The following is a 57,671-nucleotide window of genomic DNA, read 5'->3' as shown; positions in this document are numbered from 1 at the left end:
GAATCTGCCATTGAAAAAATTTGGGAGGCATTTTGCAAGGAATCGGGGTGTCAATTAGAACTGGATGCAGTAGCTATGGACCTGCACCCTCTTTACGATACCATTCTAAAAAACAATGGTCTTAAGAACGGTGATTGGGATATAGCCTTTATTAACACGGACTGGATTACAGAAGCGGTTGAAAACAATCACCTGGAAAACCTCTCGCCTTTTATAAAACGATACTCTCCTGAAAAATTCCCTGCGGGCTGGGCCCCTTCCCTACTTGGCATGCAAGAGTTTGATGGAAGTACTTATGCACTTCCCTTTCATGACGGTCCGGAGTGTTTGATCTATCGTAAAGATCTGTTCGAATCAGAAGAAGAGCAATCTACCTTTCTGGAAAAATACGGGAAGGAACTTTCTGTTCCCGGGACCTGGGATGAGCTTAAAGAAGTGGCCACTTTTTTTCATCGGCCTAAGCAAAATCTCTTTGGAACCGTTTTCGCAGCCTACCCTGACGGCCATAACACTGTCTTTGATTTTTGCCTGCAACTCTGGACACGTGGAGGCGAATTGTTAACAAAAGATGGTCACATCGTAATCAACTCTCCACAGGCTTTGGAAGGTATGCAATACTACCGTGATATGTTACAAAACACGGAGGTTATTCATCCTGACTCCCGGGAATTTGACTCTGTAAAATCCGGTATGGCATTCGCAGAAGGTCAGCTGGCCATGATGGTGAACTGGTTCGGCTTTGCCTCAATGTGTGAGGTGCATCCGGATTCCAAGGTGAAAGGTAAAGTAGAAATAACTAATGTACCCGCCGGGCCAACGGGAAAAGGAGTATCGCTCAATGCCTACTGGATGTACGCACTTGGTGTGGGATGCAAAAAGAAAGAGGTCGCTTATGATTTTATGCGATTTGCCGTCAATCCGGCAAACGATAAACTGATGACCATGGAAGGAGGTATAGGATGCCGCAAATCCACCTGGCATGACCCTGATGTAAACACCGAGGTACCTTATTATCACAAATTAGAGGAGTTACATCAGAATGCCCGTGAACTACCACGCATGAGCAACTGGTCAGACATCGCCACCATCATTGATCAATTGGTACTTGACGTGATCAATACCGATAAAAATATACAAAAGCTGTTAGACAACGCTCAGCAGCAAATTGACCCAATATGGAAACTCAATAAAACCTATTGACATGAAATTAAAATATGAGCAAACACTACCTAACACTAACATGCCCATCGTTATCATCGGTGCCGGGGGGATCGTAAATGATGCCCATTTACCTGCTTATCGTCAGGCAGGCTTTGAAGTATACGGCATTACCAACAGAACAAAAGAAAGAGCCAGAAAACTAGCTAAGAAATTTGACATCCCACGCGTCTTCGACACCGTGGAAGACGCTGTAGCGCAAGCTCCGGAAAACGCCATATATGACCTGACCCTGATGCCCAGTCAATTCGTAGATACACTAAAAAAGCTGCCGGATGGAGCACCTGTGCTGATACAAAAACCCTTAGGCGACTACTACGAGCAGACGATGGAGATCATAGAAGTCTGCAAGCAAAAGAAATTAGTGGCAGCAGTAAACTGTCAGCTACGTTTTGCTCCGTTCATTAATGCCGCCCGCGGCATTATAGACTCAGGGGCCGTTGGCGAATTATATGATATGGAAGTACGTGTAACTGTATACACTCCCTGGGAGATCTTTCCAAATGTAATGTATCATCCGCGGCTGGAAATCCAGCAACACAGCATCCATCATATCGATTTGGTACGATCGTTTCTAGGTAATCCCACTTCTATAATGGCTAAAACCGTTCGGCATCCGGCAAAAAAGATGTCTTCTACCCGGACCAATGTGATTTTTGAATATGGTGATGCCATGCGTGCACTGGTGAGCACAAACCATGATCATAATTTCGGGCGGCAACACCAGGAAAGTTATGTAAAATGGGAAGGTACCAAAGGCTCTATTTATGCACGTATGGGCCTTTTGATGGACTACCCGGAGGGTCAGCCAGACCTGTTTGAATACTGCATTTTAGAAGAGGATAAAGCGCCTGAATGGAAAACTGTTGAAATTCCAGGCTCCTGGTTTCCTGATGCATTTATAGGTACCATGTCATCACTCATGCGTTTTGTAGAGGGCTCATCCGACCTGCTTGAAACCTCCATAGACGATCTTTTAAACACTATGCTCGTAGTGGAAGCGGCATATGCTTCGAGCGATGCAGGCGGCGTAAAACCTGATTACCCTAATGTAGGATAAGAAATATACCTTAAAACAGATAAATAATTATTCAACTTAGCTATACCTCTAGATATGAAGGCAACATTATATGAAGGCAATAAAACCTTCTCAGTAGTGGACAGGGAAATTGAACCTCCACAAGCCGGTGAAGTACGAATAAAAGTAGCTTACTGTGGCGTTTGCGGCACCGACGTACACATTTACCATGGTGCAATGGACAAGCGAGTGCAAATACCTCAAAGCATAGGTCACGAAATGTCCGGTGAAATTGATGCCATAGGTGAAGGTGTTAATGATTTTTCCGTAGGAGAAAAAGTAGTGGTACGTCCTTTGGATAATCGCGCGGAAAAACCCAGCGACAAGGGATACAGCCACATTTGCAAAGAGCTGAAATTCATCGGCATCGATAGCCCGGGTGCGATGCAAGCCTTTTGGAATGTTCCGGCATTCACTTTACACAAATTACCGGATACCATAGATATGAAGCTGGCCGCACTGATCGAACCACTTTCGGTAGCCTGCCATGATGTGCGTATGGCCGGGGTAGCTGCCGGTGAGACAGCAGTGGTACTGGGAGGTGGTCCAATTGGCTTACTGGTAGCTATGGTGGCGAAAGAAAAGGTCGCTCGTGTAATCATTTCCGAAGTCAATGAGACACGTATTGCATTGGCGGAAAGCCTGGGATTTACAGTAATCAACCCAACTAAAACCGACCTGGTAACCTTTGTGGAAGGTGAAACCGGCGGTTCATTAGCAGATGTGGTGTTTGAAGTAGCCGGTGTACAGCCTGCATTGGACGTGATGACAAAAGTTGCTGGCATTCGGGGGCGCATCGTTATGGTGGCGATCCATGGAGAGCCGAAAAATGTTGACCTTTTCCAGTTTTTCTGGAAAGAACTGAAACTGATTGGTGCGCGTGTCTATGAGCCGGAAGATTATGAAGAATCAATTCAAATGATCTCTCAACATACCATACCTTTTGAAAAGTTGATCACCCAGGTAGAGCCTTTAGGAAATGTCCAACAGGTTTTTGAGACCATAGCAGGTAATCCTGCCGGTATGAAATACCTTCTCGACTGTCAGTCTTAACAATACAACAGAGATTTAACCTATAAATAAAGATGAGCATTCTCAATAAATTTCAATTAGATGGGAAAACAGCCCTGGTAACAGGTTGCAAACGCGGAATTGGTAAAGCAATGGCTATCGCCCTGGCAGAAGCCGGGGCAGACATTATAGGTGTGAGCGCCAGTCTGGAAAAAGAAGATAGTGAAGTAGAAAAAGCTGTAAAGGGTGTAGGAAAAAACTTCAGGGCTTATACCTGTGACTTCAGTGATCGGGACGCTTTATACAAATTCATCGCAGAAGCTAAAGCCGATTTCCCTGTCATCGATATTCTGGTGAATAATGCCGGTACCATTCTTCGTAAGCCCGCCGCCGAACATCCTGATGACATGTGGGACAAAGTAATAGAAGTCAATCAAAACGCACAATTTATTCTTACGCGTGAGATTGGAAAAGAAATGGTGGCTCGTGGGTCAGGTAAAGTCGTTTTCACAGCCTCATTGCTTACCTTCCAGGGAGGTATTACTGTACCCGGATATGCTGCCAGTAAAGGCGCTATAGGCCAGTTAACCATGGCTTTTGCCAATGAATGGGCAGGAAAAGGTGTCAATGTCAATGCCATAGCCCCAGGATACATCAGCACAGACAATACGGAAGCCTTAAGAAATGATCCTGTACGGGCAGAATCTATTCTTGGACGTATCCCGGCAGGACGCTGGGGGCAGCCGGAAGATTTCGCCGGACCAACAGTATTCCTCTGCTCTGAAGCAGCCTCTTACATGCACGGAGCTGTTATGCTGGTAGATGGAGGGTGGATGGGAAGATAATTTCCGCTATTATTGAAACCAATGGAGCTATGCATGTAATAGCTCCATATTAAATGATTCCACAATCAAACATAAGGACTAATTATGCATATAAAATCACAGTTTTTTGAAGACTATGAAATGGGATTTGTCCGAAAAACATTAGGGCGCACCATTACCGAAACAGATTTTGTTATACATGCCGGCCAGACGGGAGATTTTTTTCCGCATCACATGGACGCAGAATGGTGTAAAACGCAACCTTTCGAACAACGCATCGCGCACGGCACCCTAACCTTCAGCGTAGCCATAGGCATGACGGCCACAGAAATCAACCCCGAAGCTTTTTCAAAAGGATACGACAGACTACGCTTCATCAAACCCGTACATATCGGTGATACGATAAGGGTAGAGGTAACCATATCAGAAAAATCAGACTCCAAAAAACCTGAACTGGGTACCGTAGTTGAGCATGTGGAGGTTTTCAATCAGCGGAATGAAGTAGTATTGGTGTGTGATCACATTTTACTCGCAACGAGGAAAGAAGTTGGTAATTAGCTAAAACGTTACATCCTCACAATAAAATACTGTCAGTACATCTTTGAAGATATTATTTAATTAAAGAAACTCAAGGCGGGTCCCATGTTGTACTCCTCTCATACGTACACTGAAATTATTCAGGACTATCTTCTAACCCCCACTTATCCAGACTCCTTAAAATATTCTCAAGCGATTCCCCTCTATCACTTAACTGATATTCCACTTTGGGAGGAACAACGGGAAAAACCCTTCTGGAAATAAGACCATCCCTCTCTAGTTCCCTGACTGTTTGGGTAAACATCTTATTTGAAATTCCGGGTACTTTCTTCTGTAATATTCCAGAGCGCAAAGGCCCATCCAATAAATGAAATAAGACCAAAGGCTTCCACTTTGTGCCTATTAGACTCATTGTATGGTTAAGCGGGCAATAATTATCTTTATTCATTTGAATTTTAATTCATTGAAATACAGTATTTTACACTTTTTAGTTACTATATAACTTCTTAGTAGGTTATTGCTGTTCAGGTAAATATATTCCTATTTTGAACTTCAAAACAGAAGATATGACGCTAAATAAAAATTATCCAAAATCATTTTCACACATCGGCATTACTGTTCCAAATATTACAGAAGCCGTAAAATTCTATTCAGAAGTAATGGGATGGTATATCATTATGGGGCCTTCCAAAGTGAAAAAAGAAAGGGATACCGCTATTGGACAAATGTGCATTGATGTTTTTGGCGAAGATTGGGAAGAATTTGAAATTGCACACCTGGCAACATCAGATGGAATTGGAATTGAATTATTTTCCTTTCCTGGTAAAGCTAAAAAAGCACCTGAATTCAACCCTTTTCATACCGGACTTTTTCATTTTTGCGTACAAGATCCAAACATAGAAGAGTTAGTAGAAAAGATTGTGTCCAACGGTGGTAAGCAAAGAATGCCCATTAGAGCATACTTCCCAGAGGACAAACCCTATAAAATGTGCTATGTAGAGGACCCCTTCGGAGTTGTTTTCGAAATATATACGCATAGTTATGAGCTAACGTATTCTTCAGGAGCATATTCAAAGGTCAATTAAATTCAAATATCCCTGTAAACTGAGTCAAAATGAAAAAAAACCTTTATATGCTATACGTTCTGATATTGGTCGTTTCCTGTAAAGAAGCAACCGACAAGAACACGGCTATTGCAACCTCCGGACAAACTGATAGAGCTGGAAAACAAGTTATCCAAGTTGCTGAATTCAAAGGTCAGCAGGTTACCGGAGTCACCGTTACCGACCAGGGGCGCATTTTTGTAAACTTTCCGAGATGGAGAAAAGGTGTTGACAATTCCGTGGTTGAAATCACATCAGATAACCACAAAAGCTATCCGGATGCGACCTGGAACTCATGGGAGGTCGACCAGCCGGTAGAAGACAACAAATTTGTTGGGGTGCAATCCGTAGTCGCGTTTGAAAACAGTTTATACGTTTTGGACACCAGAAATCCATTATTCAAAAATGTGGTGGATGCTCCTCGCATTTTTGTTTTTGACTTAACAACTAACCAATTAATACGAACCTATATCCTGGATAAAAATAGTTATTACCCTAATTCATACATAAACGATCTTCGCATAGATAAAAAGAACAACAAAATATACTTTACTGATTCAGGAAGGGCAGGCATTTTGATATTGGATATAGCTTCCGGCATTTTCAGAAGAGTTCTTGACGATCATGAGTCAACAAAAGCCGAACAAGACCATTTAACCTTTGACGGAAAAAAATGGGAGAATACGGTTCACTCTGATGGTATCGCACTAGATACTACTCATGACAGACTTTACTTTCATGCTCTGACAGGTTATAGCTTGTACTCCATAAGCACTAAAATGCTTGAAGTTGAGGACAAAAGGCAAATGGAAAAAAATGTTAAGCTTGAAGCTAAAACCGCTGCCCCTGACGGAATGGTGTTTGACAAAATGGGTAATTTGTATTTTGCTGATTTGGAAAACAACAAAATCATGTATCGAAAGGAAGATGGAAGCATTCACACACTGGCAGAAGGCGATAAAATTAAATGGGCAGATACATTTAGTATCTACAACAACTACTTATATTTTACAAACTCCAGAATAAATGAAGTTACAGGAGATATCTCAAACATGGTTTTTACATTAAATAAAATTGAATTATTTCATTAAAAATAAAAGGCAAAAACTGTATGCCATCGAGTAAACGGATGGATGCTTTAAAACTCATAATATACGTCTCTCACCTGTACTAGGTCTGGCATAGGATGGTGGTTCATCGAATCTGAGGATGGAAACAATGAAGGTAACATCCTGGCCAGCTTTTACTATATGAATATTGTTTCCTGACAAACTGAATGAAAAATACCCTACTACCAAAAAAATGACCTCCCGGTTCTGAAGCATTTTCTAAAAACAGTACATGAAAAGAATATTCGTTAAACTTAGAAACAGCCAGCTCAGAAGGTTCACCAGGAGGCATGAAAAATATGCACCTATTCTTTTTTTTATTGGTGGGTTTATTTTTGATTCATTCACTCTTGGACGCATTGACCGGTTATATGACCTGGTCGTCTTATGCCTGCACATGACCTCTCTCACCGTTACAATTTACCTTTATAATTTAGCGGGTGATGATAAATGGAAAAATTCAATTGTTGAGCGATATGAAGAATATTTCCCCCTGGCTATTCAGTTTTTCTTTGGAGGACTATCCAGTGCCTATGTAATTTATTTCTCAAGAAGTGTGTCTCTGTCTAAAACAGCATCCTTCTTTATTATCCTGGTCGCATTATTTTTAGCCAATGAATTCCTGAAAAAACGAATATCCAATAAGTACCTGCAGTTCGGGGTATATTTTTTCGTGAGCTTCACTTTTTTCACTTTCATGATACCCGTGTTCACCAAAGAAATGAATACAGGTGTTTTTATTTTCTCCGGTTTGACCAGTTTAGTTTTTACCCTGATCTTAATTGCTATAATATATCGCCTAAGCCCAGGCGCACGAGCGGAAATACGTATCGTTAAACTAACCGGGATCATATTTTCCATTTATGCATTGATCAACGTATTTTATTTCCTTAAGCTTATTCCACCCGTACCTCTTGCCCTTGATAAAGGTATTGTAGCACATACCATCAAATTGGAAAACGATCATTATGTCGTGTCTTACGAAAGAGACCATTGGTATGTATTTTGGAGAAAACACAGGCTAAAGTTCATTCATACCCCCAATGAAAAAGTTTATATTTTCTCATCCATATTTGCTCCAACCGATATAAAAAAAATGATATTTCATCGATGGAAATGGTATAATGATGACACCGATAACTGGGAAACCATAGAGGATATAGGTTATGAGATTACCGGAGGCAGAGATAATGGTTATCGCGGTTATACCTACAAGAATAATGTGAAAGAAGGGATATGGAAAGTTGAAGTACTTACAAAAGAAGAGCTGGTACTGGGTGTAATTGATTTTGAAATAATCATCAGCTCATCATTATCTCCAAAAGGATTAGTGAGTGAAAAATTCTGATACTCCCAATACTAACTTATTCCGGCAGGAGCTTAATCCAATAAAAAAGCATCGAATTAAAAGAAGTGAAATTAGACAAATGATAAGGCCGGTTGGTAGTATTAAATAAAAGTAATAGCAAAGATCATGGCAAATCCACAGTGGATAAACTACTTCAAATTCCTTGTAACTTAAAGGAAATAAAACCTGTGAACGACTACCATCCTCATATAGACCAATGTCCTCTATTTTAACATAACACAATCCGGAAAAACGGTTAATGAGTGTCCCCTTTTCCAGAGGTCAATCGTCCATAGAGCGAACATTAAAAGTTATCAAAATGAAAGAATTTGCATTAATTTTCAGATTAACAGACATTTCAGATTCCCAACCTTCTCCTGAACAAATACAGGAAAGGATGAATTGGCTGGGAAGCATCGCCGCACAAAACAAATTGGTGGATAAAGGCAACACACTTTTGCCCGCTCCGGAAAGCGCCAAAACGGTGAAGCCTGACAATGTGGTTACGGACGGACCTTATACCGAAATCAAGGAATTTATTAGCGGTTACATCATTGTAAGAGCAGAAACCATTGACGAGGCTGTAGAAATGGCAAAAGGGAATCCAATCTTTAAAATTGGGGGAAACATTGAAGTACGGGAGGTTTTAAAACGTGATTAATAGTGGAAGGCCCATCGTCATATCATGAACTTTTACCTCAATTGTTCCGGCTGGAATATGCAAAAATGACGGCTGTGTTATGCCGTCATTTTGGTTTAAAACATATTGAGATTGCCGAAGATATTGCCAGTGAAACGTTTCTGAAAGCATCTGAAAACTGGGCAATTAATGGCACTCCAAAAAACCCATCAGCATGGCTCTATACCGTTGCAAAAAACAAAGCTAATGACTACTTCAGACATCTTTCGGTTTTTGAAACAAAAGTCAAAAAAGCCATACCATCTGATAAAATTGAAGTCGAACAGGATTTTGAGCTCAGTGACCAGTATATTATTGACAGTCAATTAGCTATGATCTTTGCAGTTTGCAATCCAACGAATTCAACCGAAAGTCAGATCTGTATGGCGCTTCAAACCCTTTGCGGTTTCAGCGTAGAGGAAATTTCCAACGCTTTCCTGACAAAAACCGAAACTATTAAAAAACGTTTGCACAGGGCCAGAACCAATTTTCGGAACGATAATTTTCAAATCAAAACATTAAGTGCCACAGAAATCAAATTGCGATTGGACACCGTTTTAAAAACGTTGTACCTGTTGTTCAACGAAGGGTATTTTTCACAAACCAACCGTCAGTTTATCAGGAAAGAACTCTGCTCAGAAGCAACACGACTATCCCTGATACTGACAGAAAACCCATTAACTGATACGCCGCAAGCCAACGCATTGCTTGCTTTAATGTGCTTTCAAAGTTCACGTCTTGAAGCAAGAACCAACAGTGAGGGTGAAGCCATTCTTTTTGACGAACAAGACCAAGACCTATGGGATAAAGCATTGATTGAAAAAGGTAATTATTACCTGGTAAATGCCTGTAAGGGCAACGAGGTTTCAAAATACCATTTGGAGGCAGGCATCGCATATTGGCACACAAAACCTACAGACCCGGACAAGTGGCGACACATTTTACAGCTTTATAATCAACTTATTGTAATTGAATATTCGCCTGTAACTGCATTGAACAGGTCATTTGCTTTTGCCAAAGTTTACGGATGCGAAAAAGCCATTGAAGAAACCAAAAAACTAGACTTGAAAGAGAGTAATTATTATCACGAATTATTGGGTTATCTGTATGCCAACATAAACATCGAAAAAGCCATAAACCATTACGAAAAAGCCATCCAATTGATAAAATCCAAAACCCAGATAGAAACACATACAAAGCAAATTGAGCAACTGAAAAATGGTCGGCCATCAGGTAAATAGTGGTGAACTATAAGCCAAGCCATTGCACGACCATTAAAAAAGCTTGATATCATTCTCCCTCTTTATAAACAATGACTTTATACAGTCCTGTTTTTAGACCAAACCGGACCAATTCCTGTAGTGACGCATTGAGTTGTTCCATTCCTTTTAATCTGTCTTTTTTTCGGGAAGAAGGCAGCATGAGCAAGCCCTTTTCTTTAATTCAGAGCGTTGCGGTCTTCTAAGATTGCGATAAGGGCTAAGCGTTTTTCAGTAACAGACCACGAAAATTCATAGGCAAATGGTAATGACCATCCTAAAGCCTATTAATTTTTCATTTTATTATTTATATTGAAGCAGTACCCTGCTCTACAATAAATTCCACCCGAAAAGAGTCCGCAATGCACACCCACGAAGACAAAAACCAGGAAAGTCAAAGTCGCACTACAATGCATCAGGCCAGGGAAACGCAGGATAAAATGGGCTCTTTCCAGTCTAAAAGCAGTCATTCTGAAGCTGCTCAAAAGCAATCAGAACCCGCAGATAGTGGTCCGGGGAAACCAGAGTTTCAGGCCCTGAAATTGGCGTCCCGGCAGAACACCATTCAACGTAAAGAAAATGACACCGGCGCGTCGGACAAACCCGCCGAACTTAATGCTCGTGCGTTTGCATGGGCAACAGCTAGTCACGTTGCTCCTGACCAGGCAGAACACTGGCCTGATGAAGCTGGTAATGTGGTGCAAAGGAAGCAGAATCACACAAAACCTACTGAAAAAACAGAGGAAAATGTCCGGATCAATGCTGGTGCAGAGTTAGTGGAAAGGGCAAACAGGCAGGAAACCACTGTGCAAAAAAAACCGTTGACCGGAATTGAAAGCGATTTACCCCAATCACCCACTCCAAAAAAAGAAAATAAAACAGGTTTACCGGATCATTTGAAATCCGGAATTGAAAACCTCTCCGGCCATTCGATGGACGACGTAAAGGTGCATTACAACTCTGATAAGCCCGCTCAATTACAAGCCCGTGCTTACGCCCAGGGGACAGATATTCACTTGGCTAAAGGTCAGGAAAAACACTTACCTCATGAAGCCTGGCACGTGGTGCAGCAAAAACAAGGTAGAGTAGAACCTACCCTACAGATGAAAGGCAAAGTGAATATTAATGATGATGTTGCTTTAGAGAATGAAGCGGATATAATGGGGACAAAAGCTATTGCCTCAAAGCAGGGGTCGATTGATCAGGGATCACGGCAAAAAGAAGAATTATCGAGTGTAAAGGACACAAGCCAAAAGAAGGTAATCCAGCGAAACGGAGAATCGACCAAAGAGCTGCGAGGAATGGTTGCACCAAAAGTAGGTCAACAGGATATAGAATTAGCTAAGGGAATACAGAGCAGACTCGAGGATATATATACAAAGACAATGAAAATAGATGAAATGTCTTTGATGAATAACATAAATTATAATTCAGCGGTATGTCTGGGCGGCATCATATTACCTCCATTACGCAGCTTTGGCAGCTTTGAAGAATTAATAGATGCATGCAAGTTCATTAACCTGGGAAAGGGATCCGTCAAGCGCGGGATCTATGAGTTATTAGGTGGCCCTCTGAAGGAAATGATCGTGATCAACACATTGTCCACCATGGAAAAAGCAGGACAACTGGACTATTTGCAAAAAAGTGATTTTGGCGGTATCGCCGAATCTGGGTGGAAAGTGGTGATAGAGGTCCATTACTACAGGAACAGACCAAGTATCAATAATGTATTTCATAAGGACACATTGGGGAATACATTATTCGTAAACCTTAATTATTTGAATACGGAGAAGATAGTGGGACCGGAATATGTTGTTAACCCCATGGAAAATGAGGAGCATATGGCCCATATTTCCAAGAGTTTGCCGGGAGAGTTCCTTGATGACAGAGCATCGGTAATGGAAGGTATAGACGAACCAAGGATAATAGAGTATGCAGAAGTACCAGAATATGGTTACGTATCCTTCGTCGATGAGACCATCAACCACTCATCTCCCACTACGGAACACAGGACAGTAAAAGGAAGTGATATACACACTTATCTAAGGAAACAGGATGAAAGCAAATACGATACGTATAAAGAAGGACATAACAAATGGAAAAAGCGATGGACAAATCTTTGGGGCTACGAAAGCTATTTACCTCATGACGAAAGGTTTGACGCACAGGGTTGGCTAGGGGTGTTTGAAAATATTGAGGATGGGGATACGAGGTACGATAGAAACCAGATACGTGCCATAGAACGTGAGAGAACAGTACTGAGCAATAATGACATTGACAATTTAGTACATATTGGTGATCATAGTAGTTTTGGAGAAGTTTCGATACCAAAGGTTAAGAATAATGGTAAAATGACCGCCGATGATCGGCCGCTGAAGCGAAGGATGAGCATGAACCTGGACAGGGAGGGTGGCATACCGGAGAAAAAAGAAAGTGGAGGAAAGCGGTCTTTCTTCCGGACATGGGTACGGGCAGAAAAGGTAGAGACAGATGTCACTAAACCTGACTGGAAATGGGACCAAATAAAAGAAGAAGATAAGTAAATGAAATGCTTAAAGAAACCTGAGGTGAATAAAGCTTCTTGACAAAAGTCCATCATTAGAAGTGACATTTTTATGCAGCAGAAAATTACTTAGAAAAAGGGCAGTAGGATCTATACCAATGGTAAGGGTGAAAGAATATAAATTGGGATGAGGACTCCATGGTAGTACTTATATAAACTTGTGTATAACATTAATGAATAGAAATTAGTGACATGAACATATAAAGCTTGTCCTTAAAAGGCCAAACCATTAATTTAGGTTCATAGGCTATCAGCCGTCATACACACAAAAAATTGGAACAAATCCGAAAAAATTTTGAAGCAATTTTTGAATTAACGGAAAGTGATTGGCAAGTTTTTTCTTCCAAACTGACAAAACAAAAATTCGCTAAAAAATGTAAACTCCTCGATACAGGAGAAATTGAAAGACATCTCTCTTTCATTGAAGAAGGGATCATCCGATTTTATATACCTAAAGAAGAAAACGACCTCACCTTCGCATTTATATTTAAAAACTCATTTGTAAGTGCATACGACTCTTTTTTGGTCCAACAACCTTCAACATATATCGTTGAGACCATTACGAATACCACTCTATGGCGATTAACATACAGTGACCTTCAAATCATATATAATGAAACTCACGTCGGCAATTTGATCGGAAGAAAAGCAAGTGAAGATCTATTCCTTAAAAAATCACAAAGAGAACTTTCCTTTTTAAATGAATCTGCAGAGGAACGTTACTTAAAACTTTTCAAAGAACGACCCGAGCTCATTGAACAAATTCCTTTGAAGTATATCTCTTCCTACATTGGCATTACTCCACAAGCATTGAGCCGTATTCGCAGGCGAATTTCTTAACCTGAGTTCATTGTAATAATCTTGCGGAGTCCTCACTTTTGAGAAAAAAAGTTGACCAATGAAACCACTATTTGTTTTGATCGGGACATTTATTCTATCCATTGTAATTATCAAATTGGCAACCCATCGGATTGACTACCAACTCTCAGGTAGAATTGCCATGTCCTCGATGCTTTTGTTTACCGCAATAGGCCATTTTACTTTTACCAAAGGGATGGCTGCAATGGTCCCGGACTTTTTACCGCTAAAATCAGAAATTGTACTAATCACAGGTGTCATCGAAATATTATTTGCGGTCGGATTATTAGTTCCTAGTTATAAACTACTTACAGGTTGGGTTTTAATTGCGTTTTTCATTTTGATATTACCTGCAAATATTAAAGCTTCCATAGAACATATAAACTATCAAACCGGTGAATTAAACGGAAATGGTCTTTCTTATTTATGGTTCAGAATTCCGTTGCAAGTAATATTTATTATTTGGGTATACGTATCCGTAGTAAGGCAATGAAATCAGAACATCCCGGGGAGAATATTATCACCTGAGATAATTCAAATGCTTAAAAACTCAGGAAGGGAGTTGTCCTTCTATCCGTCTATGGATCCAATACAATTGATAATTGCTGAAAAGAAAATGGCGAATAATCATGTCAATACTCAGAGCATTCAACAATTATTTTTCTCGAAAATTTCACCTCTGAAAAATAGCTGAATGATCAGGCTTCATAATAATATAATAAAAGATAAAGTCCGGGAAATAATCTATATTTTACATATCATAGTCTGAAATTACCTTTCACCACCTGAATTATGAGAAGTATTTTTTTGGTGTTACTGCTAATAATTTCACTTGCCTCCTATGGACAACCCTCCATTAGTTTCACTTTCGATGATGGGAGCACGTCCGATCGTCCCGGATACACTTTCGAAGAGTGGAATGAAATGCTGCTTGACAAACTGGATAAAGCAGATATCCGGGCAGTATTTTTCATTAAAGCAGGTGGGTTGGTGAATGAAAAAGGAAAGTATCTATTGAACAGCTGGAATGAAAGAGGACATAAAATCGGCAATCATACTTACACTCACCCCAATTTTAATCGTGAGGACGTAAGCGTCTCGGATTTCAAGAGAGAGTTACTAAAAACGGATTCATTGATTAGAAATTATAGCAATTACGTTAAGCTATTCAGGTTTCCTTATTTGAAAGAAGGAAGCTCTACACCCAAAGTGGATAGCATTCGTCAGATCTTAAAGCACTACCATTACAGCAACGGGCATGTCACAATAGATGCATCAGATTGGTACATAGATAGCAGGCTAAGAAAAAGGCTTAAAGAAAACCCTGATGCAAATATTGATGAATTCAAAAGCTATTACCTGCAGCACCTGTATGATCGGGCAATATATTATGAAGATTTATCCTTCTCATTAACAGGTAGGCATATAGATCATACTTTATTGCTACATCACAATCTTTCCGCAGCGTTGTTTCTGGATGACCTTATTAAAATGTTCAGGTCCAAAGGGTGGAAAATCATGTCAGCCCATGAAGCATTTGATGATCCCATATTTGACCAGGCCACTAAACATGCCGGTGAAAGCCTGATTTGGGCTTTGGCAAAAGATTCCGGGAGATTTGAAAAGCAGCTCAGGTATCCGGCGGAAGACAGCAGGTATGAAAAGGATAGAATGGACAAACTTGGGTTGTAAAACTGCTTATAATAGAATAGCACACCATATCATTAAAATATTATTTAAGCATATTAAGAGCTGTTTCATAACGCTTCCCACCTATCCGTGCCTGCGATAAAAGCAGATAATACAGTCACTTATCCGTGATAGGATCAGTGAATGGAAAACCATCATAAATCAACGTTCATATGCCATAAGAAGGGGCCAATTCATTCATTCTGTTCAAGGTGAGCAAACCATTGAATTGAGTATCCAGGAAAAATTGAGCTAATTGTACAGGAGGTTTAAAAGTATAAAATGTATCCCATCAAAAGTCAAATGACAAAACTGGAATACAAATGTTCCCAGGGGGAGAGACCGGAGAGGCATATTAAACGTACTTTGATTTTGAAATGGGCAACATGAACGGGTTGTGATTATCCATAAAATCAAACGTATTTTGGGTCGTAACTCGGTGATCTTCCGGTTAGATTGGGTATGTCGTTATACTCCTTGAGAATTTTACAATTAACCCCCTGATGATATGTATGCACGTATGAAACTTATATTTATGAGAAAAGTCGGTGTTTTAGCCGGTATTGCTGTAGTATTCCTGATTTTTTCAGGTAATAGCACAAGTGCCCAACAGCAAATCAAGGTGAATGTTTCTCCCTCTGTCAGCGCATCTATCAACGGTCAGCTTGAATTGGATCGAAAGAAATACTTTAATCTGGCTGCGAGCTCTTCCGAGATCAATTGGAATATACAAGACCAAACGCGTTTTGACTATTATTTCAAAGACCTTGAAATGACTGTAGGCAGACAGCTTGGCCTGGTATATGGAGAAACCAGGTGGGGGAACGGGCTACGCGAAGATGCTGCAAGGCCAGGCTATATGGACATAGCGTTCTTCAAATCTAAGATGAATCCAAATGACAATGGGTTGGACGCTTTAAAAGGCATATTCGGAAATCGGCAAGGGTTAGTAACACATGACCGCCGTTCCGCCTATCCTGACTTCATGGAAACATATACCAAAAGTGGTGGGGAAGAAGAAAAATATCCTACCAACAATGAGGCGGCGGCTGAGATTGTTGCTCATTTATTAAAATATAAGTATACGGACTTTCAAAGGCCTTCTTACTTTGAATTAGTGAACGAGCCCGGCTGGCGATTTTGGGGTGATCAGCGTTTTGCAGAATTCCATACTGCGGCTAAACAAAAAGTGGATGAAATGGGTATTTCCACCGAAATAGGCGGTCCATGCTATTCTGTCTCCTATTTCTACAGGAAAGAATATGATCAGTTGAGTAACATCACCAACTTCATTGATGCAACTAATTTTGAGCTGGATTTCTACTCCTTTCACTCGTATGACTATATGAAATGGGATGAGAGCGCCAAGGATTTTACGGGTAGTGTTTCCTCCGGCCTGCCATTGGATGGTGTTTTTGATGCGCTGGCTTCCTATACCTACAATAAATTTGGTAAAGAATTAAGCTTTATAGGAAGTGAACACGGAGGTTATATTACCGATCCGCAGAACAGGGAAGATGCGTTGAATGCATTGGCAGACCAACACTTTCCCGGTTCCGGTTTTGAGCACGAAATGGAAAAAAGAAGTATCGACAATTTCATAATGGTAAACAGCGCTATTGCCAACACGCTCACATTTATGAACCATCCTCACATTGTCAAGAAAACGGTGCCGTTCATTCTCCTGGAATCTTCACGATGGGACCCGTACTATTATTCAAGCCTGTTGGTGAAAGAAAACTTTGATAAGAACAGTGATAAGTGGGCAGAATCCAAATTGATTGATTTCTTCAGGTATTTCGATGGAGTAAAGGGAAGAAGGGTTGAATCTTTTACCACCGATACAGACATTCAGCATATGTCCTTTGTAGATGGTAATACATTGACCATGCTCTTTCATAACCAGAGTAACGAAGAAGGTACGATAGATATTGACATTGATGATATAGGAAATTCGATAGAAGAACTAAAGATCAGGAGACTTGGCAGAGGAAATGACTTCAGGCCCGTATTTGAAGAAACTACCCTTTCATCGGTAAATGACATTCAAATAGGTGCACAGGAGTCTATCGTTCTTTTTGCTACGTACCAAAACACAATACAAGAAGATGATATTGTAGATGAGATAGCGCATTACGCTGCGGAAACTGCCACGAAATTCAGTGGTTCCAAAACGTTTACGGTACAAATACCTGACCATAAAAGGGCGAAGTATGCGATCGTAAGGGTAGGATTAAACAGGCCTTCAGGTGCTTCAAAAGATGTCAATATTACTTTAAATGGTGTCAGTCTTAGCGTGCCGGTGGAAAACGCTGCTGACCGTATTACACAATCTGACAACGGCTACTCCACCACCAAAATCATAAAAGTTGCAGGCCGTTTTCTCAAGGAGAGCAATGACATTGAAGTAAGTTTTCCGGATGGAAAATCCGGCGGTGTAGGCGCTGTTGTCCTTCGGGCGGCCATTATGGGACAGGAAAGAGTGGACGTAGTAACCGGAATAGAAAGCCATTTAGGTCAAAACTTTATCATGTACCCTAATCCGGCAGATCGAAGACTGACAGTAAAAACGAGCAAGCCAGGCGAAATACAAATTATTAATTTAACCGGAAAGGTAATGCTTACTTCTGAATTAAGTCAGGGCAGTACCTCACTAGACCTGGGTGATCTGGCTAAAGGCAGTTATATCATCCAATTCATGCATATGGATGGAGTTTCTTCCAAGAAACTTATTCTTAAATAATGGACGATGTTGAGTCATGGCTACAGGGTCGTAAATTCGTATGGGTCCGGATAAGTTAATCGAAACCTATGCTATTTATTCTTTTTTAATGCCTGTAAACCAGTAAAACTGACGCTATGTGAAAAGTTATACAATCTGATATTTATACTCGAAATAATACCTCTGAAAAATCATCTTAACCGGCTAATACCACCTTTATGACAAGCAAAATCAACCTAACGGTAAGTACAATTATTTCCTGTTGCGCTTTTATCTGTACCACTTTTGCTCAAAACCCGATCATCACCGACCGCTTCACTGCAGACCCTACGGCGCGCGTTTTTAATGGACGGCTTTATGTTTACCCATCAAGTGACACTACTTGTACACAAATTGAAGGTAATAATGGCTTTTGCATGCCCAACTACCATGTCTACTCGACTAAAGATCTTACCGAATGGACCGATCATGGCGAGATCATAAGTCATAACAACGTACCCTGGGTCAAACCCAATAGCTATGGAATGTGGGCCCCGGACTGTAATTATAAAAACGGGAAATATTACTTCTACTTCCCGGCGATGCCAAAAGATGGAAGTGCATTTCGCAATATTGGTGTGGCCATTTCAGATTCACCTGCCGGGCCCTTTGTTCCTGAAAAGGACTACATGAAAGGGGTTACAGGCATTGATCCAAATGTTTTTGTTGACGATGACGGTAAAGCTTATCTCTATTATGGCGGAGGTGAGACCTTATATGGAGTAGAACTCAATGAAGACATGATATCGGTAAAAGGTAAACCTGTGGCGATAAAAGAACTCCCTAAGAAATACAAAGAAGGTCCATTTGTTTTCAAGCGTAAAGGCATCTATTATTTCACTTTCCCACATGCCCCCGGCGGTTCAGAAGAAATTGCTTATGCTACGGGAAAAAGCCCGTTAGGCCCCTTTGAATACCAAGGAAAAGTGTTAGAAAGATGGAAAGACGGATGTTGGACCAACCACCACTCTTTCGTCGAATACAATGGCCAATGGTATCTGTTCTATCATAGCATGGACATTTCCAGCGATCAGCACCTGCGTTCTGTTTGTGTGGATAAAATCTCTTTTGACAAGGACGGCAAAATCCCCGAGATCAAAGCCACTAAGCGTGGTATAGGAAAGGTATATGCCAAAGATAAAATTCAAATAGACCGATACAGTACCCTGGAAAATGGTAGTGTTGCCAGAAGCGGCCATAAGTTTGTGAACTGGATCGTAAAAGGCATTTCTGCCAAAACGGTGCTCACTTTTAAGGAGATCGAATATGACAAAACACCCTACACATCAGTCCTTGCTTACGTAAGCTCTGTTTCATCGGGAGGCCAAATGATGATCTATGACGGGAATGAAAAATTAATGGCCACCTTCGATCTACCCCGGATGCGTTCAGGGGAATGGCGTGCGGTGCAAGCTGACTTAGCATTCAGTCCCAAAGGAATGCAGGACCTTAAAGTAAAATTTAAAGGTACAGTAAACGACCTGAAACTGGATTGGATAAAATTCATTCCTAAGAATTCATCGGCTATAGTGGCCTCATACGATGTACAGCTCAACTATGACGGAAAAAGAGCAATGACCAATGGTGATAACTGTATGGTCTATACCCTGAAAGAATTTGCAGCAAAAAAGTTAAGCGTCACTAATATATCAGACCTGGAAAGTCTTAAGATGTACAGGAATGGCAAGCCTGTTACTACGCTAAATACGGCGTCAAAAGGAGGCTTGATCAATGTGGTTTCCCTTCAGAAAGAAGTCTTCTACAACCCTTTTGAACGTATGTTAGCAAGTAACTGCTCTGATCAAAATGGTGTATTGTTTGAAAAGTGTTCACTCGGAGGCCAGAATGCTGCGTATATCGAAAATGGAGATAATTTGATTTTCGATAATCTTCGCTTCACTAAAAAACCGACCTCCATAGAACTATCAGTAGCTTGCCAATCCAATGGAGGGACTATTGAAGTAAGAAAAAATGGAGTCAATGGCACATTGCTGGCCACACTGAAAGTGGTACCCACCGGAGGGTTCCAAAACTGGAAAACCATTTCAGCCTCACTATCGGGTACTTTCACAGAAAAGGACAAGCTCTACCTCGTGTTTAACGGTGGGAATGGGTTTCTTTTCAACGTGCATAGCTTTCGCTTGAAATGATCGATTTGATCAAATACAGATCAAAACCTGGTTGTTGGTCTCTAAAGTCGCAATTGCATTTCGTAAGAAGTGGCAGAACAAATGGTATAAACTCAAATCAAAAAATAAAGAAGCACCTGTCAAATGCGTAACACTGAACGAATTGTATGCATCATTCTCGTCCTTTTTGGCTTCCTGAATGCCAAAGCTCAGTTACCTGAAGGCTATCCGGACACACACCGAAAAAAACAGAACATAAACCTGAACTGGAAATTTGCCAAGGACAACGGAAACATAAAGCCTGTTGCCGTTGACTTTGATGATAGCCAGTGGGAAACTGTCGCTATCCCTCATAACCCTGACCCCATTTCGCTACTGATAGATGGAGTTACTGAAAATTGGATCCAACCGACCTATATGCGTGACGTGAGTTGGTATCGAAAACAGATCACCATCGACCTGGCCGAAGATGAAAAAACGTTCATTGAATTTGAAGGTGTTCACAATAAAACTGAGCTGTGGATCAATGGTCAGCTTGCAGGCAAACAGGATATAGGTGGTTATATTCCGTTTCATTTTGATATTACAGATTTTGTAAGGCCGGGAGAAACACATACGCTGGTAATAAAAGCGGATAATACACAAGACCCAACTATTCCTCCTGATCCGCACAGAACAGACTATTTAAAGTTTGGTGGTGTTTACCGGGATGTTTATCTGGTCACGACCCATAAACTTCATGTAAACTTCAACTGGGAAGATTTCGACGCCGGTGTCCACATAACCACGCCCTCGGTAAAAAAAAGAAACGGTACCGTTTCAGTAAAGACCACTGTCGTAAACGAGTTTGACCAAGCGCAAGAATGCCAGGTAACTACCAAAATAATAGATGCAGATGGGTTCGTACTTAAGACGATGAAAAGTACGTATACGATACCTGCTAATCAAAAGTACACCTACCGCCAAACCACTGGGATAACAGAAAATTTCAACTTATGGTCACCTGATGACCCTTATCTATATCGCGCTGTCTCTTTCATATACAAAGGTGATAAGCTCGTTGATTTTGTTGACAACAGGTTCGGATTCCGGTGGTTTGAACTGATTGATGGTAAAGGGTTCATGTTAAATGGTGAACCCTTTTTTATGATTGGTTTAAATCGTCACCAAAATTTTCCTCATATCGGTGATGCTGTCCCTAACTCTCTTCACTATGAAGAAGCATTACGTTACAAAGAAGCCGGGATAAACACCATTCGACTATCCCATTATCCACAAGATGACGCATTTATTGAGGCCTGCGATGAGTTAGGCATTATGCTGTACGAAGAGCCGGCCACATGGATAGAATGGGAAGAAGGAGAATGGATGAATAAACTGACCCAGGCTTTAAGAGTCACTATCAGACATCATCGCAACCACCCTTCTATCATCATCTGGGGAGCAGGTATAAATCACAGAGGCCCTGTACCACAATTACAATATGCTGCAAAAGAAGAAGACCCTTTCCGTCTTACGGCAAGTGCCTCAAGTCCCTGGAATGGAATTTTGAACGCAGGACTGACTGACATATACGCCACTATGGATTATCGCTCTACCGACTGGCCGGAAGGAGACTTTTGTATGGTAATGGAACATGGGTGTTCTCCAAATTCAGAAACCAATCAATACCATATTTCAAGGTACAAAAAAAGAAAGAACAACATAGGTGCTCTCGCATGGGTAGGTGCCGACTATAATCACTTACAACCGGAATGGAAACCCAGGGCTAAACTTACGGACTACGGTATTCTAACTGCCTATCGCCACAAAAGGCCTTCATACTATTGGTACCATTCGGAATTGACTTCTGGCCCTACTGTTCATATAGCGAACGAAACAGCTTCAAAAGATGGAAAAATACGTGTATTCAGCAATGCTCCTAAAGTAGCACTTTACGCTAATGAACAATTGATAGCCATTCAATCACCAGATAATCTACAGGAAAAACGACATGTGGATCATCCATCTTTTACATTTTACTACCCCTGGACCAGCGAGAAACTTAAGGCAGTAGCACTTAATAGGGGAACTGTTGTTGCCACACATACGCGTACAAAGCAAAGTGCACCGTATGCACTGAAAATGGAAGTGGATTATCCTGAAACAGCACTGGTAAGTGGTGGTTCTGACATTAAAATGATCAGGGCATACATAGTAGATAAAGCCGGAGAAGTAGTAACCGATGCCACCAATAAAGTTCATTTTGAGGTCAGCGGAGAAGGTCAGTTGGTTTATGGGCATAAGGACTACATCAAACAAATGGAACCCCTTGAGGGAGTTGCCACAGTCTATCTTCGGGGAACAGTCAATCCCGGGACTATTACAATAAAGGCAACCTCACCGAAATTAAAAGCCGGCTCACTTAAACTATCATCTGTTACTCATAAGAGTAATGAAATTGAGAAAGCGGCTAAGGCCATCTATGATCATCCCATACATCGGATAGATATAGGAAGTGAAAAGCAGTTCGTGGAGTTTGACTGGAAAGCCTGGACATTAAAGGATGCCGACAATATTACGTATACCACGAGTGACAATATTACGTTCTCTCTTTCTGCCGATAGCACCATTGCCTGGGCAGAAGGGGAACCCGTTATGATGGGAAATTTGTCTTTCATGGGAGCCGACGGCGCTTACGTATTTAACAACCCATTACAACTTTCCATCACCGGGCTTAAACCAGGAACGTATGTTCTGGAAACCTTTCACCATACCAGGGAGCATGAAAAACAATTTCCATATGCTATAGCAACGGAAATAAAGAGCACATTACAAAGTACTTCTTTCGTATCGGACCATCATATTGTGGATCACTATGATGCCAAAAACACCCGGGAGCGTGCCCCACTCTCTGTAGTAAATATTCTCCAAAGTAATGGTAAAGATACTATTAAGGTCACCTTTAACACAAACAAAGACGATTCTTACACCTGGCTCAACGGCATTATATTGAAACGGACAAAATAAGACCATCCACTGCTATGAATAGATATCTCAAACTGAACAGAATTTCATGAATACGCTGGCTCTTGCATACAAAGGCCTATTTACTAACACTTTAGCACTGTCTACTCAGGACCAACTATCAGTAGTCTTAACATAAAAAAGTGTGAAGCAACCTACAAAAGCACGATACGGATGGAATAACCAGACAAATGCTTCTCGCTTCAATAAAGATGGACTGTCAGCGTCTGTGCCACGACAGGTAAGGATAATGATCAGTACTTCCGGCATAACCACTGTCGTGCTTCGTCATCGTTGTGATGATGAGGCTCGAGTAAGAGGCAATTTCCTGATCTTGAGATTTAAAAAATTAATCCCACTGAAATCAAGAGTATAGAACCCATGACAAGAAAAATTCTAATCGGATTGACCATTCTGCTCTGTCAACATAACTGGAGCGATGCAAACGGCCAGACTACCCAACCCAATATCATTTTCATCATGTCTGATGATCACACATCGCAGGCCATTGGCGCTTACGGAGGGCGGTTAAAAAGGTTGAATCCAACTCCTAACATTGATAAATTGGCCGCCAATGGCATACGATTTGAAAATGCTTTCTGTACAAATGCCATATGCACCCCCAGCAGGGCAAATATCATCAGTGGGCAATACTCTCAGACTAATGGGGTATTGGACCTGGACAGTCATCTGGATACAGACAAGCAGTATTTACCACAAGAGCTGAAAAAATTAGGATATTCAACAGCTATGGTCGGCAAATGGCATTTGGCCAACGAGCCCATTCATTTCGATTATTACAAAGTGCTTCCCGGTCAGGGGAAATATTTCAACCCTACTTTCAGGGAAAAAGGTCAGGGCAAATGGCCGACAAACGTAGTGACATCAAAAGGTCACTCCTCCGATGTGATTACAGATGTATCCATTGATTACCTGAAAAAGTTGGATAAAACAAAACCGTTTTTCCTGATGCACCATTATAAAGCGCCTCATGATATGTTCGAGTATGCACCACGCTATGAAGATTATTTAAAAGATGTTGAGATCCCTGAGCCTGCAAGCATGTACAACCAACCGTATTTCGGATCAGAAGGCACACGTGGGAAAAATGACAGCCTTTTAAGCTACATCGGCACCTCCGTATCCCCCAGGAACAAACAAGCTAACAGCAAAAGTAATTATGCCAATTTATTCTTTGGAGAAATTAATGATCCAAAACTTCAAACTCATCTCGCCTATCAAAAGTATTTAAAAGATTACCTGCGCTGTGTAAAAGGTGTGGACGATAATCTGGGCCGGTTATTTGATTATCTGAAAGAAGCCGGGCTTTGGGAAAATACCGTGATCATATACACCGGAGACCAGGGGATGATGCTTGGAGAACATGATTACATTGATAAACGATGGATGTATGATGAGTCCATGCGTATGCCTTTCGTTATGCATTGCCCTAACATCATCAATAAAAACATGGTAAGTGATCTATTGATCAATAATACAGATTATGCTCCTACCATGATCGAATTAGCCGGTGGAAACACGCCTGACTATATGCAAGGCAAGAGCTTTATCAATACATTGAAGGGCAAGCCTGAGGAAAACTGGCGCGAAGCCACGTATTATCGGTACTGGATGCACGTTATACATCATTACGTTCCTGCTCATTTTGGTATACGCACGAAAGATCACAAACTGATCTTCTACTATGGAAAACACTACTTACCACAAGAGCAGTTCAAAGAGCACTATTGGGCTACTGAGTATAAAGGGATCGAAAATGAAACCCCACATACATGGGAGTTCTATGACCTGAAGAATGACCCGGAAGAGCTTCACAACAGGTATAATGATCCTGATTTCAAAGAAGTCATCCGCCAGCTTCAGGCAGAATTGAAAAAACAACGTATGGAGCTGAATGAAACGGACAGAGATTATCCGTTCATTCAGGCTATCGTAGACAAGCATTGGGAAGATTAATGGGGCAAAAATGGAATTGAACGCACGTAGTCAAAAAGTAGAAGCTGAAGATAACTGCACCGTAGAAATTGAAAAACAGGCTACAGGTATGACATTTAACTTACTTTCAGGCGCCCTCCCCCTTCCGACCAAGCCGGACCTGCGTAAGAAAACAGATCTTATCCCTTTTCAACAAGAGTTAAACCAGGAACAGCTCACTATTAAAAAGCTTGCTAAAGGAAGCTATAAACTATTTATAGACGACAGGGAAGTCGGATCGTTTACTCATCGGGCATTAAAAGCCGGTATCAACTTATCTGCCTATTCCACTACTCCTCAATATCAACAGGCGGAGCATATCTCAGAATTATGCTTTGAATATAAGAAAGTGCAAAATGAGATCCGCACGATCTATTTCATTGAGTACAGAATGCTGCAGAACTATGACGGGCCAAATACCATAGCTGGTAAGAGGGCATATTTAGACTGGCAGCTTGAAAAACAGAAAGGCAAAAGTTACTACAACTGGAATGTTAAAAACTGCAACCGGTATTTTGAAGTGCTTCCAAATGAACAGAAACTCTGGAAAGAGTTAGAGGTTATCAGAGAAAAAATATATACCTCTAATACTCCTCAATGGCATACTTTCAAATTGAAGAAAATATCATAAAAGACCCATTTGCTATGATTACGCATAATAATATAGACTTCGGAAAGCTGGTGCTTTCCGCAATGATAGGCTTAATAGCATGGGGCTGTAACACAAAAGCACAGCCCGACCTAAGAGTAACAGAGGATTTTAATTTCGGGTGGAAATTTCATCACGGCCCAGTGGAAAATGCATACCAAACAGATTTTTCGGATAAGGATTGGCAAGAAATAAGGCTACCTCACGATTGGAGCGTAACCTCTGCCTTTACGCAGGAAAATACAGCGGGTGCTACAGCATTTTTACCCGGAGGCATCGGCTGGTACCGTAAGACCTTTTCCATGCCCTCAAATGCTGCAAACAAGATCACCTGGATCGAATTTGATGGTGTCTATTCAAATGCTGAAGTATGGATCAATGGAACGTATTTAGGAAAACGGCCTTATGGATATATCCCCTTCAAATATGATCTGACCCCATACCTTAAATACGGTAGCTCCAATCAAATTGCAGTAAAAGCAGACCGTTCTGCCTACATTGACTGTCGTTGGTACCCCGGTTCAGGGATCTATCGAAATGTGAAACTGGTCACAACGAATAAAATCCATATTCCTCAATGGGGAGTATTTGTGACCACACCGAAAGTAACCGACGATAACGCCACTATTGCTATACAAACAGACCTTAAAAATCAACTTAAAAACAAAAAAACAGTGACAGTAAGTACCTTCATCTATTACGATAATGTGAAGGTAGGTCATGTGCAAAACGAAATAAACCTGCCCCCTGGCAGCCTGGAAAAATTAAGGCAAGAAGTAACCATTAGTAACCCAAGACATTGGGACACTGAAAACCCCAATATGTATGAAGTAGTTTCGGAAATTTTGTTTAACAAGGAATTGGTGGATAGAAAGGAAACCCCATTCGGTATACGGCATTTCCACTTTGATAAGGAGGAAGGTTTTTTCTTAAACGGAAAAAACACACTTATCCAAGGAGTATGCCTGCATCATGACGGAGGTTTGGTTGGTAGTGCAGTACCTATCGGTGTATGGGAACGCAGGCTGCAAACTTTAAAAGACGGCGGATGCAACGCCATTCGCACCGCTCATAATCCGCCTTCTGAAGAGTTTCTGGACCTCTGTGATCGTATGGGATTTTTAGTACAGGATGAAGCTTTTGACGAGTGGAACAATCCAAAAGATAAACATCATAACTATAATCAACAAAAAGCAGACCCGCTGACCAACGGCTATACAGAGCATTTTTCGGAATGGTCGGAACGAGATGTGAAAAATATGGTATTGCGTGACCGTAACCATCCGTCCATTATTATGTGGAGCATTGGCAACGAAATTGAATGGACATACCCCAGATATGGAAGTTCGACAGGCTATTGGGGTAGTAATAAAGTAGGTAATGTAGACTACTATTGGGATGAACCTCCATTAAGCATAGCAAAGATCAAAAAGAACTTCAGCGATGCTGAACCAGGCCAATACAATCTGGCGGAAACAGCTAAAAGCCTTGTCAATTGGGTCAAACAAGTGGATGATACCCGTCCGGTTACCGCCAACCTTGTAATCCCCTCAGTAGGTAATTTCTCTGGCTATTCAAATGTACTGGACATAGTTGGCCTGAGTTATCGGCAGGCGGTGTATGATTACGTGCATCAAAACTACCCTGAAATGACCTTTATTGGAACGGAAAACTGGACCCGCTATCATGAATGGAAACCCGTAATCGAAAAGAAGTTCATTTCAGGAATATTTCTGTGGACAGGCATCAACTATATGGGCGAATCAAAAAGTTGGCCGAAGAAAGGTAGCGGAAGCGGTTTATTGGACTTCGCAGGATTCAAGAAACCCTCTTACCATATGTTTAAGGCGCTATGGTCAGATGAACCTCATGTATATGTTACCACACAATTGTTAGAGAAATCACCTTACCAATGGGACCCAAAAGCAGAACGGCTCATGGAAAAAGAAGAAAATTGGGCTGCACGTCAAAAATGGGGATGGCAAGAGGTCAATGAACATTGGAATTATGAGCAAGGAGAAAATATAGCAGTAGAAGTATATACCAATCAACCTGAGGTGGAACTGTTTTTGAATGGAAAATCGCTTGGAATTCAAAAGCTTGAAGACCAGAACGATCATATTCTGAAATGGTTGGTACCTTATACGGATGGTCAGCTGACCGCAAGAGCAATGGAACAGGCCCAGGTGGAAGCATCGATCCAAACAGCCGGTGCGTTTAACCAACTCTTAATTAAATCGGATAAAACGTCACTTTCGGCAAATGCACGTGATGTAGCGCACTTTACGGTACAATTAGCAGACAAACAAGGTAATCCGATACAGCATACCGATCGAGAAGTGATATTTCATATAAAGGGTGATGTAAAATTACTGGGAGTAGACAATGGAGCCCCTGCCAATGTACAAAAGTATCAAAACGATAGGTTAACCACTTCCAGCGGCAGAGCGTTGATGATACTACAGGCTAACTTAAACCCATCTAAGGTTGAAGTGATGGCAACCAGCGGAAATGTAGAGAGTGAAACCATTAAGCTAACAGTGCAATAACCGATCAATATTACCGGATGTTTGTTCTAAGGACTTTGCTTTTATAAAATAAAAAAGACTACCTCAAAAATTGAAGCAGCCTTTTTTTCAAAACCTGTGTGGTTTACTTTTTAATAAATTTCTGGATTTCAAAACTTTCATCAGCAAATTTAATTTCTATCAGGTATACTCCCGGTTTTAATGAAGAAGTATTAAAGGAATAATCATTGTCTATCAGCGCTAAACTCTGTTTTCCCTGAAGGTCCAGTATCCGGATAAGATCGATTTTCTTATTGGTGGTAATATTCAATTGATTATCTACAGGGTTGGGATAAACATTACTGTATTTAGTAACTGCCCCTGAAATAGATGCCACAACAGGACAACCAAATTCATCCACTGTTTCACCTTGAGGTGTATCCGGGCATTGATCATTTTCATTAGTAACACCATCCTCATCCAGGTCATTCAAGTCTTTAACACAATCCTCACCGGGTAAACCATAGCACCCCTGAGCCGTTGGACCGAGTCTTGGGTTCCAATCTATTCCCGCCTGCCAAAATTCACCCTCAAATTCATACGCACCAATGTCCGGGGCATTGCCCTTGAAACCATCTGTTATACCAGGTATCTCCCTTCCCTGATCAATGATCGATGTGCTTCCTGCTTTAAGGCGAAAATCACCTTCACTACTATTCACGAATGGATCTGACTCAAACACATGGTTATTCTGTTTGTCAGACTGAGGCTCCCAATTGTCCTGATCTCCCAGGTTATTCCATACATTAACTTCGGAAAAGGCAGTACCTGCTTTATGCCATGCCCCCATAACCTCAGAGTTATTTAAAAGTGTATTGTTATAAATATCAAGGCCCTTGGCATCCCAGTTAATCTGTATTCCTGCCCATTCCGTATTCCAAATCACATTGTGATGCACACTAAAGTCTTCCGGGTCAACATCTAAATAAATCCCGGTAGCTTTAAATTTGTCGCCCCTTGATGCTATATCATGAAACCAGTTGTGATGTATTTCCGAACCTTGCGGACCTCCAACCGTGTAAAAAGTACCGCAGTCATCAGCAATCAAATTACTTTTATATACATCGTTATAAGCTACTTCAGCGCGTTTTGCATTGAAGTTGATACCATCACGTCCACCATTAAAAATAGTGTTCCCTATTACTTTACTATCATCCGCAAATCGCACGACTAAGGGCGCATCATAAGAACCTAAATAATTAAAGTCATGAATATAACAGTTCCTCAACTCATTAAAACTGCCCGCCATCCTGACTCCGGTCGCTGCACTGAATGCTATTTCACATTTTTCGATCACATTCCTTTCCCCATTAACCTCTACACTGGGTTTGTTGGCATTAAATCCTGTAAAGATCCCTTGTGTATGATTACCATAAAAAGAGGATAAACCAAACAGAACATTATCGGTAGAACCCGGTGTTTTTACCTCAATAGCTCCTCCGAATACCGCAAGGTTCCTTACTTCGATAAAACTGCGATCGTTTAAGTCAATGGCCACTCTTCTTCTTCGCATTCTTACCATGCCATCCTCCGGTGCGTTACCTTCCGGCAATTGCACAAACAATTCCTTTGTACGCGGGTCGTACCACCATTCGTTCTGATAGTCCAACGCTCCTTTTACACCTTCAAGATAAAAGTCACCTATGTCTTGCGGAGCATGCACTGTCCGTATCCAGGTAGGATTCTTGTTTAATGTAAATTCTACTCTACCAGCGGAACTACCTGTTATAAAAGCCTTCCAGGCTATCCATCCGGCGCCCGGTTTATCACCGTAAAAAAAGACCGATCCACCGGACCAATCTATGCTGCCGGGAATTTCGGAAGAGGTTAAAAAAGCACCTGAAACGACATCAGGAGCACTTCCTCCTGTATTTCTTATGGAGTTCAATGTAAAAGGCTTACCATCTACATTATTGGGCCATCGGGCCAGGTCTAAGGCAACGTCGCCATTCATTACAAAATTCTCTTGGCCCAGTGATGGAAAATCTATAGTTGTCTTGTAAACAGCCCCTGCATCCTGCGTCCAGCCGCTAAGGGACTGCATAGCAGAAATTATAACTTTCTCGCCGTCCTTGGCTTGAAATACAATAGGATTACCTGTAGTACCTGAATTCGCCGGTTTCAACGTTTCCTCATAGGTACCTGCTCCTATAGAAACTATATCCCCTGCTACAGCAACACTCGCCGCTTTACTAATAGTCAAATAAGGACTGGATTCTGACCCATCATTTGCATCACTCCCATCTTTACTTACAAAAATAGTCTGGGCCAATACTGAATTGCCCACTAACAAAAAAATCCAAATCAAACTCCGCATAGTATACCCTTTATTCATATAAATTTATTTAAGTTGTCAGAGCCACTGCTTTAGAAGTCAATCACTCTTGTTCAATATTCAAAACAAATATAGCGCTAGACCAAATGTCAGCAGGGTGGTAAATATTGACGAATCCCGGGGGTAAATGTATTAGTGTAGGGTAGAAATACCCTGCAGATCATTGAAGAATGATATAATTATCCCCTATTCTTTCGGGTATAGCTTTGATTGGCAACACATTGAGATAGTCTTATCCGGGATTGGAGCCGGATCAACAGCAAGTTGTGGGAATTCCATTGTTCTAATGGAAATAATTGGAACCTCGTATAGCATCAAACGGAGGCAGTATTGATTTTTTCCCGAATCAATTGCAATTTTTCTTCATTCAGGGGTTTCGACAAAAAATGAAGTACATCAGAGTTCAGCTCTACCTTATCCTTGTCATTGGGGTTATTGGAACTTGTGAGTATGACCACTGAAACACTATTGATGATATTATTCGAAAGATCTGAGAATTCATTCAAAAAATCGAACCCATCTCGTACAGGCATGTTAAGATCCAGAAATATAAGTTGAGGCAGAGTTTCTTTTTCAGCCTTCTTTAAGTATTCCAATGCTTCTTTTACAGAAGTAACACCGATCGTCTCTTTGGAAAAATTATTAAACTCGATAACCTTTTTGTTAATAAAAAGGTCGATATCATTATCATCTACTAATAACACAATATCAGCACATGTATCTACCATTCAAACCAGCTAATAAGCGTTTTATAAAGTGCAACTATCACAGACATCTAGCGATTATAACCATTTCCAAAAAAATAGTTATAATGCTTTAGCAAGAAATTTCAACATTACAGGAATAATGCAAATCTATACTACTAAGTGACAAACAAATTTCAGGGTTAAAGTGTTTAATAAATCTTTAGACTACAGTATGTAGTGAATTCAAAAATAATTTTCTATTATTTTTATCGCCGAGAAAAATATATTAAAATTGAAAAAATTTAATCTAATAAGAAAAACTATGCATTACAGGTCTCTGAGATTAGTATCTCTCTTTTTGCTATTGGCTGTTTTTTATTCATGCGGCACCAAGTCAACGGAAGAACAGACTGACGCATCTGAGGAGTTTACAGAGGCGGAAGAGAAGATTAAAGAGCAAATTCAGGAAGTTGTTTATGATATTCCGTCGCCATCGGAAATTCCCTTTTTATTAGAGGCTACCGGTGCGGAGTTCAACGAGTCCCTGGTCAATGATATCAATAAAGTGGATAATTATTCTTCCCGAAATGACAATGCTGCTTTAAATCTGGGGGTATATGCTACTGACATTGGTTATTTAGTATCCTATGATAAAGTCCAGGAAGCTTTAACTTTTATGACTTCCTCTAAAAAGTTAGCTGACAACTTAGGTGTCACAGGATCTTTCGATACCGAACTGATCAAAAGGTTTGAAGCTAATCTATCCAGAAAGGATTCGTTAGCCTACCTCTTGAATGAAGCCGTCAATACTACAGAAAACTATCTTAAGGATGATAACCGCAATAAGTTAGCCGCCCTGATCATATCCGGAAGTTTTGTAGAAGGTCTGTATATTTCTACCTCCCTGATCGCTTCTTATCCGGACAATATCCTGCCGAAAGATAGTCGTAACCTGGTATTGACACCGCTGATACGTGTTGTGTTGGAACAAGAAAAATCCGTTAAGGACCTGATTATTTTATTAGAAAATATTGAACAGACAGATCCTGTTACAGGTCTTATAAGTGACTTGAAAGGGTTAAGCGCTAAGTACGAATCACTTAATATTGAAGAGCAGATCCAGAACAACAGAGCTGATCTTGTATTATCAGATGCAACCCTGTCAGAAATCACAGAAGAAGTAGCTGAAATAAGGGCACGAATCACGAAGTAACAAAAAAAGATTTTAATGAAAAGGAGCGAATTAAATATCGCTCCTTTTTTTATTTGTTCAATAGGCTATATTTATAGGCTAATGCCGCGAAACTTATGAATGTATGAGCGAACCTTTACTTAGAGCCATTATTGAACTTTTTGCGATTGTGGCTAAAGAAGATGAAGTAACAACGCAAGAGAAAGAGCAAATTGAAAGCTTCTTACTTGACCACTTAAATAAAAACTCCGTACAAGATTATTTAAATCAATTTGACGAGTATAGTGAAACAATTATACCTTCAAATAGTGCAGACACGATAGAAGAGCAGCAGCAGATTGAGAAAATCTGTAATAGAATTAATTTAGAGCTTACTCAAAAACAAAAGGTTGTCATCATCATCGAACTTGTAAGTATTATACTTGCAGACGGTCACATTTCCAAACGTGAGAAAGAGCTGGTCAAGTCCATTGGTGAAGCTTTTAACATTTCAGAAAATAAAGTACAACTCATAGAGTACTTTATTAAGGCCAAAACGCCTGAAGACCTGAACTTTCCTGAATTTTTGATCATTGATGGACATGAGTATGATACACCAACTTTTAAACATCTAAAACGTGACGAGCTGCATGGTCACATTTTTATCCTGCACTTTTCAAAAGTCGATGCCTATTTCATCAAATATATGGGCCCAGCAGATGTATACCTTAATGGGGTCCCTTTAAAGTCGGGGAAAAAGGCAGTATTCGCCATAGGCTCCACCATACGTTCCGATAAGGTCCAACCTATTTACTACGGTGATGTTATTGCACAATTTATTAAAAATAATGATGCAAAACCCATCACTTTTGAAGCCAAAAACCTGTCTTTTCGTTTTAAAAACGGAAAGTTGGGGTTGAGAGACATCTGCATTTCAGAAAAATCCGGCAATCTCATCGGTTTAATGGGCGCTTCCGGGGCTGGAAAATCGACATTACTTCATGTGTTGAATGGAAGTGACAACCCCTCAGAAGGGCAAGTCTTGATCAATGGAATTGATATACACCATGAAACACAAAAAGTGGAAGGTGTCATTGGCTTCGTGCCGCAGGATGATCTGCTCATTGAAGAACTTACCGTTTACCAAAACCTGTATTACGCGGCGAAACTATGTTTTGATCACCTTTCCAACGGGGAAATAGAAACACTAGTACTCAAAACACTAGATAACCTTGGGCTGTCGGAGACGAAAGACCTAAGGGTAGGGTCACCATTAGATAAAACCATTAGTGGCGGTCAGCGCAAGCGCCTTAACATTGGTTTGGAACTTCTGAGAGAGCCAAGTGTATTGTTCGTGGATGAACCTACTTCCGGTCTGTCTTCCAGGGATTCTGAGAATATTATGGACCTATTAAAGGAACTGTCTTTAAAGGGGAAACTAATATTCGTGGTTATTCATCAACCTTCTTCAGACATCTTTAAAATGTTTGACAAGCTTGTCATATTGGATACCGGTGGATACCAGATCTATTATGGGAACCCTGTCGAAGCCGTGGTATACTTCAAAGAAACTATTAACCTTATCAATAGTGAGGAAGGTGAGTGCCTTGAGTGTGGCAATGTAAACCCGGAACAAATATTTAACATCATCGAAACCCGGGTGATCAACGAATACGGTAATTTCACCAATGAAAGAAAAATATCACCTGAACAGTGGAATCAGCGGTTTGTATCCAATAACAGGATCAAAAAAATTAAACCTGTTTCTGAAGCGCCACATTCTACGCTTAACATCCCCAGCAGATTAAAACAATTACAGTTATTTTCTGCAAGAGATATTTTTTCCAAACTCAGCAATAAACAATACCTCTTTATTAACTTATTGGAGGCACCTGTGCTGGCCTTTATCCTGTCTTACATCGTAAGGTACTATAATACACACAACACAGTAGATGTCGGTTATTCCTTTAATCACAACCTAAACATCCCTGCTTACCTGTTTATGAGCGTCATTGTCGCTCTGTTCATGGGACTAACCGTAAGTGCAGAAGAGATCATCCGGGACCGTAAGATATTAAAAAGAGAGGCCTTCCTCCATCTTAGCCGAAGTAGTTACATTCTTTCCAAGATACTCATTCTTTTCACGCTTTCTGCTATCCAGACACTGACCTTTGTATTAATCGGAAATACTATCCTGGAAATCCATGATATGGTCTTTGCTCATTGGATGATACTTTTCTCCGTGTCTTGCATGGCCAATACCCTCGGGCTCAATATATCCTCGGCGTTCAATTCTGCAGTAACCATTTACATCCTGATACCTATCCTGTTAATACCTCAACTTGTTTTAAGCGGTGTAGTGGTGAAATTTGACAAACTGAACCCTGACTTGAGCAATACGGGAAAAGTACCATTGGTAGGGGATTTCATGACATCACGATGGGCATTTGAAGCTGCCATGGTAACTCAGTTTAAGGATAACGAGTATGAGGATATATTCTATACCTATGAAAAGATAATGGCTGATGCAGACTATAAAAAGATCTATTATCTGCCCACCTTAAAATCCAAATTAGAATATAATCTCAATAACCTCAGGAGTAAAGACGAAGAAAAGGAAGCGGTGATGAAACAAAACCTGAGCTTGCTCAGACGTGAAATAGGCCGAGAATTGGATCAGTTAGGCAAAATACCGTTTGATGAGTTGGAAAGCCTGACCATCGAGCGGTTTGACTCGACAGTCTATCGTAAAACATACGACTTCCTGGAACAGCTAAGAGCATTTTACTCTAACAGGTATAATAAAGCGGATAACGCCAAAGAAACCATTATCCGTGACCTTACGGATACCGATGAAAAAAGGACAGCATTTGAAAAATACAAAGCTAAATATCGTAATGAGTCCATTGCTGAAATAGTAATGAATAAAAATGAGCCTCATCGTATCGTTGAAAAAGGAGATGAATTGGTTCAGATGATTTTTTCTATTTACAAGAACCCGGACCCTGACCATATCTTAGATTACAGGGAACAGTTCTATGTTCCAAAAAAGCATTTTCTTGGCTTTGAATTCAGCACTTTTACTTTCAATCTAATGGTGATCTGGTCCATGTCCCTTCTGTTAAGCATTACGCTTTACTTTGATTTACTGAGAAAAATAGTAGATGGACTTGAGAAAGTGTTTAGTAGTATAAAAGGGAATTGATCGTTTTGACATCTTCATAAAACCAGATCCTGAGATATGTAGGTTTATGCAGGACTCTCTCGAACATTCTATTTTCAAATTTTGTTACCGGGTACTGGCAACGCAGCATATAGTTATTTGATTATCATCATATTACAAGTGTACTTAAAAAACGCCATTTCTCAACCGTTTATTACGAATCGAGCTGTGGTTACGAGATAAAACCTCAAAAATGGGATAAACTCGATGATTTTGAGGTTCAAACAGCAAAACCTCCCATAAAAAGGGTATTTAAAGGTCAAAAACTGACTTTTGCTATCATTGATTAGCTCCATCCAGTCCCAGTCGTCAAGTGCATTATGCCCCGGACTCTTTGCACTCTGCTTTTAAATGAAGTCTAATTTCTGAGCCTGCCTGTAAATACACTCACCTTTGGATTTGAAGGATTTCCTGAGGTCCTTCTAAAAGAGACTACCTGCCCTACATGTCCTAAAGCGTCAGCCACCGGCCCGTTGAGTAGGTTCCAGAAGGGATATTCAGAAGTATTTTCACCTCGTTTAAAGATTACCTTCAAGGTTTCAAACTCAGCGTCATTAGTCTTCCGTAAAACATCACTTGCCTCTTTCAGGTTAGTCAGTGTTCTTCTTCGTTTCTCTTCAAAGGTCAGTTCACTATAATTGACACCACCTTCATTTGGGACTTTTCTTGCCGCATTTATGATGTTTGTCGACAGACTCAGGATATGGTCCAGGGTTTCATCGGCGCTTCTTGACTCAGTGGTAGGTCTAAATGCCAGGTCTTCAACACGCAAACCTTCAGTAGCCCAATAATAACGAAAACCAAGACCGTCAACCATCCTGGCCGCCACACTGCCTGCTGAATATTTTTCCGGATAATCAGGTATCTCCTGGTAAGGTAATATTAGTTGATCTTTTTTTTGTGCATTGGAAATGAAGCCTAGCAATAGCAGTAGTGATAAGGTAAGAATAACTTTCATATAGTGTTTATTAAAGATTATTTAATAAGATGGACCCAACCTTTACAGGTAGCTTCATTCTCCATGTTAGCTTCATAGTAATACACTCCTGCAGCCTGACCCTCTCCGGCCCATTCATTCCGGTAATCATCGTTTTCATAAATTGCGCGTCCCGAACGGTTAAATATTTTAAGCGAAACCTTTGACGGAGCAAGGATCACAAATGTATCGTTATCACCAGGTACGGATGGAGTTAATACGTTCGGTACTGCTATACGACTTATATCCACAGTTTCCCGGGCTTCATAGGTACAAAACTCTCTGACCGCTTTAAGCCTAACGACAAATTCTCCGGCTTCTTCATAATTGTATATCAATGTTTCTTCGGTACTGGTATTTCCGTCCCCCAGATCCCAAATAAATTGAGCATCCGGATCGTTCATGGTGTTGATAAGTTCTATGGAGGGTTCCGTCCAACAGTCAAAATTCCTTGAAACAGTGAAATCTACCGCTACCTCGGGCACTACCCGAACATCTACAGAATCCACCTCATCGCATAAGGCGGTACGAAACGTAATATAATACCTTGTATCCTCTTCTGGCCGGACGACCGGACTACGCTCAGCAGAAGCGAACGTACCGTCAGAACTACTCCACGCATAGGAAGTAGCTCCTCTTGCTTCAAGGCGTATTTCGTCTCCAAAACAGATTTCGATGTCATCCAATAGTGAAAATTCAGGGTCTACTACTTCTACCGTTTTAAAAGCAAAATTTTCTGATGTACAGGTTGTAGGGTCAAAAGCACGTAGCCTGACCAGATAAACACCGCCGGAAGCGTATTGGTGTGTAATAAAATCGGAATTCATACTTGTTGTATCCGTACCGTCACCAAAATTCCAGTCATATTGTATACCCCCCCTACTGAAGTTCTCAAACACCAACGGTTCACCAAGACAAATAGAAGAAACACCAGGGGCATCAAAATCCAATGAGTTTGTATTAAAGTCAGCCTCCAGTAACGCCAATACCTTTATATCTACAGAGTCCACCACTTCGCATGGAGCTTCACGAAAAGTGACATAATACCTGGTATCCATTCCTGGTTTTACAACAGGATTTTGATCAGAAGAGGTAAACGTACCATCAGCACTGACCCAGTTGTAGGATGTGGCGCCTCGCGCTTCAAGGCGTATTTCTTCTCCAAAACATATTTCAGCATCATCCATTAGTACGAAATCCGTTGCTAACACCTCGATAGTCTTAAAAGCAAAATCTTCTGAAATACAGGTATTTGGGTCAAAAGCACGTAACCTTATGGTATATATACCTTCAGCACTATAGTTATGCACTATAAAAGTGGTATCGGGACGAGTGATATCTGTACCATCACCAAAATCCCAATCGTATATTCTACCACCTATACTCCTGTTCTGAAGTACTAAAGGTTCACCGAGACAGATGACAGAAACCCCCGGATCATCAAAACCCAATGAGTTCGTGTTAAAATCGGCTTTGAGCGAAGCCAGATCAAACTTGAAAGAAGCGTTATTGCAATTGCTGCTGAGATTAGACCTGGACCAGGCATTGGGCGTAGCAGGAAAGTCATTTCTATTGCCACCACAGCCTGCACATACAGCATGATAAACCACTCCGCTTTTATCAAACCGACTGGTACCTCCATCTACATGAGTATTGCTGGTTGTCCCTCCGAAAAATGTGCCGTAAAGAAAGCGCTCTGCATTTCCCGACAGTACCATAAGGTAAAAATCATTGCCAGAGGTCAATCGATCAAATGCATCGCTGGAAGTGGTCAGCCCCTGGGTATTTCCTCCTACGAAATTCCTGGTGGAAGTTCCTCCGCCTGGTGAAAGGGCTTGTACAGAATTCACGTTGCCACCCCAACCCGCCAGATATATATTATTGCATTCGTTGACCAGAAAAGCAGTCGGTGAAATATTCGGTGTATTACCCCCGGAGCCAAACGTTGTAGAAAAAGGTGAACCACTTAGATCGTTACTGAACTTTTGTAAGAACTGACCACCATTGGGTTCACTATATACGCTTCCAAAAACAGGGTAAATGCCTTGGGTCTGACCGTAAACAAAAACGTCATCATTGGTATCCAGATCAATGAAGTATGCCTGATCATAAGCCGGAGTGCCTAAAAAGGTACCTTCATTCGCAAGGTCTCCACTTGCATTGATCTTACATATCCAACCATCAACATTACCCGAAAGTGTATTTTGCCAGCCATTATTTAAACCGGAAAAATCAGCACTGGTAGTCCCTCCTGCTACCACAATTTCATCAAGTGAGTTGACCTTGACGGAATAGGCGGCATCATCTCCTGACCCTCCTAAAAATCGTGCCCACGACACGGCCAAATCAGGTGTTAACTTTACTACGACGGCATCAAGGTTACCTCCATTGAAGCTATTAAGGATATTATCACCACTCTGGCTCAAAAAGTCCGAAGAAAGGGAGTTAGAAACTACGTAAGTGTTATTGTTATCATCAACAAAAATATCACCTCTCAGTTGGTCACCGTAGTTCCTTGCCAGCGGGCTTTCTCTTATGCCTACCTCAGGTCCTCCAGGTGCATCTATACTTCCGGAAATAAAGTTTATCCCATCGTTCTTACTTCCTCCCAAATAGGTGGATGCCAACAAGGTGCTCCCATCTGGACTTAATTTAGCTACAAACAAGTCAGCTCCATTATATTGCACTCCTCCTAAGGGTACTACGTTATCCCCGCCCTCAAAAACTGAGCCATTAGTTACCGGAAAATCAGCTGAACTGGTTGCACCTAAAACTAATAAAGAGCCATCATTTGTCGTCACCACACTTTGAGGTGTCTCTGTTCCGCTACCTCCCAGATAAGTGGCATACAACAGGTTGCTGCCGCTAGAATCGTACTTCAACAGCCCGACATCCCAAACACCACCACCGAAACTCTCCTGGTAGACCCCTGTGGTGATTGGGTAACTGTTTCCTCCGCTTAATGTCGTGACCATTCCTCCGGAATATAAGTTTCCGGATTGGTCATAGGATGCCGTATTGCCCCAGTTATCATACGTCGACCCGGAATAGGTCGAAAAAATCAAGAGGGGGTCTATGACCAGATCATAACAGTTATCATAACCTCTTGGAAACCCGAACCCGACTATTCCATCTTTAAGCTTATAAACACACTTTACTTCGTGTACTTGTCCCTCTATGACCTGATAGGCATAGGGCTTTAACTCAGTCATATAACCCACTTCTGTTTCCACAATCAGATTACCTTCTTTCAGACTAACGTTATGGGCCGCTTCATATTGGAGCGCGATTTCATCTGCATTACCCCCTGGATATACTGTCATATCGTATTTCAGGTAATCCTGATATTGATAGAACACCAGGTCTATATTCTCATAAATACCTCCATAAAGTACCGATCCGTATGTACTTGCCTGACTGATCCAGTCGTTCGGGTTATTTCCTCGTATAAAGTTTACCTTTGCTGTACCTGGCTCTTTGCCTTCAATACACTCAGGCTCCATTGAATTCAGGAAGTTTAAGTAATATGAATGACTGGTCACCTTTTCAGTGCCATCATGAACACTTATTTCATGCTGATTTTGTGCTTCATAAGGGTTATGGGAATGCGATGGATGGCCTAGAGATGCAGCATCCATAAAAGAAAACAGTATTCTATTCTTCTCAAAGAAAGCGCTACCATGGCCAAGTGAATTTTTAAAAAATACATTTGCCGGCCATTGCCCTTTATTTTCCATAAAAACAATGCCTGGAGGTGCGGCCTGTACCATGAATGGTACCAGTACGTAAAGCGCCAACAGTACAAATATTATTTGTCGTCTCACAATTCAAAAATATTTGAACTTTGCAATATAGCCCAACCTCAAATATACTGATTCTACACTTCTTTTCGCAGTACTTCCAGCGGAGAACCATTGACAGCATCACGGGTATTTAACCAACCGATCAGTACAGTTAAAAAGATAACAGTTAACCAAATGACACCCAGGCTGATCAGATTAGGAAAAAAGATTACCTCAAAAAACCAAATAGATAACGCCCATCCTGAGATCAGGGACAAGCCTATGCCGGCAAAACCTGCAAACAACCCTAAATAGGCATATTCAAGCGCCGTCATATGTCGAATTTGTTTTTTTAACGCACCTATAGTCCGCAATAAAACATTTTCTCTGAGCCGGATGAATTTGCTGTTAATAACTGCGCCGGCCAATACAACCAAACCAGTAATAATGGAAAACAATGCCATAAACTGAATGACAAAAGCCACTTTATCAAAAAACTCATCTATCGTACTCAATATCACTCTCAGATCAATCACCGATACGTTTGGATATAAAGTGATCAATTCGCGTTGGTAAATGGTAGCCTTACTTTGTGCATCGATCCGTGTGGTTAATACATAGATCTGGGGTGCTTCTTCCAAAACTTCGGTCGGAAAAACAAAAATGAAATTAGGCGGATCACTCGGCCAATCAACATCGCGAATACCTGCTATAAAAGTAGTGATAGGTACGCCTTGCACATCAAATACCACAGTGTCACCGACTTCTACTTCGAGATTTTCATGCATCCCTTCGGAAATAGTCACATAAATACTGTCATTAGATACATGTTGAAGTTCTCCTTCTATCAATTCCTCAGAATTGGTCAGTGTATCGCGATAGGTTACACGGTATTCACGGGTTATTGCCCAGTTCGGAATGGCATCTGTTGTATCACTTTGGATGGCCTCAACGCTCTTACCATTGATATTTTCTATTCTGCACGTAATGATCGGCACCAGTTGCTGCACAGGAAGGCCGTTATCTTTGGTAAGTTGTACTACCTTGTCACGTTGCTCCGGTTGGATGTCAAAAAGGATTGTATTGGATTGGTTTTCTTCACCGATAAATTCCACCTGGTTGAGCAGGCTGTTTTGAACAATATTAAGCGTAGAAATCAAAAACGCTCCAAGCCCTATCACTACTACTAAAACAGTGGTTTGATTATTAGGCCGGAATAAATTGGCTAAGCTCTGTCTCCAAACAAAACTCCAGTGAGTGGGAAAGTACTTTTTTACAAGCTTTATCAATCCCCAGGAAAGTAGTGTCAGGCATGCAAATGCTAACGATAACGCTGCAAAGAAGAAAAAACCAAGCCTAAAGCTTCCCGACTGGTAGGCCGCAAATAAAAAGGGGAACAATATGATCAGTAGGATGACTACAATTCTGGTTTTTGATCTGTTCTTTAAAGGTTTGAAATTGGTCCTCAGTACGGTAAGGGGGGGTACATAACGGACCGAGATCAAGGGCAGAACAGAAAATAGTATGGCGATTATTACCCCTAGCAACATTCCCTCTAATATGGCCTGCCATGCAATGCCAAGGTCAAGTTCTAATGGTATAAACTCCTGTAACAGTGCTGGAAGTGCATATTGGACCATTAACCCTAAGAGCACGCCTAAAAGGCTGCCTATGAAGCCAATCGCTGCAGTTTGTATAAAAAAAATGTTGAAAGTTTGCCAGCCGGAAGCGCCTACACAACGCAAGACGGCTACCGTATTTCTTTTTTCTCTTACATAAATATGGACACTACTTGCCACCCCTATACATCCAAGGATCAATGCCATAAAAGCGAGCAGGTTAAAAAACCGGTACAGGTTATCAAAGCCATCTCCAAGATTGTTCTTTCTTCCTTCTACCGTTTCATAAGAATGTCCGTATTTACGTGTTAATGGTTGTATCCTGTCTACCAACGCGTCTGTAGCTTTGAGATCATCTGTTTTGAAATACCTCTTGTGGTTTACACGACTACCATAACGTACTAACCCGGTAGAATCCAGGTAGTTCATAGCAATGTAAACAGAAGGGGTAAAAGTAGCCTGAAGTCCACCTCCACCAGGTATTTTACTCACCGATCCTGCTATCTTAAATGTAAGTCCCCCTACTCTCAGAGAGTCATCGGAACTCACATCATACTGTTTGGCAAGGTTTTCATCCAGCATGGCGTAGGGTCCGGATTTCATCAACTCAACTGCATTAGCAGGGGAGGTTTCTATTGTGCCATAAAAGGGGAAATCACCTTCCAGGGCTACTATTCGTGCTAAGCGTGTACCAGGAGTACTGGTCATAAACATCACCATTGAAGCCATACTCGCTTCACTTGCCTGTTCCCCGGCGATAGAATCAAACTGATCTGTAAGTTCTTCTTCAAATGCTTTATTAGCGTTAATGACTAAGTCGGCCCCTAACAAATCCTTGGCCTGGTCATCAATGCTGCTTTGCAAATTAATATTGAAAGAATTAATGGAAACAAGGGCTGCTATACCTATAATCACGGAAGAAATAAATAAAAAAAGTCGCCCAAAATTATTTTGGGCATCTTTCCATGCCATTTTCCAGACCCACCTGTCTTTAAAAACGTGATTTTTCTTTTTCTTGATTTTTATAACGTACTCCATCACGAGGCTTTCATCGACTTCTTATCCATTATTAACTTACCTCCTTTTATTTGTACGATACGCTGCGTATTTTCAGCTAACTCCATGTTGTGGGTTACCAATACAAGGGTAGTTTTTAGTTCCTTGTTAATGTTAAAAAGTAGATCCGTTACCACCTGCGCTGTTTCTTCATCGAGGTTACCGGTAGGTTCATCTGCAAACAGTATCTTAGGTGAGGTGATGAATGCCCTGGCAATGGCCACGCGCTGCTGTTCTCCTCCGGACAGCTGAGAGGGATAGTGTCCGAGCCTGGCACCCAAACCTACACGATCCAACAGTTCCTTTCCTTTTTCTCTAAAGTTTCTTTCCCCTCTTAATTCCAATGGGACAGTGACATTCTCCAACGCTGTAAGAGTAGACAGTAATTGAAAGTTTTGGAAGATAAACCCTACATGTTGATTACGTACATAAGCACGATCATCTTCATTCAGTGCATTTAATTTTATTCCCACTAAAGATACTGTACCGCTTGTAGCCAGATCCAGACCTGCGCACAAACCAAGCAGCGTCGTTTTACCACTGCCTGATGGACCTACAATAGATATCGTCTCACCTTCTTCAATATTAAATGAAACATTATCTAATACAGTAAGTTGTTGGTTATCTGTTACAAAAGATTTGGTCAGATTTTCGACCGAAAGTATAATTGACATAATTAACAATAAGTGATGTTTATTAAACGCACTTTTGCGATCAAATGGTTATTTTTATTTTATCAAGGGTTAATTTATGGTCTAAATTTTGAAAGAACTCTTAATGAAATGTTAAAACTGAAAAGCTATCGCAATACAAACCAAGTTCATTAAACCTGATACTTTTTCAGTTATTCCACGTAGAAGTTAAATAAAACACCTGAATTGAAGTTTATGAGTAGTACGCGTGTTCTCTTACTTGTTCTTATAATTATTCCAATTGTAAGCTTTAAAACCGAGAAAAAAACTGTCGTATTTTTTGGGGATAGTATTACGGCAGGTTACGGCTTGTCAAAAGAACAGGCATATCCATCTATTCTCAAATCTCAACTGGAAGAAGAAGGGGTGGATTGCGAAATTATTAATGCAGGTTTAAGTGGAGAAACTTCAGCGGGCGGACTGTCCAGGGTTTCATGGATACTCAAAAAACCCGTTGACATATTTGTATTGGAATTAGGTGCCAACGATGCGTTACGCGGTCTTCCTCTGGATGTGACAAAAAGTAACCTGCAAAAAATTATGGATAGGGTAAAAGTAAAAAACCCTGAAGTCATCTTTATTATAGCCGGCATGATGGTGCCTCCTAACCTGGGTGATGAATATGCCAAAGAATTCACATCCATTTTTCCGGCATTGGCAAAAGATAACAATACTATTCTGGTTCCTTTCTTACTTGAAGGTGTGGCAGGAGATGAAAACCTGAATTTACCTGACGGTATCCATCCAAATGCAGACGGACACCGCATCCTGGCAGATAACGTCATGCCTTTCCTCAAAAAGGCGCTGCAATAATACCTAAAGAGCCGTTTAAGTGTATTAAAAATATCCTGACAGTTAATATCAGGAAGCACACTTAACCAGAATTTTTTTGTTGATTGACATTATTTTTTAACCTATAAATTTATATATCATTAAATCTTTATACAGTATTATTTACAAGAGTGCAGCCAGGCCTGAGCTTTCTAAGAAAGATCTAAAGGAAATATCCAGGGTTTCATCTTCCAATAATGCAAAGGAGGGTATAAGCGGAATGCTGCTCTATGTAGAAGGTGAGTTTTTACAGCTATTAGAAGGGGAGAAAGAAAAAGTACTTACCACATTTAGTAGAATATCCATCGATGGCCGGCATACAGACATTAATATAATATGTGAAAGTCATCAGAAACAAAGACAATTCGAGGAGTGGAATATTGGATTCTACTCATTGACAGGCAAAGAATTTCAGGACAAAACAGGCTTCAAAAGTATAAAGAGTTATTTTGAAGCAGACAAGTATCAGGATGAGATCATGTTGGTATTTCTACTCAAGCAGTATGCTGAATTGGCTAATAAGCAAACCTGACAACACTAAACCCTGTGATCCACCACAACGACCTTCCGTGAATGCAGGATAAGCCAAAGAGCCTGGATGGGATAGGTACTTGGTGCTGGGTATCAGACGCTGGTAAATAAGGCCATAGCCGGTTTGACGGAGAATGCCTGTCACTTCATTGAATGCATATACAAACGTAACCCGATCATTATTGTCTGAAGAATAGAGGATAGGGCAAAAGAGGGGAATAAAACGAAACCAAAAACCTCAGGATATTGCAGTCAGGGTTCTTTTTGAAGTTTGTGTCACCTCTGGCACCAGTTCGAACATTTTATACGATTTACACCAGTTAAGAAAGTTTATGGAAGAATACGGTTTGTTGCCTGATGCTGCTTAATTGAATACTATTTGATATGAGGAAAATCAAAAAACCTGTAGGATCCCAATATCCGAACCCTTATCAAATGCCGAAATATCAGATTTCCTTTTTATCAACAGATCTGCAATTGATTGAGTACTTTGGTTTCCTGTTCTAAGTAAAATTATTTTAGGAGAAAACCCTTTACTCAAAAGTAGATTAAGGAAGTCTTCATCATTTGTTACATCAACTAACGCTTCTGAGCATATTCTCAAATTTCACTATCCTTTGCGGGATAATTCTTCATCACATCATCAACATGAAACACTTGATCAAATTGAGAACTCAACTTTTTTATGAGTCTCCAAGACAGATTAGCATCTAAAAGAAGCTTCATTTAGGCTGCTATAATCTTTATAATTTGTTCTCTGTGTGCTGCAAAAAAAGGCTTGCTCTAATATGCTCCAGCTTGAGCTTTGGGTAATCCTCTAAAATTTCTTTCTCACTCATTCCAGATACCAACCAATTCAAAATATCAGATATAGCTATTCTAGTCCCTTTAATGCAAGGCTTCCCAAATCTTATATCCGGGTCAATGGAGATATATTGAGTAACATTATTCAATATTATAAGGGTACGGAAATTATGTATTAGTTGTTTGACTTTAATATAAAGGTCAAATGCATAACTACACATCTACAGTGTGAAACAAAAAGACAATCTGTCAGCCAAATAATTTTTACGTGAAGTTGGGAGCGAGTGCGGGTTTAGAGAACAAAGTGAGAAGACTTACTCTCGCTTGTCATTCTCACTCTGTTAAAGAGGCGCTGAGCGGATTCGAACCGCTGTAAAAGGTTTTGCAGACCTCTGCCTAGCCGCTCGGCCACAGCGCCTTAATCGTTGGCAAATCTATGAATATTCACATATTGTTCAAACAAAAAATAGAACATTGCCTTTTTATATAGAAAAAGAAAGGTGGCTTAAATGCCACCCTCCCAAATCTATTACTTTTCAAATGACTTTATTCTTCTTTTTTGTCCTTTGAAGGCTCTTTTTCTTCAGCAGTTGCAGTAGGCTCTTCCTTTTTAGGCTCAACCTCTTTGGGTTCTTCCTTTTTAGGTTCAGCTTTCTTTTTTTCAACCTTAACTTCTGTCTTGCCTTCCATTTTATCCTTCAAGGCGCTCAATGCTTCAAGATCTCCCAATGTAGACTTTTCTGACTCATTGTTTATCTTGTTAATTGCATTTGATTTAGCAGGACCTTTTTTACCTGCGGAAGGCTTAGGAGTAGGCTTCTCTTCTGTTTTAGAATAGATGGCCTTATGTGACAACACAATACGTTTGTCATCTTTAGAGAATTCCAATACCTTAAAATCAACAGACTCACCAGCTTCTACTTTGGAGTCATCTTCCTTTACAAGGTTTTTAGCCGAACAGAATCCTTCAATCCCGTAAGGCAACTCAAGTGTAGCGCCTTTTTCGTTTACATTGATCACAGAACACTTATGTACTGAACCCACTGTAAATACAGTTTCGAAAGTATCCCAAGGATTCTCTTCCAGATGTTTGTGACTTAATGCCAGTCTTCTATTGTCTACATCCAACTCCAGTACGATCACCTCTAATTCATCACTTACCTTCACAAATTCTGAAGGGTGCTTGATCTTTTTCGTCCAGGAAAGGTCTGATACGTGCACCAAACCATCGATTCCTTCTTCCAGTTCGATAAACAGGCCAAAGTTAGTCAGATTTCTCACTACTCCTTTGTGTTGTGTACCTACCGCATACTTAGTCAGCACATCAGGCTTGGTCCATGGATCTTCTGTCAATTGCTTAATACCCAATGACATTTTTCTTTCTTCCCGATCTAATGTAAGTACTACAGCTTCCAGTTCATCTCCAATGTTAATAAAGTCCTGTGGGTTTCTTAAGTGCTGTGACCATGACATCTCTGAGACGTGTATCAACCCTTCAACGCCAGGCTGTATCTCAAGGAATGCACCGTAATCGGCTACGTTCACTATCTTACCTTTAACCTTTGAACCGATGTCAAGGTCTTTGGCCAGTGAATCCCAAGGATGTTCAGTAAGCTGCTTCATACCCAGAGATATTCTCTTCTTGTCTTCATCGAAGTCAAGAACTACTATCTTCACAGTATCATCAAGGTTCAATACCTCTTCAGGGTGGTTAATTCTGCCCCATGAGATATCTGTAATATGGAGTAGACCATCCACACCTCCCAAATCGATGAATACACCGAAATTGGTCATGTTTTTGATTGTACCTTCCAGCACCTGTCCTTTTTCAAGGTTATTAAGTATTTCAGCTTTTTGCTGCTCAAGATCTTTTTCAATCAGTACTTTATGTGAGACTACTACGTTATCGTTAGTATAGTTGATCTTGACAACTTTTACTTCCATGGCTTTATCCACGAATACGTCAAAGTCCCGGATAGGCTTCACATCGATCTGTGAACCCGGAAGGAATGCTTCTACACCAAATATATCTACGATAAGTCCCCCCTTAGTTCTTCTTTTCACAAAACCTTCTATCACAAGGTCATTTTCGTAACTCTTGGTGATCTTATCCCATGCCTGTACGATTTTCGCTTTTCTGCGGGAAAGTACCAGCTGTCCGTTCGCGTTTTCCTGCTCCTCAATAAATACCTCTACCGTATCTCCTACTTTCAATTCAGGCAGGTCACGAAATTCAGAAGTAGCCACAAGGCCATCGGACTTAAAACCAATATTTAGAATGACATCTCTATCGTTAATTCCTACTACTACGCCTTCTACCAGCTCTTTCTCTTCAATAGTAGTGAGCGTATCGCCATATACGGCTGCCATTTCATCACGCTCTTTTTGGGTATAGCCTTCACCAAAGCCTTTGGTTTCAAACGCATCCCAATCAAAATCTTCTAAAGAAACAGGATCGTTTGCCGGCTCTGATTTAGGAGCAGACGTTTCCGCTGCTACAGGTGCAGCCTCCGCTACTTTTTCCTCAGCAACGGGCTGTGCCACTTCTTCTTTTTCAGGAGCAGTTTCTGCTTCCGGTGCTTCTTTTTCAGCAGCAGCTTCCGTTACTGTTTCTTCTTTAGCCGTCTCCGCATTTTCAGTAGGTTGCTGAGCTTCTTTTTCTTCAGATGAAGCATCAACTTTGGCCTCTTCTGCGGTAGTTTTTTCTTTTGCCATAATGGTAATCATTGCCCTTTATACATGCCATCCACGGGCAAAACGGATAACAATTTTGTTTACGTTAATAAGCAGCTATCATTCGCTGCAAACCCCACTCTTTTGAAAGGGATTGCAAAGTTAGCAAAAAGTAAGGAGAATTTATATAATTATATGGATTTGAAAGTGAGCAGGCAGACCTTGTCGTTCCCTGTCCCCCTGACATCTTGTGTTGTGTCAATGATTAAATCATGTAACCGGAGATAAGTTATGAATAACGTTTGTGGGAACCAGGGTTATTTAACAAGTTGGCGGTAAGTAATATTCAGCAGGCAAAGTTTATAACACGATATTGCTTATTGCCGCATTATCTGTTAACCCAAATGTTCATTGGAACATAAAGACTATATAAACATGACTTGATACTAGTTATACACCCTTTACTTCAATCAGGAATATCCTCAAAATTGAGTGTACCGAGCACAAAATCCAGGATTACCTTCTGAAAATATAGCGTATACTCTGACTGTGCTTTAGATGCCGCTCCCTGAACATACAAATTATTGGCCTGCGAGAGTTCAACTAAGTTTCCAACCCCTAGCTCATACCGTTCTTTCTGCACTTCTAATGCTTTCTCCGCTGCTGTAAACTGTTTTTGTGAAGCATAGTAATCCGTTTTTGCCGCTTCAAAATTGAGATAAGCATTTTGTACATCAAGGAAAACAGTTCTCTTCAAATTCTTTTCATTAAGAATGGCATTATCATGTTGGAGCCTGGCAATAGTGCGACTGGTCCTGGTCTGAAAACGATCAAACAATGGAATATCGAGTCTTAATCCTAATACAGTAGCAGGGTTAGCATCAAAAAACTGATCGCCAAATGAAACCTCTTCACTTACCCTGTCCGTACTTTCATCGCGGGAAATTACAGGCTGATTGGTATCACCATTGAGGTAACCTATCGTCTCAAACCGGCCGTTAGGCACCTGGCTGGAATTGGCTACAAGGTTAGAGTAGTTGGTTCCATAACTCCAGAATGCTGATAATGTAGGGTAATATCCGGCTGAAGCAACGCCAATGCCCAATTGATTGGATTTAACCGTATTTACAGTTTGATTATAATCTGGCCTATTTTTCAAAGCCGTTTCATACATCTCATTCAAGTCATAGCCTGTCGCAATAATTTCATCTATGTTCCAGTTAGGTTCTACGGGTTCTATTTCTACTACCGGCTCAAGCAGTAATGTTTGCATCAAATTCGTTTTATTGATCCTCAGGTCATTGCCTGATCTTATTTTCTGGACCTCCAGCTGTTGTACCTGTGCCTGTTGTGTGTAAAGGTCAGGTTTGGCCAATGCACCGGCATCCACTTGTCCCTGTATTTGATCAAGCGTGGTAGTTTGTACATTAAGGTTATCCTCCGCAATACGTAACAGCTCCTGACTTAGCAATATCTGCAGGTACTGTTGTGAAATATCAAAAATCAATTGTTGTTTAGCCCGCTCTACTGCATCACTTTGGGCCTGAAAGTCATAATTGGCTCGTTTAATTGACTTTATCCTGCCAAAACCTTCAAATATATTGATCCCTACATCGATGCCAGCGCTTAAGTTGTTGCTTTTTGTAAAAGCAACCTCTCCCTGAACCTGGTTAAACTGTTGCCCATCAATTTGACGAAAAGTACTGGTGGCCGAAACATTGGGAAGGTATCTAAACTTTTCCCTTAACTGTATCGCCTGCTGAATTTCCAATTGGTTGCCAGCCTGCTTAAGTAAAACATTTTCATTCAAACCAATCTTTACTGCTTCTTTGAAAGTGAGCTGAACTCTTTTAGGGTTTTCAGTCTGACCAAAAAGCAATGCCGGGAAAAACAGTATTAGGAGAAGCTTCTTCATAACTTAATTACGCGTTTTCTTTCTTTACATCTGATACTACGGCGCCATCTACCAACCTTATCACCCGGTCACCATATTCTGCATTCTTTTCAGAGTGTGTCACCTGGATAATGGTCATACCCTCTTCATTCAGTTTTTTAAAGATATCCATGATCTCTTCCCCCTGTTCCGAATGAAGGTTTCCGGTAGGTTCATCAGCCAGCAAAAGCTTAGGCTGGCCTATGATAGCCCGGGCCACTCCAACCAATTGCTGCTGCCCACCTGAAAGCTGCTCCGGGAAAAGGTCCTTTTTTGCCACCATTTGAAAACGGTCCAGCATCTCTGCAACCATACTCTTACGCTGTGAACCCTTTACTCCTTTGTACAATAAGGGTGTTTCGATGTTTTCATAAACAGTGAGTTCGTCAATAAGATGATAAGCCTGAAAGATAAAGCCTATGTGATGTTTGTGCATTTCCGATTTTTGCCGTTCTTTCATTTTATGTACCGGCTCATCGAAAAAGAAATACTCCCCTTGCGAAGGCTCGTCAAGCATCCCTATTATATTCATGATCGTTGACTTACCAGCACCACTAGGCCCCATAACAGTCACGAATTCACCTTGCTTCACCTCCAGATCAATCCCTTTGAGAATGAATGTGCGCTGAAAACGGGAATCCACATATTTATCTACATCTACTAACTTTATCATAGTTATTCTTTCAAATTATGCTAACTGTGCAGTTACTTGCCAATAAATATGCCAAACCAAGAAGTTGGGTTTAACCCTAGACAGAAGGGTATTTGGAAACCATATGCCATTCAGTACGTCCGATTTTGAAACGTAGTGTCTGAAATCGGACATGCAATAATATTGTCATATGACGGTTGTTTAGATAATTTTGCATGAACGAGAATGGCAATAGTGAAAAAGCGTAATATATTTTTGTATGGCCTTGCAGCCACATTTATCATCATACTTTCCTTCATTTTTTTATCTTCAGATGAAGTGAATGAGGCAGAATTATTTTCTATAGAAAAACCTGTAATTCCTGTCATAAGCCCTATCTCAAACCCGATTTACTCAGATTTTATAGCATCTTTTGAACAAAAATTAACATTAGAATTCGAACAATCGGGAATACCCGGGGCAGCTGTAGGAGTTCTGATAGACGGTACTATAGTAACGTTAAAAGGACTAGGCTTACTTTCTACTAATCAGACTGATTCCGTCAACGTTCATACCACTTTCAGGATTGCCTCGGTTTCCAAAGGGTTTGCATCTGTACTTGCCGGACTTCACACAAAAGAAAAGTTAAATTGGAATGATCCGGTCAAAATTCACCTACCTGATTTTCAGGCAGAACCCACTGTCTATACGGACAGTATCACCATCAAACATATTTTATCACATTCAGCCGGCTACCCATACCAGGCATTTAGTACGTTGGTAGAGGATGGGATGGCGCGTGATGTCATGCTTAGTGAATTACAGGGCATAGAACTTTCCCGCAAGCCCGGCGAGATCCATAGCTATCAGAATGTGGCTTATTCGCTTATAGAACCGGTTTTGGAAAACCTAACACACTGTTCTTATTCATCACTACTGCATGAACGTATTTTTACACCCTTGAATATGGCAGACGCCTCTATAAGCTATGATGACATGTGGTACAACACCAACGCAGCACTTCCGCACAGACGTTCAATTTCGGGCTACAAACCTGTGGGACTGTCACGGTCTTATTATAACGTAGCAGCGGCCGGAGGGATAAATGCCAGCATCTCAGATATGGCACAATGGATGCAAGCTCTCATGGGTTTAAAGTCTGAAGTAATCCCCCTTAACGTTCTGGACAGCGTATTCAAACCCGTAATTCGTACCAGTGTAAAAAATGCGTCTTTCAGTAGTTTTGACCATCCCAGGAAAGGGCATTACGGAATGGGCTGGCGCATTGTGGAATATCCGCAAGACACACTCATATATCATGGCGGCTATGCAAATGGTTACAAAAGTGAAATAGCCCTGGACAGGCAAAAAGGGATAGCTATTTGTATTCTTACCAATAGTCCGGGGCGGTTCTCCAACAGAATGGTGGTAGAATTCTTCCAATCATTCAAAGAACACTTCCCGGAGACCGCAGACGAGCCGGACAATACAATACTCACTCCTGCCACGCCGGGAGATGCTTAGGGATACCAACTCCTATTCATCTCTTAGTGTATCCACAGGGTCCATGGTAGCCGCTTTGATGGATTGATACGCTACAGTGATCCATGAAATGGCAAGAGCCAGCAAACCGCTGCCAATGAAGACACTCCAATGAATGGTGATTTTCTTTGCAAACTGCTCCAGCCATTGATCCATCATCCACCAGGCTACGGGAAAGCCGATCAAAAGTGAAAGTAAGATGAGCCTTGTAAAACCACCGTTTAACATCAATGTAATCTTAGCGACAGATGCTCCAAGCACCTTTCTGATACCGATTTCTTTTGTGCGTACTGTGATGGTGTATGACGATAAGCCCAAGAGCCCCATTGCTGCAATAAATATGGCAAAGCCGGCAAAAACCGCAAATAACCCTCCTAACTGCTGCTCCGTCCGATACTGGTATTTGAATTCTTCATCTGCAAAGCTATACTGGAAAGGAAAGCCGTCAGCCCTTCGCTTCCAGGCTTTTTCTATCTCGGCTAACAGGGGTTGTGTATCTTTTCCCATGGTTTTTACCTGAACCACCCTCATATCACCCCATATCGGTGCCTCAGTACTAAAAAAGAGATATGGGTTTACCGGTAAACGCAACGACTGGAAATGGAAGTCTTCCACAACTCCTATCACTTCGGCATTGAGGTTTTCATCTCCCGTATAAACGATGGTCTGTCCCAACACATCATTTTCGTCCCAGCCGAAAAGTTTCATCGTAGTTTCGTTGATGACCACCGCCTTTTCATCGGAAGGCCTGTCTTTCTCAAAAAAGCGACCTGTCAACAGGTTAATGGATAAGGTATTCAGAAAATCCTCATCCGCTTTCATCATGGCTATGGTCACTTCTTTTTGCCCGGATTGATCCATAAAAATATCTTCATAGGAACCACGCCCTATAGCATCCATACTAATGGAAGCATTCTGAACAGTATTGTACTGTTTCAACTCATCACGAAAGGATTCTAATTGCGGACCCAGCTTATGTGCCCAGTCAATGGTAATAATATTTCCACGCTCATACCCCACATCGACATTGGAAAAGTAATCCAGTTGTTGGTAAACGATCATAGTACCGGATATTAAAGCCACGGAAGTGGCAAACTGCGCTACGACCAGTACATTTCTCAGCAAAAAACTCTTTCTTGAAGCTCCTGATTTACCTTTTAACGCTGTGACAGGCTTTACATTACTCAGGTAAAATGCCGGATACAGACCGGAAAACAGGCCCAAAAGCAGGGGTATGAGAAGTATAAAGACTAATAAACCAGGCGTATCCCACAACGACATGTGAATGATAATGCCAAGGTGGTCTTGTACTATTATTCTCAATAACTCCATCAAACCAAGGCCTATGACCATCGCGATAGCACACATAAAGATGGATTCAGCCAGATGTTGAGCCAGAAGCTGGAATTTTGGTGAGCCCATTACCTTTCGTATACCTGTTTCTTTAGCTCTTAACGTGGCCCTGGCGGTAGCTAAATTCATGAAATTAATGGAAGCGAGGACAATCACCAGGCAGGCTATAATAGTGAAAATATAAACGTAGTCAATGTCGCTTATCGCGCCGATCCTATTGCCAATGACATCAGAATATAGATGAATATCTTCCACCGGCTGTAAATAAAAATTCCATCCTCCTTTGTCTCCTACCAGTTTTTCATAGTGCATTCCTATCCTTGATAGCATGGGCCTTACATGTTTTTCTCCTATTGCAGTAAACTTCTCTTCCAAACCAGGAAGATCTGCCGTGTCATGTAATTTGACATACGTTACCACCTGGGTCCATATCCAGCTCCATTCAAACTGTTTAATTTTTGGGTTAGAGTAGATAGACATCAGAAAATCAAAATCAAAATGCGCGTTAGTCGGTTGAGGTTCAGTTACACCTGTTACTTCCATGGGGACCCTGCCCTGTCCAAAAAGGAGGGTTTTGCCTAATGCGGGCTTATCTCCAAAATACTTTTGGGCCATTTCATTGGAGATCACCACTTTATTGATGCCTCTTAACGCTTCAGAAGGATCTCCTTCTTTAAGTTTGAAAGCAAAAAAGTCAAAAAAGTTTGAATCTGCTGCCAGGATATCATTTTCAATGTAAGATTTTAAGGAACGATCTTCCTCGAAACGTACTACCTGGTTGCCAGGTGTATTTATTCTAAGTGCACTTTCTACCTCAGGAATCTCATCCGTCAGCACCTGGGCCAAGGGCAATGCCGTAGAACTCATCACTCCTCCATCGGGACTCCATATCAATGTTTGGTTTACTCTGAACAACCTGTCGGAGTCCGGGTGAAATGTATCATAACTGGTTTCATGAAGAACATATAATAAAGTTAACAGGCTGGCAGCTATTCCTAATGAAAGGCCTGCAATGTTGATAACTGCATAAAAACGCTCTTTTATGAAATTGCGTAACGTGACTTTAATGATATTTCGAAACATGTGTCGTTATTTAAGTTTTAATCCTCTTTAAGAGCGCTTAAGGGGCTTTCCAATGCAGTTTTTACCACCTGATAAATTACTGCCCCTACCGTAATAACTCCGGCTACAATCCCACCGGTAATAAATCTTTCCAGGTGTATATCTGTTCGATAGGCGAAGGTGTTAAGCCATTCACGTACACCAAAAAACACCAGGCACGATGCTATGACCAGGCCAATAAATGACAGTTGCATAAAGTTTTTCAGTAACATGATCAATACACTGGTTGTAGAAGCTCCGAGCACTTTTCGTACACCTATTTCTTTGTTTCTATGTTGTATCATATACGCGGCCAGCCCAAACAGCCCCATTCCCGCGATTATGGCAGCGAGTATAGAAAACACCCTAAAGAGTTGTGCTAACTGTTCTTCCGACTTAAAAAGTGCATCAAAATCCTGATCTAAAAAACTATAGGTGAGTGGTACCTGGGGTTCAAAATCCGACCACACACCCTTTATGATCTTTACAGCTTCTTCCGTGCTCCCGGCAGCTATGCGTATGCTTATATAATCCTTGAAGGTATAATCTCTCAAGAATTCTATTGCCAGGGGTTTTACTCTTTTATGGAGGGATTCAAAATTAAAGTCCCTGACCACTCCCAATACCTGTACCGTTCTCTCATCATCACTTCCCTGGTTGATAACGACTTCACTTCCTACAGGTTCTTCCAACCCAAGTTCATGTACCGCACGCTGGTTAAGTAAAATGCCAAACGAATCAGATGTAGCCTGGACCTGAAAATTTCTGCCTTCCAAAAATGACAGGCCTAACGTTCCGGCAAACGTTGCATCTGCTTCAAACCAGCGCATACCCTGACTACCCTTATTCGCCTTAAGAGAAAAGTCTCGTACCATGAACCTGTCTAAGGATGGAATACCGGAAGAAAAGCTTACTCCGGTGATTTCAGTATATGAAAGTAAGGCTTGTTGAAATGCGGCTCTTTCTTCTTCAATCTCCCTGTCATTCGGAATCACCAATACATTTTCTTTATCAAAACCGAGGTTTTTTGTCTTCATGTAATTCAGTTGGTCATTTACAATACCGGTAGCCATGATCAAGCCAATCGAAATGCAAAACTGAAATATCACCAAGGCATTTCGAAAAAATGGTTTCCCGGAAGACATAGGCACCTTGCTTTTTAATACCTGAGCAGGTCTAAAAGCAGTAAGCATGATCGCAGGGTAAAGGCCTGCAAATACCCCAAAAAACAGAGCTACTCCAACAACAGAGGTTATAAGCTCCCAACGCTCAAATAACCCTACCGTTATATGGAACTGAAAATTTTGCTCAGCGAATATCACACCGAGTTCTACCAACCCGAGCGCCAGTACCAGCGCAGCCATACTAAACATTACGGATTCTAATATAAACTGTAGGATCACCACCTCAGAAGATGACCCCATTACTTTTCTAACACCCACTTCTCTGCCTCTGCGTACTACCTGGGCAGTAGCCAGGTTGACAAAGTTGATGCAGGCTACCAAAAGGATCAACAAGGCCACTAAACCAAAGACATAGACATACTTTATATCACCGTTAGGTTGCATCTCACGCAAAAAGTGTGAATAGAGATGAATATCCCTGACAGGCATTAGATGATATTTCACTCCATCGGATGTGGTTTCAGGCTCACCCAAAAACGGGACTACATGCCCCAGGATGATATCATCCAGCCGCTTTGCCAGTTTAAGCTGTATTTGTTCGGGAGGTAAAGCATCAGACGCCCGTATATACGTATGCATGCTAAACCATGACCAATTCGTATCATCCATAAGACTGGTCCAGCTTGTGGACATAGAAACTAACATCTCAAAATTTTGATGAGAATTAACCGGTATATCCTTCATGACACCGGTGATTTTCCATAGCGTCCCACCATCCTTCCCCCCTAAAATATGTCTTCCCAGCACTTCATTATTCGCATAGAATTCATCTCCGAAGTATCTCCTCGCAGCTGATTCACTGATTACGATAGAACCTGGCATTTTTAACGCCTTTTCCTGGTCCCCCTTTAACAGACGACCTGAAAATACACGAAAGAAGTGTTCATCTGCGATGTAGAGGTTGGTTTCACGAAATACCCTGGAATGGTCCGTTTCCGGTCTTAACGTAAAATCAGATCGCTTTATCATACGGGTAGCGGCCCGAACTTCAGGTGCCTCCACCAGTAGCGTCGGAGCCAGTGGTGAGGGAGCTGTAGCATACCTGGTTTCTTCCTCTGCATAGGTCCAGGAAGCATCGACACGATAAAGTTGTTCTGATGATTCCCAGAAGTCATCATAGTTTGTTTCGTTGTATAGGTATAGTGCGATGAATATGAAACTGGCC

41 protein-coding genes and 1 tRNA gene (2 of these 42 cut by a window edge) are annotated in these 57,671 nt (G+C 41.0%); 26 read left to right on the top strand and 16 right to left on the bottom strand.

What is annotated here, in order from left to right; all coding sequences use genetic code 11:
- The 5 genes from FNH22_RS15895 to FNH22_RS15875 all read left to right on the top strand — a co-directional run.
- Positions 1–1,200, top strand: partial view of a sugar ABC transporter substrate-binding protein gene (locus tag FNH22_RS15895; protein WP_143399397.1) — the 3' portion only. 51 nt of this gene lie to the left of the window's left edge; only the last 1,200 of its 1,251 coding nucleotides appear in the window; its start codon lies beyond the left edge, outside the window; the stop codon is at positions 1,198–1,200.
- A 1-nt stretch (position 1,201) separates the two neighbouring features.
- Complete coding sequence (locus tag FNH22_RS15890; protein ID WP_143399396.1) at positions 1,202–2,278, top strand: Gfo/Idh/MocA family protein; 1,077 nt, start codon at positions 1,202–1,204, stop codon at positions 2,276–2,278.
- A 54-nt stretch (positions 2,279–2,332) separates the two neighbouring features.
- Positions 2,333–3,349, top strand: a complete 1,017-nt coding sequence (locus FNH22_RS15885; protein WP_143399395.1) for a zinc-binding dehydrogenase — start codon at positions 2,333–2,335, stop codon at positions 3,347–3,349.
- Positions 3,350–3,387: 38 nt separating this feature from the next.
- Positions 3,388–4,152 (top strand): SDR family oxidoreductase, encoded by a 765-nt coding sequence (locus FNH22_RS15880; RefSeq protein ID WP_185154254.1) that lies wholly within the window; start codon positions 3,388–3,390, stop codon positions 4,150–4,152.
- A gap of 84 nt (positions 4,153–4,236) precedes the next feature.
- Positions 4,237–4,689, top strand: a complete 453-nt coding sequence (locus FNH22_RS15875) for a MaoC/PaaZ C-terminal domain-containing protein (RefSeq protein WP_143399393.1) — start codon at positions 4,237–4,239, stop codon at positions 4,687–4,689.
- A gap of 115 nt (positions 4,690–4,804) precedes the next feature.
- On the opposite strand, the gene FNH22_RS15870 is transcribed toward FNH22_RS15875, so the two are convergent.
- The gene (locus FNH22_RS15870) at positions 4,805–5,116 is read right to left on the bottom strand and encodes a helix-turn-helix domain-containing protein (protein ID WP_143399392.1); all 312 of its coding nucleotides are present in this window, start codon (positions 5,114–5,116) and stop codon (positions 4,805–4,807) included.
- 118 nt (positions 5,117–5,234) lie between these two features.
- Between FNH22_RS15870 and FNH22_RS15865 the strand changes: the two genes are divergently transcribed.
- The 16 genes from FNH22_RS15865 to FNH22_RS15790 all read left to right on the top strand — a co-directional run bounded on the left by FNH22_RS15865 (position 5,235) and on the right by FNH22_RS15790 (position 28,365).
- On the top strand, positions 5,235–5,753 hold the full coding sequence (locus FNH22_RS15865; protein WP_143399391.1) for a VOC family protein: 519 nt from the start codon (positions 5,235–5,237) through the stop codon (positions 5,751–5,753).
- A 29-nt stretch (positions 5,754–5,782) separates the two neighbouring features.
- Complete coding sequence (locus FNH22_RS15860; RefSeq protein ID WP_143399390.1) at positions 5,783–6,862, top strand: L-dopachrome tautomerase-related protein; 1,080 nt, start codon at positions 5,783–5,785, stop codon at positions 6,860–6,862.
- A gap of 250 nt (positions 6,863–7,112) precedes the next feature.
- Positions 7,113–8,228, top strand: a complete 1,116-nt coding sequence (locus tag FNH22_RS15855; protein ID WP_143399389.1) for a DUF2914 domain-containing protein — start codon at positions 7,113–7,115, stop codon at positions 8,226–8,228.
- Positions 8,229–8,547: 319 nt separating this feature from the next.
- Positions 8,548–8,889 (top strand): YciI family protein, encoded by a 342-nt coding sequence (locus FNH22_RS15850; RefSeq protein ID WP_143399388.1) that lies wholly within the window; start codon positions 8,548–8,550, stop codon positions 8,887–8,889.
- A gap of 2 nt (positions 8,890–8,891) precedes the next feature.
- The gene (locus FNH22_RS15845; RefSeq protein ID WP_221420286.1) at positions 8,892–10,148 is read left to right on the top strand and encodes an RNA polymerase sigma factor; all 1,257 of its coding nucleotides are present in this window, start codon (positions 8,892–8,894) and stop codon (positions 10,146–10,148) included.
- Between the two features lie 380 nt (positions 10,149–10,528).
- Positions 10,529–12,709, top strand: a complete 2,181-nt coding sequence (locus tag FNH22_RS15840) for a DUF4157 domain-containing protein (protein WP_221420285.1) — start codon at positions 10,529–10,531, stop codon at positions 12,707–12,709.
- Positions 12,710–13,002: 293 nt separating this feature from the next.
- A complete protein-coding gene (locus FNH22_RS15835; RefSeq protein WP_143399387.1) occupies positions 13,003–13,569 on the top strand; it encodes a Crp/Fnr family transcriptional regulator in 567 nt (188 codons plus the stop codon).
- Positions 13,570–13,627: 58 nt separating this feature from the next.
- A complete protein-coding gene (locus FNH22_RS15830) occupies positions 13,628–14,080 on the top strand; it encodes a hypothetical protein (protein WP_143399386.1) in 453 nt (150 codons plus the stop codon).
- Positions 14,081–14,379: 299 nt separating this feature from the next.
- Positions 14,380–15,279, top strand: a complete 900-nt coding sequence (locus FNH22_RS15825) for a polysaccharide deacetylase family protein (protein WP_143399385.1) — start codon at positions 14,380–14,382, stop codon at positions 15,277–15,279.
- 532 nt (positions 15,280–15,811) lie between these two features.
- Positions 15,812–18,019, top strand: coding sequence for a T9SS type A sorting domain-containing protein (locus tag FNH22_RS15820; RefSeq protein ID WP_185154251.1), 2,208 nt, complete (start codon positions 15,812–15,814; stop codon positions 18,017–18,019).
- A 197-nt stretch (positions 18,020–18,216) separates the two neighbouring features.
- Positions 18,217–20,187, top strand: coding sequence for a family 43 glycosylhydrolase (locus FNH22_RS15815; protein WP_143399383.1), 1,971 nt, complete (start codon positions 18,217–18,219; stop codon positions 20,185–20,187).
- A 123-nt stretch (positions 20,188–20,310) separates the two neighbouring features.
- Positions 20,311–23,175: a glycoside hydrolase family 2 TIM barrel-domain containing protein gene (locus tag FNH22_RS15810; protein WP_143399382.1), complete on the top strand. Its 2,865-nt coding sequence runs from the start codon at positions 20,311–20,313 to the stop codon at positions 23,173–23,175.
- 142 nt (positions 23,176–23,317) lie between these two features.
- Positions 23,318–23,548 carry a hypothetical protein gene (locus FNH22_RS15805; RefSeq protein ID WP_143399381.1) on the top strand — a complete coding sequence of 77 codons (231 nt, stop codon included), beginning with the start codon at positions 23,318–23,320 and terminating at the stop codon, positions 23,546–23,548.
- Positions 23,549–23,553: 5 nt separating this feature from the next.
- Positions 23,554–25,149 (top strand): sulfatase, encoded by a 1,596-nt coding sequence (locus FNH22_RS15800; RefSeq protein WP_143399380.1) that lies wholly within the window; start codon positions 23,554–23,556, stop codon positions 25,147–25,149.
- A 10-nt stretch (positions 25,150–25,159) separates the two neighbouring features.
- The gene (locus tag FNH22_RS15795; RefSeq protein ID WP_143399379.1) at positions 25,160–25,798 is read left to right on the top strand and encodes a hypothetical protein; all 639 of its coding nucleotides are present in this window, start codon (positions 25,160–25,162) and stop codon (positions 25,796–25,798) included.
- Complete coding sequence (locus tag FNH22_RS15790; protein WP_221420284.1) at positions 25,765–28,365, top strand: glycoside hydrolase family 2 TIM barrel-domain containing protein; 2,601 nt, start codon at positions 25,765–25,767, stop codon at positions 28,363–28,365. Before FNH22_RS15795 ends, FNH22_RS15790 begins: the two co-directional genes overlap by 34 nt.
- 103 nt (positions 28,366–28,468) lie before the next feature.
- Here the strand turns inward: FNH22_RS15790 and FNH22_RS15785 are convergent, their stop codons facing one another.
- Positions 28,469–30,700 (bottom strand): right-handed parallel beta-helix repeat-containing protein, encoded by a 2,232-nt coding sequence (locus FNH22_RS15785; RefSeq protein ID WP_185154250.1) that lies wholly within the window; start codon positions 30,698–30,700, stop codon positions 28,469–28,471.
- 332 nt (positions 30,701–31,032) lie between these two features.
- Positions 31,033–31,446, bottom strand: coding sequence for a response regulator (locus tag FNH22_RS15780; protein ID WP_143399377.1), 414 nt, complete (start codon positions 31,444–31,446; stop codon positions 31,033–31,035).
- Positions 31,447–31,726: 280 nt separating this feature from the next.
- Here FNH22_RS15780 and FNH22_RS15775 point away from each other — a divergent pair, with 280 nt between their 5' ends.
- Entirely contained in the window at positions 31,727–32,617 is an 891-nt protein-coding gene (locus FNH22_RS15775) for a hypothetical protein (protein ID WP_143399376.1), read from the top strand.
- A gap of 103 nt (positions 32,618–32,720) precedes the next feature.
- Positions 32,721–35,780 carry an ATP-binding cassette domain-containing protein gene (locus tag FNH22_RS15770; protein WP_143399375.1) on the top strand — a complete coding sequence of 1,020 codons (3,060 nt, stop codon included), beginning with the start codon at positions 32,721–32,723 and terminating at the stop codon, positions 35,778–35,780.
- Positions 35,781–36,156: 376 nt separating this feature from the next.
- On the opposite strand, the gene FNH22_RS15765 is transcribed toward FNH22_RS15770, so the two are convergent.
- The 4 genes from FNH22_RS15765 to FNH22_RS15750 are packed head-to-tail and all read right to left on the bottom strand — an operon-like array spanning position 36,157 to position 43,905.
- Positions 36,157–36,756, bottom strand: a complete 600-nt coding sequence (locus FNH22_RS15765) for a hypothetical protein (RefSeq protein ID WP_143399374.1) — start codon at positions 36,754–36,756, stop codon at positions 36,157–36,159.
- A gap of 17 nt (positions 36,757–36,773) precedes the next feature.
- Positions 36,774–40,598, bottom strand: coding sequence for a PKD domain-containing protein (locus FNH22_RS15760; protein ID WP_143399373.1), 3,825 nt, complete (start codon positions 40,596–40,598; stop codon positions 36,774–36,776).
- Positions 40,599–40,651: 53 nt separating this feature from the next.
- On the bottom strand, positions 40,652–43,213 hold the full coding sequence (locus tag FNH22_RS15755) for an ABC transporter permease (RefSeq protein ID WP_143399372.1): 2,562 nt from the start codon (positions 43,211–43,213) through the stop codon (positions 40,652–40,654).
- Positions 43,213–43,905 (bottom strand): ABC transporter ATP-binding protein, encoded by a 693-nt coding sequence (locus FNH22_RS15750; protein ID WP_143399371.1) that lies wholly within the window; start codon positions 43,903–43,905, stop codon positions 43,213–43,215. The genes FNH22_RS15755 and FNH22_RS15750 overlap by 1 nt, the downstream gene beginning before the upstream one ends.
- Before the next feature lie 213 nt (positions 43,906–44,118).
- On the opposite strand from FNH22_RS15750, the gene FNH22_RS15745 reads away from it, so the two are divergent.
- Both FNH22_RS15745 and FNH22_RS15740 read left to right on the top strand, forming a co-directional pair.
- Positions 44,119–44,736 (top strand): arylesterase, encoded by a 618-nt coding sequence (locus FNH22_RS15745; RefSeq protein ID WP_143399370.1) that lies wholly within the window; start codon positions 44,119–44,121, stop codon positions 44,734–44,736.
- 103 nt (positions 44,737–44,839) lie between these two features.
- Positions 44,840–45,286 (top strand): BLUF domain-containing protein, encoded by a 447-nt coding sequence (locus tag FNH22_RS15740; protein ID WP_143399369.1) that lies wholly within the window; start codon positions 44,840–44,842, stop codon positions 45,284–45,286.
- A gap of 393 nt (positions 45,287–45,679) precedes the next feature.
- On the opposite strand, the gene FNH22_RS32935 is transcribed toward FNH22_RS15740, so the two are convergent.
- From FNH22_RS32935 to FNH22_RS15710, 7 genes are all read right to left on the bottom strand, one after another.
- The gene (locus FNH22_RS32935; RefSeq protein WP_370513185.1) at positions 45,680–45,826 is read right to left on the bottom strand and encodes a DUF5615 family PIN-like protein; all 147 of its coding nucleotides are present in this window, start codon (positions 45,824–45,826) and stop codon (positions 45,680–45,682) included.
- Positions 45,827–45,885: 59 nt separating this feature from the next.
- Complete coding sequence (locus FNH22_RS32670; RefSeq protein ID WP_255518069.1) at positions 45,886–46,011, bottom strand: DUF5615 family PIN-like protein; 126 nt, start codon at positions 46,009–46,011, stop codon at positions 45,886–45,888.
- Between the two features lie 17 nt (positions 46,012–46,028).
- Complete coding sequence (locus FNH22_RS15730; RefSeq protein ID WP_255518068.1) at positions 46,029–46,310, bottom strand: DUF433 domain-containing protein; 282 nt, start codon at positions 46,308–46,310, stop codon at positions 46,029–46,031.
- Positions 46,311–46,436: 126 nt separating this feature from the next.
- A tRNA-Cys gene (locus FNH22_RS15725) sits at positions 46,437–46,507 on the bottom strand.
- 128 nt (positions 46,508–46,635) lie between these two features.
- Complete coding sequence (gene rpsA / locus FNH22_RS15720) at positions 46,636–48,804, bottom strand: 30S ribosomal protein S1 (protein WP_255518067.1); 2,169 nt, start codon at positions 48,802–48,804, stop codon at positions 46,636–46,638.
- A 424-nt stretch (positions 48,805–49,228) separates the two neighbouring features.
- Positions 49,229–50,677: a TolC family protein gene (locus FNH22_RS15715; protein WP_143399368.1), complete on the bottom strand. Its 1,449-nt coding sequence runs from the start codon at positions 50,675–50,677 to the stop codon at positions 49,229–49,231.
- 7 nt (positions 50,678–50,684) lie between these two features.
- Complete coding sequence (locus tag FNH22_RS15710; RefSeq protein WP_143399367.1) at positions 50,685–51,368, bottom strand: ABC transporter ATP-binding protein; 684 nt, start codon at positions 51,366–51,368, stop codon at positions 50,685–50,687.
- 204 nt (positions 51,369–51,572) lie between these two features.
- Here FNH22_RS15710 and FNH22_RS15705 point away from each other — a divergent pair, with 204 nt between their 5' ends.
- Positions 51,573–52,850: a serine hydrolase gene (locus FNH22_RS15705; RefSeq protein ID WP_143399366.1), complete on the top strand. Its 1,278-nt coding sequence runs from the start codon at positions 51,573–51,575 to the stop codon at positions 52,848–52,850.
- Positions 52,851–52,862: 12 nt separating this feature from the next.
- Here the strand turns inward: FNH22_RS15705 and FNH22_RS15700 are convergent, their stop codons facing one another.
- Positions 52,863–55,304 (bottom strand): ABC transporter permease, encoded by a 2,442-nt coding sequence (locus tag FNH22_RS15700; RefSeq protein WP_143399365.1) that lies wholly within the window; start codon positions 55,302–55,304, stop codon positions 52,863–52,865.
- Positions 55,305–55,321: 17 nt separating this feature from the next.
- On the bottom strand, positions 55,322–57,671 hold the 3' portion of the coding sequence (locus FNH22_RS15695; protein ID WP_185154249.1) for an ABC transporter permease. 92 nt of this gene lie beyond the right edge of the window; 2,350 of the gene's 2,442 nt are visible here — the last part of the coding sequence; the start codon falls outside the window, past its right edge — the gene reads right to left on this strand; its stop codon occupies positions 55,322–55,324.

Source organism: Fulvivirga sp. M361, assembly GCF_007097395.1.
Classification (GTDB): Bacteria; Bacteroidota; Bacteroidia; order Cytophagales; family Cyclobacteriaceae; genus Fulvivirga.
Note: the sequence above shows the minus strand (reverse complement) of the source record. Positions and strands in the feature narration are given on the sequence as shown.

Excerpts from the sequence above, each read along its gene's own strand:
- FNH22_RS15755 (WP_143399372.1), bottom strand. The coding sequence starts at position 43,213 with ATGGAGTACGTTATAAAAATCAAGAAAAAGAAAAATCACGTTTTTAAA.
- FNH22_RS15885 (WP_143399395.1), top strand. The coding sequence starts at position 2,333 with ATGAAGGCAACATTATATGAAGGCAATAAAACCTTCTCAGTAGTGGAC.
- FNH22_RS15860 (WP_143399390.1), top strand. The coding sequence starts at position 5,783 with ATGAAAAAAAACCTTTATATGCTATACGTTCTGATATTGGTCGTTTCC.
- FNH22_RS15890 (WP_143399396.1), top strand. The coding sequence starts at position 1,202 with ATGAAATTAAAATATGAGCAAACACTACCTAACACTAACATGCCCATC.
- FNH22_RS15775 (WP_143399376.1), top strand. The coding sequence starts at position 31,727 with ATGCATTACAGGTCTCTGAGATTAGTATCTCTCTTTTTGCTATTGGCT.
- FNH22_RS15855 (WP_143399389.1), top strand. The coding sequence starts at position 7,113 with ATGAAAAGAATATTCGTTAAACTTAGAAACAGCCAGCTCAGAAGGTTC.
- FNH22_RS15770 (WP_143399375.1), top strand. The coding sequence starts at position 32,721 with ATGAGCGAACCTTTACTTAGAGCCATTATTGAACTTTTTGCGATTGTG.
- rpsA (WP_255518067.1), bottom strand. The coding sequence starts at position 48,804 with ATGGCAAAAGAAAAAACTACCGCAGAAGAGGCCAAAGTTGATGCTTCA.
- FNH22_RS15815 (WP_143399383.1), top strand. The coding sequence starts at position 18,217 with ATGACAAGCAAAATCAACCTAACGGTAAGTACAATTATTTCCTGTTGC.
- FNH22_RS15810 (WP_143399382.1), top strand. The coding sequence starts at position 20,311 with ATGCGTAACACTGAACGAATTGTATGCATCATTCTCGTCCTTTTTGGC.
- FNH22_RS15870 (WP_143399392.1), bottom strand. The coding sequence starts at position 5,116 with ATGAATAAAGATAATTATTGCCCGCTTAACCATACAATGAGTCTAATA.
- FNH22_RS15795 (WP_143399379.1), top strand. The coding sequence starts at position 25,160 with ATGGAATTGAACGCACGTAGTCAAAAAGTAGAAGCTGAAGATAACTGC.
- FNH22_RS15785 (WP_185154250.1), bottom strand. The coding sequence starts at position 30,700 with ATGCGGAGTTTGATTTGGATTTTTTTGTTAGTGGGCAATTCAGTATTG.
- FNH22_RS15780 (WP_143399377.1), bottom strand. The coding sequence starts at position 31,446 with ATGGTAGATACATGTGCTGATATTGTGTTATTAGTAGATGATAATGAT.
- FNH22_RS15790 (WP_221420284.1), top strand. The coding sequence starts at position 25,765 with ATGGCATACTTTCAAATTGAAGAAAATATCATAAAAGACCCATTTGCT.
- FNH22_RS15850 (WP_143399388.1), top strand. The coding sequence starts at position 8,548 with ATGAAAGAATTTGCATTAATTTTCAGATTAACAGACATTTCAGATTCC.
- FNH22_RS15825 (WP_143399385.1), top strand. The coding sequence starts at position 14,380 with ATGAGAAGTATTTTTTTGGTGTTACTGCTAATAATTTCACTTGCCTCC.
- FNH22_RS15820 (WP_185154251.1), top strand. The coding sequence starts at position 15,812 with ATGAGAAAAGTCGGTGTTTTAGCCGGTATTGCTGTAGTATTCCTGATT.
- FNH22_RS15840 (WP_221420285.1), top strand. The coding sequence starts at position 10,529 with ATGCACACCCACGAAGACAAAAACCAGGAAAGTCAAAGTCGCACTACA.
- FNH22_RS15800 (WP_143399380.1), top strand. The coding sequence starts at position 23,554 with ATGACAAGAAAAATTCTAATCGGATTGACCATTCTGCTCTGTCAACAT.
- FNH22_RS15700 (WP_143399365.1), bottom strand. The coding sequence starts at position 55,304 with ATGTTTCGAAATATCATTAAAGTCACGTTACGCAATTTCATAAAAGAG.
- FNH22_RS15715 (WP_143399368.1), bottom strand. The coding sequence starts at position 50,677 with ATGAAGAAGCTTCTCCTAATACTGTTTTTCCCGGCATTGCTTTTTGGT.
- FNH22_RS15765 (WP_143399374.1), bottom strand. The coding sequence starts at position 36,756 with ATGAAAGTTATTCTTACCTTATCACTACTGCTATTGCTAGGCTTCATT.
- FNH22_RS15730 (WP_255518068.1), bottom strand. The coding sequence starts at position 46,310 with ATGTGTAGTTATGCATTTGACCTTTATATTAAAGTCAAACAACTAATA.
- FNH22_RS15830 (WP_143399386.1), top strand. The coding sequence starts at position 13,628 with ATGAAACCACTATTTGTTTTGATCGGGACATTTATTCTATCCATTGTA.
- FNH22_RS15875 (WP_143399393.1), top strand. The coding sequence starts at position 4,237 with ATGCATATAAAATCACAGTTTTTTGAAGACTATGAAATGGGATTTGTC.
- FNH22_RS15745 (WP_143399370.1), top strand. The coding sequence starts at position 44,119 with ATGAGTAGTACGCGTGTTCTCTTACTTGTTCTTATAATTATTCCAATT.
- FNH22_RS15710 (WP_143399367.1), bottom strand. The coding sequence starts at position 51,368 with ATGATAAAGTTAGTAGATGTAGATAAATATGTGGATTCCCGTTTTCAG.
- FNH22_RS15705 (WP_143399366.1), top strand. The coding sequence starts at position 51,573 with ATGGCAATAGTGAAAAAGCGTAATATATTTTTGTATGGCCTTGCAGCC.
- FNH22_RS15750 (WP_143399371.1), bottom strand. The coding sequence starts at position 43,905 with ATGTCAATTATACTTTCGGTCGAAAATCTGACCAAATCTTTTGTAACA.
- FNH22_RS32670 (WP_255518069.1), bottom strand. The coding sequence starts at position 46,011 with ATGAAGCTTCTTTTAGATGCTAATCTGTCTTGGAGACTCATAAAAAAG.
- FNH22_RS15865 (WP_143399391.1), top strand. The coding sequence starts at position 5,235 with ATGACGCTAAATAAAAATTATCCAAAATCATTTTCACACATCGGCATT.